Origin of the sequence: Pedobacter sp. BG31, from assembly GCF_042464845.1 — a bacterium.
GTDB lineage: Bacteria > Bacteroidota > Bacteroidia > Sphingobacteriales > Sphingobacteriaceae > Pedobacter > Pedobacter suwonensis.
The window spans coordinates 173,014-230,684 of record NZ_JBHNZK010000001.1 but is presented as its reverse complement, the minus strand read 5'-3'; the positions used below and the strand labels follow the sequence as shown (position 1 = coordinate 230,684).

General features: G+C 37.6%; 49 protein-coding genes and 1 riboswitch (2 of these 50 only partly in view). Of the genes, 28 read left to right on the top strand and 21 right to left on the bottom strand.

Annotation, left to right across the window (positions count from 1 at the left end; translation table 11 throughout):
• Window positions 1–550: the 5' end (the start) of a formimidoylglutamase gene (locus tag ACFE6N_RS01015; protein ID WP_378932889.1), read on the bottom strand. The gene continues 632 nt to the left of window position 1, outside the view; the window shows 550 of its 1,182 coding nt (coding positions 1–550); the start codon lies at window positions 548–550; the stop codon falls past the left edge of the window.
• Window positions 551–621: 71 nt separating this feature from the next.
• Between ACFE6N_RS01015 and ACFE6N_RS01010 the strand changes: the two genes are divergently transcribed.
• The 3 genes from ACFE6N_RS01010 (at window position 622) to ACFE6N_RS01000 (ending at window position 3,727) form a co-directional block, all read left to right on the top strand.
• Window positions 622–1,584: an SDR family NAD(P)-dependent oxidoreductase gene (locus ACFE6N_RS01010; RefSeq protein WP_378932886.1), complete on the top strand. Its 963-nt coding sequence runs from the start codon at window positions 622–624 to the stop codon at window positions 1,582–1,584.
• Complete coding sequence (locus ACFE6N_RS01005) at window positions 1,584–2,885, top strand: HAD-IB family phosphatase (protein ID WP_134204353.1); 1,302 nt, start codon at window positions 1,584–1,586, stop codon at window positions 2,883–2,885. The genes ACFE6N_RS01010 and ACFE6N_RS01005 overlap by 1 nt, the downstream gene beginning before the upstream one ends.
• A 242-nt stretch (window positions 2,886–3,127) precedes the next feature.
• Entirely contained in the window at window positions 3,128–3,727 is a 600-nt protein-coding gene (locus tag ACFE6N_RS01000; protein ID WP_378932884.1) for a transposase, read from the top strand.
• A gap of 145 nt (window positions 3,728–3,872) precedes the next feature.
• On the opposite strand, the gene ACFE6N_RS00995 is transcribed toward ACFE6N_RS01000, so the two are convergent.
• Window positions 3,873–5,150, bottom strand: a complete 1,278-nt coding sequence (locus ACFE6N_RS00995; RefSeq protein WP_378932881.1) for a voltage-gated chloride channel family protein — start codon at window positions 5,148–5,150, stop codon at window positions 3,873–3,875.
• 18 nt (window positions 5,151–5,168) lie between these two features.
• Window positions 5,169–5,231: riboswitch (Fluoride riboswitch) on the bottom strand.
• Between the two features lie 63 nt (window positions 5,232–5,294).
• Here ACFE6N_RS00995 and ACFE6N_RS00990 point away from each other — a divergent pair.
• Window positions 5,295–6,260: a tryptophan 2,3-dioxygenase family protein gene (locus ACFE6N_RS00990; protein WP_378932878.1), complete on the top strand. Its 966-nt coding sequence runs from the start codon at window positions 5,295–5,297 to the stop codon at window positions 6,258–6,260.
• A 143-nt stretch (window positions 6,261–6,403) separates the two neighbouring features.
• Entirely contained in the window at window positions 6,404–7,468 is a 1,065-nt protein-coding gene (locus ACFE6N_RS00985) for a branched-chain amino acid aminotransferase (RefSeq protein ID WP_134204347.1), read from the top strand.
• A 227-nt stretch (window positions 7,469–7,695) separates the two neighbouring features.
• Here the strand turns inward: ACFE6N_RS00985 and ACFE6N_RS00980 are convergent, their stop codons facing one another.
• The 5 genes from ACFE6N_RS00980 to ACFE6N_RS00960 form a co-directional block, all read right to left on the bottom strand.
• A complete protein-coding gene (locus ACFE6N_RS00980) occupies window positions 7,696–8,160 on the bottom strand; it encodes a DUF4920 domain-containing protein (RefSeq protein ID WP_134204345.1) in 465 nt (154 codons plus the stop codon).
• 328 nt (window positions 8,161–8,488) lie between these two features.
• Window positions 8,489–9,865, bottom strand: a complete 1,377-nt coding sequence (gene radA, locus ACFE6N_RS00975; RefSeq protein ID WP_378932874.1) for a DNA repair protein RadA — start codon at window positions 9,863–9,865, stop codon at window positions 8,489–8,491.
• 198 nt (window positions 9,866–10,063) lie between these two features.
• The gene (locus ACFE6N_RS00970; protein ID WP_134204339.1) at window positions 10,064–11,614 is read right to left on the bottom strand and encodes an Rne/Rng family ribonuclease; all 1,551 of its coding nucleotides are present in this window, start codon (window positions 11,612–11,614) and stop codon (window positions 10,064–10,066) included.
• A gap of 279 nt (window positions 11,615–11,893) precedes the next feature.
• Window positions 11,894–12,772 carry a tetratricopeptide repeat protein gene (locus ACFE6N_RS00965; protein WP_378932871.1) on the bottom strand — a complete coding sequence of 293 codons (879 nt, stop codon included), beginning with the start codon at window positions 12,770–12,772 and terminating at the stop codon, window positions 11,894–11,896.
• A gap of 10 nt (window positions 12,773–12,782) precedes the next feature.
• Complete coding sequence (locus ACFE6N_RS00960) at window positions 12,783–13,085, bottom strand: HU family DNA-binding protein (protein WP_055909222.1); 303 nt, start codon at window positions 13,083–13,085, stop codon at window positions 12,783–12,785.
• Between the two features lie 169 nt (window positions 13,086–13,254).
• Here ACFE6N_RS00960 and mutY point away from each other — a divergent pair, with 169 nt between their 5' ends.
• On the top strand, window positions 13,255–14,316 hold the full coding sequence (gene mutY / locus ACFE6N_RS00955; protein WP_378932868.1) for an A/G-specific adenine glycosylase: 1,062 nt from the start codon (window positions 13,255–13,257) through the stop codon (window positions 14,314–14,316).
• 53 nt (window positions 14,317–14,369) lie between these two features.
• Window positions 14,370–14,807 carry a single-stranded DNA-binding protein gene (locus ACFE6N_RS00950; RefSeq protein WP_378932865.1) on the top strand — a complete coding sequence of 146 codons (438 nt, stop codon included), beginning with the start codon at window positions 14,370–14,372 and terminating at the stop codon, window positions 14,805–14,807.
• An 803-nt stretch (window positions 14,808–15,610) separates the two neighbouring features.
• On the opposite strand, the gene ACFE6N_RS00945 is transcribed toward ACFE6N_RS00950, so the two are convergent.
• The gene (locus ACFE6N_RS00945; protein WP_378932862.1) at window positions 15,611–17,047 is read right to left on the bottom strand and encodes a DUF4270 domain-containing protein; all 1,437 of its coding nucleotides are present in this window, start codon (window positions 17,045–17,047) and stop codon (window positions 15,611–15,613) included.
• A 21-nt stretch (window positions 17,048–17,068) separates the two neighbouring features.
• Window positions 17,069–17,893, bottom strand: a complete 825-nt coding sequence (locus ACFE6N_RS00940) for a glycogen/starch synthase (protein ID WP_378932860.1) — start codon at window positions 17,891–17,893, stop codon at window positions 17,069–17,071.
• 150 nt (window positions 17,894–18,043) lie between these two features.
• Between ACFE6N_RS00940 and panC the strand changes: the two genes are divergently transcribed.
• From panC to ACFE6N_RS00920, 4 genes are all read left to right on the top strand, one after another.
• Window positions 18,044–18,889, top strand: coding sequence for a pantoate--beta-alanine ligase (gene panC / locus ACFE6N_RS00935; RefSeq protein ID WP_378932857.1), 846 nt, complete (start codon window positions 18,044–18,046; stop codon window positions 18,887–18,889).
• Between the two features lie 200 nt (window positions 18,890–19,089).
• Window positions 19,090–19,440, top strand: a complete 351-nt coding sequence (gene panD, locus ACFE6N_RS00930) for an aspartate 1-decarboxylase (protein WP_134204325.1) — start codon at window positions 19,090–19,092, stop codon at window positions 19,438–19,440.
• A 4-nt stretch (window positions 19,441–19,444) separates the two neighbouring features.
• A complete protein-coding gene (locus tag ACFE6N_RS00925) occupies window positions 19,445–20,452 on the top strand; it encodes a lysylphosphatidylglycerol synthase transmembrane domain-containing protein (RefSeq protein ID WP_378932855.1) in 1,008 nt (335 codons plus the stop codon).
• A gap of 354 nt (window positions 20,453–20,806) precedes the next feature.
• Window positions 20,807–21,946, top strand: a complete 1,140-nt coding sequence (locus tag ACFE6N_RS00920; RefSeq protein ID WP_293742745.1) for an acyl-CoA dehydrogenase — start codon at window positions 20,807–20,809, stop codon at window positions 21,944–21,946.
• Between the two features lie 70 nt (window positions 21,947–22,016).
• Here the strand turns inward: ACFE6N_RS00920 and ACFE6N_RS00915 are convergent, their stop codons facing one another.
• Window positions 22,017–22,361 (bottom strand): phage holin family protein, encoded by a 345-nt coding sequence (locus ACFE6N_RS00915; RefSeq protein WP_134204319.1) that lies wholly within the window; start codon window positions 22,359–22,361, stop codon window positions 22,017–22,019.
• Between the two features lie 17 nt (window positions 22,362–22,378).
• Here ACFE6N_RS00915 and ACFE6N_RS00910 point away from each other — a divergent pair, with 17 nt between their 5' ends.
• The 5 genes from ACFE6N_RS00910 to ACFE6N_RS00890 all read left to right on the top strand — a co-directional run bounded on the left by ACFE6N_RS00910 (window position 22,379) and on the right by ACFE6N_RS00890 (window position 29,180).
• Window positions 22,379–22,810: a hypothetical protein gene (locus ACFE6N_RS00910; RefSeq protein WP_378932853.1), complete on the top strand. Its 432-nt coding sequence runs from the start codon at window positions 22,379–22,381 to the stop codon at window positions 22,808–22,810.
• A gap of 121 nt (window positions 22,811–22,931) precedes the next feature.
• A complete protein-coding gene (gene rimP / locus ACFE6N_RS00905; RefSeq protein ID WP_134204315.1) occupies window positions 22,932–23,396 on the top strand; it encodes a ribosome assembly cofactor RimP in 465 nt (154 codons plus the stop codon).
• Between the two features lies 1 nt (window position 23,397).
• Window positions 23,398–24,642, top strand: coding sequence for a transcription termination factor NusA (nusA, locus tag ACFE6N_RS00900; RefSeq protein ID WP_090503332.1), 1,245 nt, complete (start codon window positions 23,398–23,400; stop codon window positions 24,640–24,642).
• A gap of 60 nt (window positions 24,643–24,702) precedes the next feature.
• Entirely contained in the window at window positions 24,703–27,774 is a 3,072-nt protein-coding gene (infB, locus tag ACFE6N_RS00895; protein ID WP_378932850.1) for a translation initiation factor IF-2, read from the top strand.
• Window positions 27,775–27,947: 173 nt separating this feature from the next.
• Window positions 27,948–29,180: an ATP-binding protein gene (locus ACFE6N_RS00890; RefSeq protein WP_378932847.1), complete on the top strand. Its 1,233-nt coding sequence runs from the start codon at window positions 27,948–27,950 to the stop codon at window positions 29,178–29,180.
• Between the two features lie 31 nt (window positions 29,181–29,211).
• Here the strand turns inward: ACFE6N_RS00890 and ACFE6N_RS00885 are convergent, their stop codons facing one another.
• Window positions 29,212–29,463 (bottom strand): helix-turn-helix transcriptional regulator, encoded by a 252-nt coding sequence (locus tag ACFE6N_RS00885; RefSeq protein WP_378932844.1) that lies wholly within the window; start codon window positions 29,461–29,463, stop codon window positions 29,212–29,214.
• 188 nt (window positions 29,464–29,651) lie between these two features.
• Here ACFE6N_RS00885 and ACFE6N_RS00880 point away from each other — a divergent pair, with 188 nt between their 5' ends.
• Together ACFE6N_RS00880 and ACFE6N_RS00875 are read left to right on the top strand one after the other, a co-directional pair.
• On the top strand, window positions 29,652–30,950 hold the full coding sequence (locus tag ACFE6N_RS00880; RefSeq protein ID WP_378932842.1) for a S41 family peptidase: 1,299 nt from the start codon (window positions 29,652–29,654) through the stop codon (window positions 30,948–30,950).
• A 151-nt stretch (window positions 30,951–31,101) separates the two neighbouring features.
• Window positions 31,102–32,538, top strand: coding sequence for an MAC/perforin domain-containing protein (locus ACFE6N_RS00875; protein ID WP_378932840.1), 1,437 nt, complete (start codon window positions 31,102–31,104; stop codon window positions 32,536–32,538).
• 116 nt (window positions 32,539–32,654) lie between these two features.
• Here the strand turns inward: ACFE6N_RS00875 and ACFE6N_RS00870 are convergent, their stop codons facing one another.
• Window positions 32,655–33,737 (bottom strand): acyltransferase family protein, encoded by a 1,083-nt coding sequence (locus ACFE6N_RS00870; RefSeq protein WP_378932837.1) that lies wholly within the window; start codon window positions 33,735–33,737, stop codon window positions 32,655–32,657.
• 123 nt (window positions 33,738–33,860) lie between these two features.
• On the opposite strand from ACFE6N_RS00870, the gene ACFE6N_RS00865 reads away from it, so the two are divergent.
• Both ACFE6N_RS00865 and ACFE6N_RS00860 read left to right on the top strand, forming a co-directional pair.
• Complete coding sequence (locus tag ACFE6N_RS00865) at window positions 33,861–34,823, top strand: glycosyltransferase family 2 protein (protein WP_378932834.1); 963 nt, start codon at window positions 33,861–33,863, stop codon at window positions 34,821–34,823.
• Window positions 34,824–34,827: 4 nt separating this feature from the next.
• Complete coding sequence (locus ACFE6N_RS00860) at window positions 34,828–35,694, top strand: glycosyltransferase (protein WP_378932831.1); 867 nt, start codon at window positions 34,828–34,830, stop codon at window positions 35,692–35,694.
• On the opposite strand, the gene ACFE6N_RS00855 is transcribed toward ACFE6N_RS00860, so the two are convergent.
• The 6 genes from ACFE6N_RS00855 to ACFE6N_RS00830 form a co-directional block, all read right to left on the bottom strand.
• On the bottom strand, window positions 35,691–36,497 hold the full coding sequence (locus tag ACFE6N_RS00855; protein WP_378932829.1) for a DUF5672 family protein: 807 nt from the start codon (window positions 36,495–36,497) through the stop codon (window positions 35,691–35,693). The two genes, ACFE6N_RS00860 and ACFE6N_RS00855, sit on opposite strands and share 4 nt — an antisense overlap.
• Entirely contained in the window at window positions 36,498–37,322 is an 825-nt protein-coding gene (locus ACFE6N_RS00850) for a glycosyltransferase family 2 protein (protein WP_378932827.1), read from the bottom strand.
• Between the two features lie 186 nt (window positions 37,323–37,508).
• Window positions 37,509–38,684 carry a glycosyltransferase gene (locus ACFE6N_RS00845; RefSeq protein WP_378932824.1) on the bottom strand — a complete coding sequence of 392 codons (1,176 nt, stop codon included), beginning with the start codon at window positions 38,682–38,684 and terminating at the stop codon, window positions 37,509–37,511.
• A 7-nt stretch (window positions 38,685–38,691) separates the two neighbouring features.
• A complete protein-coding gene (locus ACFE6N_RS00840) occupies window positions 38,692–40,527 on the bottom strand; it encodes an ABC transporter ATP-binding protein (RefSeq protein WP_378932821.1) in 1,836 nt (611 codons plus the stop codon).
• Between the two features lie 169 nt (window positions 40,528–40,696).
• Window positions 40,697–41,767 carry a glycosyltransferase family 4 protein gene (locus ACFE6N_RS00835; RefSeq protein ID WP_378932818.1) on the bottom strand — a complete coding sequence of 357 codons (1,071 nt, stop codon included), beginning with the start codon at window positions 41,765–41,767 and terminating at the stop codon, window positions 40,697–40,699.
• 47 nt (window positions 41,768–41,814) lie between these two features.
• Window positions 41,815–42,690, bottom strand: coding sequence for a glycosyltransferase family 2 protein (locus ACFE6N_RS00830; protein WP_378932815.1), 876 nt, complete (start codon window positions 42,688–42,690; stop codon window positions 41,815–41,817).
• A gap of 58 nt (window positions 42,691–42,748) precedes the next feature.
• On the opposite strand from ACFE6N_RS00830, the gene meaB reads away from it, so the two are divergent.
• Window positions 42,749–43,648 (top strand): methylmalonyl Co-A mutase-associated GTPase MeaB, encoded by a 900-nt coding sequence (gene meaB / locus ACFE6N_RS00825; RefSeq protein ID WP_378932813.1) that lies wholly within the window; start codon window positions 42,749–42,751, stop codon window positions 43,646–43,648.
• 44 nt (window positions 43,649–43,692) lie between these two features.
• Here the strand turns inward: meaB and ACFE6N_RS00820 are convergent, their stop codons facing one another.
• Window positions 43,693–44,982, bottom strand: a complete 1,290-nt coding sequence (locus ACFE6N_RS00820; protein ID WP_378932810.1) for an aminopeptidase P family protein — start codon at window positions 44,980–44,982, stop codon at window positions 43,693–43,695.
• A gap of 171 nt (window positions 44,983–45,153) precedes the next feature.
• Here ACFE6N_RS00820 and ACFE6N_RS00815 point away from each other — a divergent pair, with 171 nt between their 5' ends.
• From ACFE6N_RS00815 to ACFE6N_RS00785, 7 genes are all read left to right on the top strand, one after another.
• Complete coding sequence (locus tag ACFE6N_RS00815; protein ID WP_134204285.1) at window positions 45,154–46,497, top strand: OmpA family protein; 1,344 nt, start codon at window positions 45,154–45,156, stop codon at window positions 46,495–46,497.
• Between the two features lie 96 nt (window positions 46,498–46,593).
• A complete protein-coding gene (locus tag ACFE6N_RS00810; RefSeq protein WP_317039670.1) occupies window positions 46,594–46,731 on the top strand; it encodes a DUF6728 family protein in 138 nt (45 codons plus the stop codon).
• A 10-nt stretch (window positions 46,732–46,741) separates the two neighbouring features.
• Complete coding sequence (locus ACFE6N_RS00805) at window positions 46,742–47,122, top strand: RidA family protein (RefSeq protein ID WP_378932806.1); 381 nt, start codon at window positions 46,742–46,744, stop codon at window positions 47,120–47,122.
• Window positions 47,123–47,519: 397 nt separating this feature from the next.
• On the top strand, window positions 47,520–49,625 hold the full coding sequence (recG, locus tag ACFE6N_RS00800; RefSeq protein ID WP_378932803.1) for an ATP-dependent DNA helicase RecG: 2,106 nt from the start codon (window positions 47,520–47,522) through the stop codon (window positions 49,623–49,625).
• A 448-nt stretch (window positions 49,626–50,073) separates the two neighbouring features.
• Window positions 50,074–53,346, top strand: coding sequence for a SusC/RagA family TonB-linked outer membrane protein (locus ACFE6N_RS00795; protein WP_378932800.1), 3,273 nt, complete (start codon window positions 50,074–50,076; stop codon window positions 53,344–53,346).
• Between the two features lie 32 nt (window positions 53,347–53,378).
• Complete coding sequence (locus tag ACFE6N_RS00790) at window positions 53,379–55,250, top strand: RagB/SusD family nutrient uptake outer membrane protein (RefSeq protein WP_378932798.1); 1,872 nt, start codon at window positions 53,379–53,381, stop codon at window positions 55,248–55,250.
• 170 nt (window positions 55,251–55,420) lie between these two features.
• Window positions 55,421–56,707, top strand: coding sequence for an MFS transporter (locus tag ACFE6N_RS00785; RefSeq protein ID WP_378932795.1), 1,287 nt, complete (start codon window positions 55,421–55,423; stop codon window positions 56,705–56,707).
• Between the two features lie 272 nt (window positions 56,708–56,979).
• Here the strand turns inward: ACFE6N_RS00785 and ACFE6N_RS00780 are convergent, their stop codons facing one another.
• Together ACFE6N_RS00780 and ACFE6N_RS00775 are read right to left on the bottom strand one after the other, a co-directional pair.
• Window positions 56,980–57,195 carry a PLDc N-terminal domain-containing protein gene (locus tag ACFE6N_RS00780; protein WP_134204276.1) on the bottom strand — a complete coding sequence of 72 codons (216 nt, stop codon included), beginning with the start codon at window positions 57,193–57,195 and terminating at the stop codon, window positions 56,980–56,982.
• Between the two features lie 18 nt (window positions 57,196–57,213).
• Window positions 57,214–57,671, bottom strand: partial view of an ABC transporter ATP-binding protein gene (locus ACFE6N_RS00775; protein WP_378932792.1) — the 3' portion only. The gene runs 1,294 nt beyond the window's last position; only the last 458 of its 1,752 coding nucleotides appear in the window; the start codon falls outside the window, past its right edge; the stop codon is at window positions 57,214–57,216.

Below are 57,671 nucleotides of genomic sequence, written 5' to 3'. Positions count from 1 at the left end.
TGAACAGGTAATTGGGTTGATGTAAGAAAATTTTATTCAGGTAACAATCCGATCGGGTGGCAATTCCCTCATGTTCATCATCGCCAATATCGAATTGGTTATCAATAATCACCAGATCAACTTTTTGCTCCAAATCTTCATAACCCAAGTATTGGCCATAGGTTAAGTCTTGTCCGCCGCCAATAATAATTGGAATAATGTCTTTTTTAATCAATTCAGAAACCGCCATTTTGATGGCGATATAGGTATCAGCAATGGTTGCACCATGTTTAATATTACCTAAATCAACAATCCGGCTTTTAAAAGCACCTTCATTCAATCGGTAAAATTTCTCTCTGAAATAGTCGGGAGCCAGGGCACAGCCCTCATTATTAACGGCGCCTCTTCCATCAAGTACCCCAAAAATGGCCAGGTCGTAGGTCTGTTCCTCAAAATCGGGAAAAGATTCGGTATAGATCTGCGCTTTTAACCCTAACTGACTTGTAAAAAAACCTTGTTTGGGCGTAAAACTTTCGGGGTTGATGGGTGAAAAGAAATCCGTTAATGACATATATTTAAAACTCTCGGCTCAAATATCTATTTTTGAATGCGTATTTTCACATATAGCCCGAAAAAAATAAAATGATACTGGTAACCGGAGGAACTGGATTTTTAGGATCTGAATTGATTAAGCAGTTAACCAACAGTGGTTTATCTGTTCGGGCGCTCAAACGAGAACAATCTAAAATACCCGCCTTGCTTGAAAACATTCCTTTAATTGAATGGTTTGAAGCCGATATTAATGATCCCGCTACTTTAGAGGATGCTTTTACAGGTGTTACCAAAGTTTATCATTGCGCTGCATTCGTATCCTTTAACCCTAAAGATAAAAAACAGCTTTTTCATGTAAATATTAAAGGTACATCGAACATGGTTAACCTTTGCGCCGAAAATAATTGCAGGCTATTGCATGTTAGTTCGGTGGCCGCACTGGGCAATGCAAAAAAGGGTCATAAAATTACCGAAACAGATTTTTGGGAATATGATGCAAAAGCGCATGCTTACGGTTTGTCCAAATACGAAGGAGAAATGGAGGTTTGGCGGGGAATTAATGAAGGGATGGATGCTGTTATTGTTAACCCCTCTGTAATTATTGGTAAAAATGCCGGATTCGAAGGAAGTGGAGCAATTTTTAAATTGGTAAAAGATGGTTTTCCATTTTATACCAACGGAGCTTCGGGTTTTGTAGATGTTGAAGATGTGGCCAAAGCAATGATAATGTTAATGGATGCCGAAGTATCAGGAGAACGGTATATCATTTCTGCAGATGACTACCATTATAAAGAACTGTTCAGTGATATTGCTAAAGGCTTCGGTGTTAAAGCACCATCAAAGGAAGCAAAACCATGGATGCTTGGAATAGCCTGGAGGGCACTAAAATTGATATCTATATTTACTGGTAAACAGCCGTCAATCACTAAGGATGCTGCCAAAAGTAGTTTAACCTTAAGTTATTATAGTAATGATAAAGTAAAGACGGTAACAGGCATTAGTTTTAAGCCAGTTGCCGAAAGTATAAAAGAAATTACCCAACATTTAAGATAATGCCCAAACAAAAAGCTTATTACATCATCGATTTTGATAGTACCTTTACACAGGTAGAAGCCCTTGATGAACTTGCCCGGATTTCGCTAAAGAACCACCCAGATAAAGAAGCGATTTTTCAAAAGATTGAAGATTATACCAATTTTGCCATGGAAGGAAAACTTTCCTTCTCCGAAAGTTTAGCACAACGTGTTAAACTGCTCGAAGCGAATGAGGATCATTTAAAGCAGCTCATTAAACATTTAAAAAAGAAAGTATCTACATCTTTTTCGCGTAATGCCGAATTTTTTAAGAAGCATGCAGATGACGTTTTGATTGTTTCCGGAGGCTTTAAGGAATTTATTACCCCGGTGGTAAGCCAGTACCATATTAAAAAGGAAAATATTTATGCCAATACTTTTGTAACCACGGGTGATGGCAAAATTATAGATTACGATCATGCCAATCCTTTGAGCGAAGAAGGTGGCAAAGTAAAATTGCTTCAGCATTTAAAGCTGGAAGGCGAGTTATTTGGTATAGGTGATGGTTATTCTGATTTCCAGTTACGCGAAAGCGGGATCATTAATAAGTTTTTTGCCTTTACAGAAAATATTGCCCGTGAAAGTATTGTTTCCAAAGCAGACCATGTTACACCAAGTTTCGACGAGTTTCTTTACGTAAATGATCTGCCACGTGCAATTTCCTATCCTAAAAATAGAATCCTATGCCTGGTGATTGGTGAGGTTGATCCCTTAACAATTTCCATTCTAAAAAATGATGGTCTATCCATCAGGCATAAAGCTTCATTTGAAGACAAATATGTAAAAGACGTTGGAATTATCGTTTTAGCAGATGGTGAAAAAATCAGCAAAGAGCAATTAAAAAACGCCGCTAAGCTAAAAACTATCGGATATCTGGGAAGTGCAAAAAACAAATTAGATCTAGGTTTGTGTACCAAACAAGGTATTGTGGTTTTTGACGATCCAAAAAACAACCCTCGTAACATTAGTTTTATCCCGAAACGAGTGGCCGATTTTATGAACACAGGCGCAACCTATTTAAGTGCTAATTTTCCAAATCTGCAATTGCCGAAAATCGATAAATCGCACCGTTTAATTCATATCCACAAAAACGTTCCGGGCATCATGGCCAAAATCAATACCGTTTTTGCCAAACACGATATTAATATTGTGAGCCAGTTTTTAATGACTAATCCTGATATCGGATACGCCATTACCGATATTAATACAGAATACGACAAACAATTGTTTAAATCGCTTAAAAAGATTGAACAAACGATAAAATTTAGGGTGCTGTATTAGATGTAAAAGGGATGATGGAATACCTAAAAATCTTGATTTAAGGAATTGGCTTATCAGCTTTGACAACCTTATCGGCTATCGGCCGGTAGGTGTCAAAGCTTTTTAAGTATATTAATTTATGCGGTATCCTTATGGCAAAATTAAACATATTCTGCTAATTTGAGTGTCAGCTTGACCAACTTATCAACTAATGCCTGTAGGTTGTCAAAGCTTTTTAGTATATTGGTTTATGCGGTATCCTTATGGCAAAGACAGAACACTATTATACTAAATTTGAAGAAGGAAAATTCTATCACATTTATAACCGGTCGATAGATAGGCAACCACTTTTTAAATCAGAAGCTAATTACAGGTTTTTTTTAAAGAAGCTTGATCAATACCTTTTCAAGGTCTTAGAGGTGTATGCATATTGTTTGTTAGGAAATCATTTTCATTTGCTGATCCGAGTTAAAGAAGGTTTAAAGGTTACAAATCCAATGCGTGATTTTTCCGTGCATGATATAGTTAGCAAACAGTTCAGAGTGTTTTTTCAGTCCTATGCATTGGCATTTAATACTCAGCACAAAAGGATAGGGACATTATTTCAAACGCCATTTAAAAGAGCCAAAGTAGATAATGAATCCTACTTAATCAGACTCATTTATTACATTCATGCAAATCCACAGAAGCACAATCTGGTAGTCAGTTTCAGAGATTGGAAGTGGAGTTCATACAATAGGATTTTATCAGATTCAGATACTAAATTAAAAAAAAAAGAAGTATTGAATTGCTTTGGAGGAAAAGCAGGATATTTACGATTTCACTCTGACATTCAGGAGGCTATTCTTTTTGACGAGCTTTAATAGGCTTATCTGTAAAACTTCAAAAGCTTTAAGTATCAAAATTCAATAAATCTAACATCAGGTTTTATAAGTTTAAGAATTTATTTTTGGAATTAGCTTTGACAATCTTTTAGTGAATGGCAAAGAAGGTTGTCAAAGCTACCTGTTAATGCCTTTTCAACAACAAATGCTTAGGTGCTCCGATTGTCTGCGATTTATAAATACCGGTATGGCCGGAAAATAGGTAAGCCGTAACGCAGGCCAGGGCAATATAAATTCCCGATGACGCACCAAATAACTCTATTCCCATAAAAATACAGGCCAAAGGTGTGTTCGCTGCCCCCGCAAAAACAGCCACGAAACCCATACCTGTCAGCAGGCTAATCGGTAAGGGGATAAAAAAACTTAAAAAGCTACCCAGTGTGGCACCTATAAAGAACAGTGGCGTAACCTCGCCGCCCTTAAACCCTGCACTTAACGTAAATGCAGTTAAAAATAACTTGATTGCAAAGGTGTAGTAGGCTTCTTGCTTTATAAAGGATTCTGAAATAACCGGAATGCCCAAACCAATATATCGTGTATTCCCAATGAGGTATATAATTCCAACCAAAATGATGCCCCCGATAAAAGGCCGTAATGGCGGATAGTTAATTTTAGCGAAAAGACGAGATAGCGCATGGTTTAAGGTAGAGAAAGTTCTTGCTGCAAGGCCAAATAATATCCCTGCAGCTAAAGATAACAATAGGTTTATCGAATCTATTTCGGGTACAGCAGCTATGGAGTAATGGGTATGCCCAACACCCCAGGCTTTACAGGTATAATCAGCAATAATTGCCGTGACAAATGAAGGAAGAATTGAACTGTAACTTAAACTTCCAATTACAAAAACCTCTAATCCGAATACTGCACCTGCCAGCGGAGTTCCGAAAACAGAGGCAAAACCAGCACTGATTCCACAGATGAGAATCACTTTGCGGTCTCTTGCTTTAAGCTTAAACAGTTTCGTAAACTGGTCTGCAAAGGCTCCGCCAATTTGTACAGCTGTACCCTCTCTGCCAGCTGATCCGCCAAATAAATGGGTGATAATCGTACCCGCAAAAATAAGCGGCGCCATAATCAGCGGAATTATATTTTTTGGTGATTGTAACTCCTCAATCAAAAGATTGTTTCCTTTAACAACCTTTGCGCCATAGTAATGGTACGACAGGCCAATAACTAAACCTGCGACGGGTAAAAGGGCAATCATCCACAGGTGTTGTTCACGGTAATTGGTTGCCCAGTTCAAAGTTTCTAAAAACAGGGCAGAGGCAGAGCCGATAACTGCACCCAGTATGGAAGAGATGAACAGCCATTTTACGGTACTCGCTAAGAGTAATCCGAAGTCGAGTTTAATAAAGCTTTTGGTAGACAGAAGAAATCCTTCTGTTAGTTTTTTAACAGGCATTTGTATTCAATTTTATCTAAAATCGTAGGAGTCATCAGCCTGTTTGGGCGGTTTTGGCGGTACCCCATCGCCATGTTTCAAATGTATAAAATTTAGTTATTTGTTGCAAAATCTTTATCACCTTTGTGCAACTAACTTTAAACCATGGATTTTACACCCGAAATAAAAGACAAACTACACCGCCTACAGGAAAAATACACGGCAATGGGTCAGGATATGGCATCGTATCTTGATGGACTTCTATATGCTGATTTCCTGACCTATTGGGATTACATCCACTTAGATACGCTGCTAAGCCTGCAGAACCCCAAAACACCAATTCCTGATGAAGAGATTTTCATCATGTACCACCAGATTACCGAACTCTATTTTAAACTTGCCCTGCACGAGTGCCGGCAGATTGCGGAACATGAGAATTTAACCGTCGAATTTTTTACGGCGCGCGTAAAACGGATCAATGCTTATTTTAATGCCTTAACCAATTCATTTGAGGTGATGGTTGACGGTATGGAAAAAGAACAGTTTTTGAAATTCCGGATGTCATTGCTACCAGCAAGTGGATTCCAATCTGGCCAGTACCGGATGATCGAAATCTGCGCTACGGATTTTATCCGGCTCGTAGATAAATCCAAACGTGAAGAACTAAGCACTGCAACAATAGAAGAACAGTTTGAAAATATTTATTGGAAATTCGGTGCAACGGAACTGGCGTCAGGTAAGCAGACTTTAACTTTAAAGCAATTTATCAATAAGTATGCGGTTCAGTTTTTGCAATTGGCCAAAAACCGCACTTCAACTAATTTCTCAGCGCTATACCATAAATTGCAGGCTAATGGAGCGGATGTTTCCGCACTTGCTGATGAATTGCGTAAACTCGACCTGTACGTTAATGTAGAATGGCCTCTGTCACATTATAAATCGGCTGTACGTTATTTGGAGAAAGACCCGGTTGATATTGCGGCAACTGGTGGAACCAACTGGCAAAAGTATCTGCCGCCGCGTTTTCAGAAGCGAATCTTTTATCCGTTTTTATGGAGTGATGAGCAAACGGAAGAGTGGGGCAAAAGCTGGGTGCTTAGTGTACTTAAAACACTCAAAAACAAAGATTAATATTGCAAAAAGCTATTAAAAAAGGCTGTTTTTTCTTAATTTGCGCAAATAATTAATGATTGAATTAGAGAATGACAGAATGATGAATTGCAAGATACACTCATTCAACCCATTCAAAGATCACTCATTCAAAATTCAATAATATGACCGAGACATTAGATATAAAAATCACCAAAACAGATCAAACAAGATTAACGGTTACTGATTTTTCACAATTACCTTTCGGTAAGGTTTTTACCGATCACATGTTTACTGCCGATTACGAGGATGGCGAATGGAAGAACTTGCAAATTCTTCCTTATGGCCCCATTCCGATGAGCCCTGCAATTTCTGCCCTTCATTATGGGCAGGCAATTTTTGAAGGGTTAAAGGCTTATCGTCAACCAGACGGGAAAATCAGTGTGTTTCGTGCCGATAAAAATTTCGAACGCTTTAACAAATCAGCAGCAAGAATGTCGATGCCGGCTGTTCCTGAAGAAATTTTTATGCAGGGTTTGGCTGCGTTGATCAATGTTGATGAAAAGTGGGTGCCAAATCAGGAAGATTACGCTTTATATATCCGTCCGGTAATGTTCGCCATGGACCCATATCTGGGTGTTAAGGCTTCAGATACCTATAAATTCGTTCTGTTAACCACGCCAACAGGTCCATATTATAGCAATGCATTAAAAGTTAAAGTTGAAACTGAATTTACACGCGCAGACGAAGGTGGTGTTGGCTTTGCCAAAACAGCCGGAAATTATGCCCGTTCATTATATCCTTTTGAGCAAGCTAAAAAAGAAGGTTACGATCAATTGATCTGGACAGATTCGGTAACGCATGAGTTTATTGAAGAAGCTGGAACCGCCAATTTGCTTTTTGTAATTAATGGTAAATTGGTTACGCCATCAGTACGCAGTACCGTTTTAGATGGTGTAACGCGTGATACAATTATTAAGCTGGCTAAAGAGGCCGGAGTAGAGGTTGAGGAACGTAGGGTTTCTGTTAAGGAAGTGATTGAAGGAATAGAAAACGGAAGCTTAACTGAAGCATTTGCTGCCGGAACTGCGGCTACCGTAACACACGTGGGCGAAATGGGCTATAATGGACAGATTTATAAATTAACTGATCCTGCTACTAGACATATTTCAAATGGCATTGCTAAGAAACTAAATGATATTCGTTATGGTTTAGCGCCTGATGAGTTTGGCTGGAACTGGGTTTTGTAAGCCGAAATCCCATTAAAGATAAAACCCCGATGCAGCATCTGCATCGGGGTTTCTTGTTTTCTATTATCGTCATGCTGAATTTATTTTATAAGTATAGATAGTTTTCAATTATCTTGTAGCTACTACGTGGTCAGCATCTTTCATGCTATAAATATCCTGAAATGAAATACTTCGGTGAGCTCGGTAAAGCTCGGTTCAAGGTGACGAATAGATATAAAAGGATATTCTTATTTATCTAAAATCACTACCCCTTTAGCTTCAAAAGCCAGTTCTTTTTTAGGATCAGTAATTTTTGCTACTTCTTCAGGAGATTTTTTAGCATCTTCCGCATAATGGCGTAAGGTTTCTACTGAGATAGTCTGTTTCTTCGCCAGGCCATCTAAAACTACTTTTTTGCCTACGATGTCCATTGGCATAAAGAAAGCGTAATCTTTAAAAGTTACCCGCATAGGATCGCCATTAGGCATTTCCAATGTGATCCAGCAGCCCTTTTTCTTACATACATCTACCACTTTGCCTTCGATTTTCATATCAACCGTTTTTTTGTCGCCCATTGCTGCTTCCATCTTGGCGGCCGGTTTTACATTCCCTGGTTTAACTTCTTCTCCAAATTTTTGACCGTTATATGCTGTTTGAGCAAATGTCAATACTGTAAATAAGCAAAAACTTAAGCTTAGGATAATTTTTTTCATGGTTTTATAATTGATTTGGTTATAGCCTAATCAAAGTTATCTAAATTTTTTCTAAATATTGAAAACAAAAAACACCCCGCTAACATCCGTTAGCGGGGAAAATCATCCCTAATATTATGTAAATCAAACGCTATGATTTACTTGTCTTATTTTTTAAGGCAAACTAAAAACCAAAACTTTAGTTTTCTTACTTATTTTTGGTAATATTCTAATATTCAAATAGTTATTTTTTGTATTTGTATCTATTATTCGTTGCTATAAGTACTAAATGTGGAAAATTATCTCCTATATGAGGAATGTTGTTGAGTTATTTCCACAATACTATTTTTTACCCAAAAACCAGGCTGAAGACTTCTTCTATCTTACTTACTGCTTTAATTTCAAGGTTATATTTTTCTTTTGAAATCCCTTTCAAATTGTATTTAGAGATATAAATGGTTTCAAAGCCCAGTTTGTCTGCTTCGGCAATGCGTTGTTCTATACGGTTAACGGCCCTGATTTCGCCTGATAGCCCCACTTCTGCAGCAAAACAAATTTTTGAAGAAACGGAAATATCCTGCTGAGATGATATGATGGCAATCAGCACGGCCAGGTCTATCGCCGGATCTTCAACTCTTATTCCGCCCGCGATATTCAGGAAAACATCCTGTGTACTTAACCTAAAGCCACATCGTTTTTCTAAAACAGCTAAGAGCATATTCATTCTTTTGGTATCGAAACCTGTTGCGGAACGTTGTGGGGTTCCATATGCTGCCGAACTTACCAGAGCCTGCGTTTCAATCAGCATCGGTCTGGCGCCTTCTAATGTTGCAGCTATAGCTATTCCGCTCAGCTCTTCATCACGCTGTGATAACAAAATTTCAGAAGGATTGGAAACTTCTCTTAAGCCACTTCCCTGCATTTCATATATACCCAGTTCTGCAGCTGCTCCAAAACGGTTTTTGATGGATCTCAGAATACGATAAACGTGATGCCTGTCGCCTTCGAACTGCAAAACCGTATCAACCATATGTTCGAGTATTTTAGGTCCTGCAATGGCGCCGTCTTTAGTAATGTGGCCAATAAGGAAAACGGGTACACCGGTTTCTTTTGCAAAGCGCAATAGCTCAGCAGTACATTCCCTTACCTGTGATACACTGCCGGGAGTGGAATCGATATGAGCTGAATGGAGTGTTTGGATAGAATCGACCACCAGGATCTCTGGTTCTAAAATTTCGATTTGTTTAAAGATATTTTGCGTTGATGTCTCGGTCAGGATGTAACAGTTAGACGATGGGCTTTTCTGAATCCTTTCTGCCCGCATTTTTATCTGCTGTTCGCTTTCTTCTCCGGATATATAAAGTAGTTTTTTACCTTCTAAATTTAAGGCCAGTTGCAGCATCAGGGTCGATTTTCCGATGCCTGGTTCGCCACCGATTAATACCAATGATCCTTCTACCAGGCCACCTCCCAATACGCGATCCAATTCTTTATCACCCGTTAATATCCTACGCTCCGTTGAAGATTGTATTTCGCTGACTTTGCTCGGCTTGCTTAGTTTGCGACTTGCGGTATCACTTTTCCAGGTTGGAACTGATGGCGGACTTTTTTCTACAATTTCTTCTACAAAGGTATTCCATTGATTGCAGGAAGGACATTTGCCTAGCCATTTTGCTGATTCGTATCCACAGCTCTGACAGAAGTATGCGGTTTTTGATTTTGCCAATTGATTAAAATTTAGATTACGAATTTAGTTTTTCTCATTGAGGTTTGAATACCACTGGTCGAGATTTATCTCAACCATATGAATAGTGGATTTATAATCAACAAAAGAATCCGTTGTTTTGAAATGGGGACTACAAATCGCTACCGGTAAAAACAAAAAAGCCTGGATTTGACCCAGGCTTTCAGTTAATTTTTTCAGTTACAATTTAATCTCTTCGTCTTTAGCAGAGATAAAGTGAAACTCAGTTAAATGATACGATGATTGCGCTTTAACTTTAATCCACTGGCCGTACTTAAAGAACCAGCGGCGTTGAAGGTTGAAAATGCCTTTTGTAATATAAGCTTCAATGTAAGGGTGCACACAAAGCGTTACCCCTTTTTCATTCTGTTCTCTTAAAATATAATTAAGGTTGTTTTCAATATCATCCATTAAAACGATACTCGCTTTAATTTCCCCGGTCCCATCGCAGGTCGGGCATTTTTCTACCGTAACAATATTCATTTCCGGACGAACACGCTGTCTGGTAATTTGTACCAAACCAAATTTGCTTGGAGGCAGGATAGTGTGTTTGGCTCTATCCAATAACATCAGCTCACGCAAATAATCGAATAGTATTTTACGGTTTGTTGGTTTGTGCATGTCGATAAAATCGATTACCACAATACCGCCCATATCGCGCAAGCGCAATTGACGGGCAATTTCTTTAGCCGCCTCTTTATTTACCTGTAAAGCATTTTCTTCTTGATTTTCTTTACTGGCAGTACGGTTTCCACTGTTCACGTCTATTACGTGGAGTGCTTCAGTATGCTCAACAACCAGGTAGGCACCACCCGGCAGGTTTACTGTTTTTCCGAAAGCATTTTTAATCTGCTTTTCTATACCAAAATGATCAAATATCGGTTCTTTCTGTTTATAAAGTTTTACGATTTTTTCCATTTCAGGGGAAATATCGTGAACATAAGAACGGATGTCATCGTACAGATCCGGAGTACTAACGTAAACGTTTGTAAAATCAGGATTCAGAATATCACGGATTAACGTTGATGATCTGTCCATTTCTCCCCAAACTCTTTTTGAAGGTTCGGTAGATGGCATCTTTTTAACGAAGTTTTCCCACTTGGCAATTAAATCCAAAAGATCTTTTTGCATTTCGGCAACCCCTCTGCCCTCAGAAACGGTCCTGATAATGACCCCAAAATTTTGAGGTTTAATACTTTCGATAATCTTTTTTAACCGATTACGTTCGGTATTACTTTTAATTTTTTTTGATACGGATATGGTATTGGAGAATGGCACCAGTACCACATACCTGCCGGCAATCGAAATGTCGGAACTTAAACGCGGACCTTTTGTAGAAATTGGTTCTTTAGCAATTTGTACAGGTAGGAGCATGTTTTTACTCAGCACATCAGAAATTTTGCCTGCCTTATTAATATCGGCTTCTAGCTTTAAATTATCTAATAATGTGCCTGTAACCGAGCCATTACGCTTGATCTTCGTTAGCTTAATTAAAGATTGCACCTGAGGGCCCAAATCAAAGTAATGCAAAAAAGCATCTTTTTCATAACCAACATCCACGAAAGCAGCATTCAGGCCCGGCATAATTTTTTTAATGCGGCCTAAATAAATATCGCCTACGGCGTAATTAGTATTGATTTGTTCTTTGTGAAGCTCAACAAGTTGTTTGTCTTCAATCAACGCTATGGTAACTCCGGCAGGAGTCGAATTGATAATTAATTCTTTTACCAACAGCTACAGATTTAAGGCTTTCGCCTATTAACAAATGGATAGTAAATAAAAACAGTGACGTAGCCAAAAGATATACAATTTAAAAATCATATAAATTGTTTAAACCTCATAGCGTTTGCTATGAGGTTTAACTGGCTTAATCAAAATAAGAAACTATTTTTTCTTATGTCTGTTTTTTCTTAAACGTTTTTTACGTTTGTGGGTGGCCATTTTATGTCTTTTTCTTTTTTTACCGCTTGGCATAGTTTTAAGTTTTAAATGTTTTTATTAATCTGTTAATTAATTTTTATTCTTTAGTTCAGCCACCTTCTTATCAATAAAAGAAGATAAGGTTGGGTTAGCCGCTAATTTTTTGCTTGATAGGTAAGCATCAACTGCTTCTTTATTTCTGCCTAAATTTTCTAAAGCTGTTCCTAAATAAAAATAGGCTTCAGGGGTCGGAGCTGTAGCAATTACCGTATTAAAACGGGGAATTGCTTTGTCAAACTGACCTGATTTTATCGAGAACAACCCTAAATTCATATTGGCCTTTACATTTTTAGGTTCTTTAGCCACAACTTCCAACAACATTGCAATACCTTGCATTGGTGCGCCCAAGCCGTTTACTATGGTTACACCTAAGCCTGTTTTAGCTTCAATGTTTGTAGAGTCCTTCTCTAATGCTTTTTTGTAAGACATATTGGCTTTTTGCAGTAAAGCAGGCTGCGCTAAGCTGTCTTGTGTGCTCTCAAAAGCTTTTATAAATTGATTTCCGGCAGCTAACCACGATTTTGTGGATGGTTCGCCTTCGGCTACAACTTCTAAATACAGGGCAGATGGGGTAATTTGTTCAACATCGTCCCATTTCTGGGCCAATTGTTTGGCAAATTGAATCTTTTCTGTGCCATTTGCGCCTTTGTAGCTGTTTTCTAATGCTGTAATATCTGTAGCCAAATTTTTATTGATTACATTCTTTGCAGCTGTAGAGGAAGTTTCGAGGTTTAGTACCGATGCTGGTGATGGAGATGCCGCTCCGGCCATTTGGCCACTTGAAGGCATTTTTCCATTTTCTTCCGTTGGCTTAACCAAACCCTTAATGTCTCTGGTAAATAAGAACGCAACAAGCAATACAATCGCTCCAATAACAATGGTTTGTTTTGATCTGATGTTGCTATTCATATATTAAGACTTAGGCTTCTACTTTAATTTTTTTTGAATTACTTTTCACTTTATCAACAAATACTTTTGCTGGTTTAAAGCTAGGAACGAAGTGTTCAGGGATGATTATTGCAGTGTTTTTTGAGATATTTCTCGCAGTTTTTTGCGCTCTCTTTTTAACAACAAAGCTCCCGAAGCCTCTAACGTATACATTTTCACCGCCAATCATGCTGGTTTTGATAACCTTGAAAAATGCCTCAACTGTTTCCTGTACATCAACCTTCTCAATTCCGGTTTTTGTTGATATTTCTGAAATAATATCTGCCTTAGTCATATTTTATTATTTATTATATATTATGTTTTAATATTACTACTGTTTTGGGGTTGCAAAAGTATTGCTTTTTAATGAGATAGGGAAATAAAAGATGATTTTTTTATCGGCAGGGTTATCAGACTATTGCAAGTTTTTTTTTAATTGGATAAATAGACCGTAATTTGCGGGAATGACATTTCAAAATGAACTCATCAATTGGTACCTGATCAATAAAAGGGACCTGCCATGGAGGCACACCAATGATGCTTATATCATCTGGTTATCAGAGGTTATATTGCAACAAACCAGAGTAGAGCAGGGGCTTCCATACTTCAATCGGTTTTTGGAAAATTTCCCAACAGTTACCGACTTTGCCCATGCAACAGAAGCCAAAGTTCTAAAGATTTGGCAGGGTTTGGGTTATTATTCCAGAGGAAGGAATATGCATGCAACAGCCCGTATTGTGGTGCAGGATTATGGTGGAATCTTCCCGAATCTGCATGATGAGCTCATAAAATTAAAAGGAATTGGTGAGTATACTGCTGCAGCAATCTCTTCATTTTCCTCAGGAGAAGCACGGGCTGTGGTAGATGGAAATGTGTTTAGGGTGCTGTCCAGGTTTTATGGTTTAGCTACTCCAATAAATAGTCCTGCTGGTAAAAAAGAGTTTTATGCTTTGGCGAACGATTTGTTATATAAGGAAGATCCTGCCCTTTATAACCAGGCTATTATGGAGTTTGGGGCAATACAGTGTAAACCAAAATCGCCCAATTGCGGCATTTGTCCGCTCAGTCAGGATTGTTATGCGTTCAATTATGATCAGGTAAATGCGTTACCGGTTAAAATCCGTAAAGCCGCACAGAAACATCGATACCTCAATTATTTTATTTGTTTTGAAGATGATAGGGTGTTGATCAGAGAGAGGCAGGCGGGTGATGTTTGGCAGCATTTATATGATTTCCCTAGTATAGAAACGACTCAACAATATGAATGGAAAGATTCATTATTTATTGATCAGGTAAAATCGGTATTTGGAAATCATGCCGAATTTAGTTTGATAAGTGCTAAAAAACACGTTTTAACACACCAAATAATCCATGTGCAATTTTTTGCATTAAAAAATTATATATTTAACTTTAATAAACAAAAGGAACTTAATTGGGTTTCTTTGAATAAATTAGATGAGTTGCCGCAGCCAAAAGTAATCCATGATTTTGTTCAGGAATATTTTTATAAGGACAAAATGGAATAATAACCATCTTATATGGCGCATTTGTAAAAGAAAACAACTAACCAAAAATATTTATGTCTGGGATTAACAAAGTTATTTTAGTAGGCCATTTAGGCAAAGACCCTGAAGTACGGCATTTAGACGGTGGCGTAACAGTAGCCAGCTTTCCATTAGCTACATCAGAAACATACAACAAAGACGGTAAGAGAGTAGAGCAAACAGAATGGCACAATATTGTATTATGGCGTGGATTGGCCGAGGTCGCCTCCAAATACCTGCAAAAAGGTAAACTGGTTTACATAGAGGGCAAACTAAGAACACGATCCTTTGAAGATAAAGAAAAGGTAAAAAAATATGTAACTGAAATCGTTGCAGAGAACTTTACCATGTTGGGTAGAAAAAGCGATTTTGAGCAAAATCCGACAACGCCTGCCCATCAACACACTGAAGCTAAAATTGATGATGAATTTACAATTGGCCCTTCAGATGAAAACGGTGATCTTCCGTTTTAATCAGGAATGTAAAGTAATTTTTAAAGGCTACCTGATGAGAGGTAGCTTTTTTTATGGTGCGCCGGGCATGGCAATCGACTATAGGGTTAGAGTCCCGAACACGCTTAGCAGTAGGAAGTGTTAGCTAAAGACAGGGGTGTCGTGGGTGACTGCGAATCTGAAGGAAGTCGGCGGCAAATATGGGGGCTTACGAACAGAAACTGTATATGAGGCGGATCTAGTCTGGGTGATGTTGCCATACAAACAGAAGCCCAATACTGCACGGAGACTATTACGTAAATACAGAGGCCACATCCATAGGAAGTAGATTGTCTTACCCCGGGAGATCTGAATGAGTTCTGTCAAGAGTAAGCGCGATTACAGGAGAGGAAACATTTGGCGGGGACGTTCAATGGCTCACTTAGAAGTCAGCAGCGGTCGTAGTACTGCATTTTAAGGTGCAGGAAGGACCAAATGTTGAAATGGCAAAGGAAACAGGAAGTTTATGGCAGGGCGTTTACAGTGGAATTACATTAGAGAACTGCTTATATGAGGGTAGGACGGAATCCAAGAGTAAAATATAAGAGGAGCTGAGCCGAGCCGTGCAAGCAATGTGCACAATGCCTGGCAATAGGTGAATATCATCGGTTGTCAAGAGATACTGTTTCAACAAACCGCTGTATACCGAACGGTACGTACAGTGGTGTGAGAGGACAGATAGGGAACTAATCCCTATCTTCCTACTCGATCGCTTAATTTTAATCTTAAAACAAAAAACTCCTGCCGGTTTACAGACAGGAGTTCTGATGATCTCATGAAGATTATCAATTAATCTTCGTATAATAAATATTTAACTTGATCTTATTTGGGGTTGTACTGCCAGCGCCTATAACCGATCTTTCAGCAGATGTGGCACTTGGCACAATCTGAAAATCAGTATAAGATGTAGGCGCTAAAAATGTACCGTAATCTTCCATGTTTTTATCAATCAGGCTTTGTACATAGCTGGTTACGATAAAAATGTAGCGTTTTTTCAACGAGTCGAAATAACCTCCAAAAAGTGCAGCACCGCCAGAAGTGCTACTTGAAAATGTTGTGTAATCAGGTATGTTTGCAGGCTGCTGTGCAATATCCCAACGATATAAAGAAAGTCGTTGTGCGGCGTTAAAAGGATATGCAGGTGCACTTTCGCCAATTTCTACCACTAATTCTGCTTTATTGATAACCGCTTTTCCGTAATTGCTGGTAAAGTTTATCAATTCCGGGAACTTTAATTTAGTTTTCACACCGGCTAAACCTTGTAAATAGGTTACGCTATACTGTTGAGCTGGATCTGGTGGAACTGGGACAGCAATTTGTTTCTCTATTTCTGTACCTGTATAATCGTGTTTAATATTGGCGGCTATACCCGAAATAAAAGAACCACCACTACCATTTGACACCAGTTTTCCGATAGGGAAATTTACAGTTGCAGTATCTACGCCGTTGGAAGTATTCGTTTTTTTCCAAACCAGTTGCAGGTATGAGTCAGTTCCTGAAAAGTTAAAGAATGCAATCCCGCCAACGCCTGTAGAAGATGTTTTATTAACCTGTGCATACAAACCTTTAAAAGATTCTATAAACTTGCTTTCTGTTGCTGTTCCTGCGGTACCCTGATTAAGTATGGCGTTTTGTATAAATGCCTTGTTTAAGGGTATTCTGATCTGCGCAGGTACTGTCTTTAAAGTATCGGCTTTGCCGCTAACAATATCATATACCTTTTGTTTCGTGTTTGGAGCCAGTTTGCCGGTAAAATTGCCTAATAAAGTATTATTGATGGACTGGACATCAGAACTTTTATAATTGGTTACCTTATTGGCCAATTGGAATACATCTATGCTATATTTAGAATTTGTGGTGTCACCATAAAATTTGGTCACCGTGCTCGTTTCGTCAAACTTTAATACTAAAATGGCTGAGTCAAGTTGAGGTGCCGTTCCAAAATCATAACTGGTGCTTGCCGGATAAACAGTCATTGCTATACCTGCCTCTGTTTTACCAAAAACAGGATCGGTCATGTAACCTAACGGATAGCGGTTCAGCCCTGAAGTATTAGCGGCCGCTTCTGGTACAAGTTGTGTGGTAACAGGAGACACTACCAAAGTTCCGGTAATAGCCGTATTAGGGTCAACATCTAAACCAACACCATCGGGGTTTTTACATGATGCAAAAAGAAAAAGACTTATCAACAGGGTTAATAAGTCTTGTTTTGTAAATTTCATATTTAAAATAATAATACCTGATTAAGCTACTGAAACCAATTCATCATTTGAAATCTCTTCATAGAAGCTATAGAAGTTTTCAAAATTCTCGGTTAAGTTAAAAGCTAATGTTGGCTTATTAGAATCTTTAACAAATTTTAACACATCCTGGTTTAAGTTTTCGTCTCCTAAAACCACTGCATCTGAGTGGGTTATAGCACCGATGTGCATGCTGTCACAGTCAGATGGCAAAAATGCTTTAGTGTCATCTTCCGTCATATTGGCCATCACTGCTTTGGTAGCAAAATTTGCATTCAATTTTTCTGTAAAACCATCCTCATAAACAGAATAAACTACTTTTGAATTCTTAAAGGTAGGATCGTTTTTGTAAGTGGTTTTAATGTAAGCAGGAACCAAAGCACTCATCCAGCCATGGCAGTGAACAATATCTGGTGCCCAACCTAATTTTTTAACCGTCTCTAATGCGCCTTTGCAGAAGAAAATCGTACGTTCATCATTGTCATCGAAAAATTTTCCGCTGGCATCTCTGAATACTTGTTTGCGCTGGAAATATTCTTCGTTATCTAAGAAATAAACCTGCATGCGTGCAGCTGGGATGGAGGCTACTTTGATGATTAAAGGGTTATCGTTGTCATCAATAATGATGTTCATTCCCGATAAGCGTATTACTTCATGTAAACGATTTCTTCTTTCGTTGATATTACCAAATTTTGGCATCAAGATGCGGATTTCGAATCCTTTTTCTTGCATAGCCTGTGGCAATTGACGCGTAATTTCAGAAATTTTAGTAAGCTCGAGGAAAGGCGACATCTCGTGTGTAACAATCAGCAGCTTCGTTTTTGCCATCTCCATATTTTAAGAAAATATTAAGTTAAATAAAAGATAATGAGCTGCAAAGGTAAGCATAATAATACTATTTATCAATATAGCAAGCATTTGTTTGGTTTCATTTAGATTAATTTACACCTTTACAGCTTTAATTTAGATTGTCCAAAATTGGAAATATTTAAAACCAAAGCAGCGCTTAAGGCTTTTTTGCAGCCATTAAAAGCTTCAGCTAAAAAAATAGCGTTGGTGCCTACCATGGGCGCTCTGCACAACGGCCATATCTCACTGATCAAACTGGCCCAGCAAAATGCAGATGTTATTATCTGCAGTATTTTCGTAAATCCTACACAGTTTACCGATCCTAAAGATCTGGAAAAATACCCACGGCCGATCGAGCATGATCTGGCGATGCTGGCCGATGCCGGCTGTAATGCTGTGTTTATGCCAAATGTTGAAGAGATGTATCCGAATGGTGCTGATGAGGCATGGCATATAGATTTAGGTAAAGCCGAATTTTTATTGGAAGGCGAGTTTAGGAAAGGCCATTACCAGGGCGTAACGCAGATTGTAAAAAAACTGTTTGATGCGGTAGAACCCGATGTGGCGATGTTCGGGCAAAAAGATTTCCAACAGGTATTGATGATCAAAAATATGCTGTCTTATTTTAAATTGCCTATTACCATTATTACCTGTCCTATTATCCGCGAAGATGATGGTTTAGCGATGAGCAGCCGGAATATCCATTTATCAACCGATGAACGCCTGCATTCACTTGTCTTGAGTAAATCGCTGCAGTTCGTTGTTGATCATTTTAATGAATATTCACTTGCAGAACTGGTAGATAAGGCAAAAGCATGCTATCAGGGCATAGAAGGGGTTGAACTCGATTATTTTACCATTGCCGATGGCAATACACTGGAGCCGGCCAAATCAAAAGATGAAGATAACCTGGTCGCCCTGGTTGCTGCAAAGGTGGGTTCAACGAGGTTGATTGATAATATGATTATAAAGTGATGGAAAATAGGAGCGGTAAGATGAAAGCGGTTTAAGATAATTGGTCATCGTCTTATGGTTAACGGCAGGGGTCCTGAAGCTATTTACCATGAACGATCATGTATCACTCTTTTCATGACGTATATAACCAACCATCATCCATTTTCCATATTACGTCTTCCTTTAGTGTGAAACTCCAAACTGATTACTAACTTTGCCAAATGGTTATCACAATATTAAAATCGAAAATACACCGTGTTAGGGTAACACAAGCCGAATTGAATTATGTAGGCAGTATTACGATAGATGAGGATTTGATGGATGCGGCTAACATTATTGCTAATGAAAAGGTGCAAATTGTAAATAATAATAATGGTGCACGTTTTGAAACTTACGTAATAAAAGGTGAGCGCGGAACGGGAACCATTTGTTTAAATGGTGCAACAGCCCGTTTGGCTCAGTTAGGTGATGTGCTCATTATTATGTCATATGGTGCATTGCCAATAGAAGAGGCCAAAAAATATAATCCGATATTGGTTTTCCCTGATGATAATAATCATTTGCTAAAATAACCTTGTGACATTCGATCTCAAAACAGCGCTAAAATTTATCATCCTGTTTTTAATAGGGATAGGGGTGTTGTATTTAGCTTTTCGGGGTCAGGATTTAGAAAAGATTTGGCAGGAAATTAAAACAGCAAATTACTTTTGGGTAATTATTTCTGCCGTTGCGGTTTTAATTGCTCACGTGTTACGGGCTTTGCGCTGGAGGATGTTATATCAGTCTATTCATTACGATGTAGACTTTTGGCATGCGTACCACGCTGTAATGATCGGTTACCTGGCCAATCTGGCTTTGCCGCGTTTTGGCGAAATTGGTCGCTGTTCCGTTATCCGTAAAGCAGCAAAGGTACCTATGTTTGCTTCTATTGGAACCGTAATTACCGAGCGGCTGTTTGATGTAGTGATGCTTTTTCTGACTAGTTTGGCGATGCTGATCTTTCAATATGATATCGTAGCCGACTTCCTTTATCAAACCATATATCTCAATCTGGCTAAAAAATTAAATGCGGTTAACTATTGGTGGTTAGTTGGTTTTAGTGCTGTTATATTGCTGCTCATTGTTGTTTCAATCTATTTTCTCCGTCAAAAATTTGGTAAAAAATTCTTACGCATTTTTGTAAGTCTTCGTCAGGGTTTTGGCTCTTACAGCAAGTTGAAAAAAAAAGGTTTGTTCCTAACCTACACCCTTGGTATTTGGGCTTTCTACTTGCTTTCTATGTATTTTGCTTTTTCTTCCATTCCAAGTACTTCAGATTTACATTTAAATGCCGCATTTACAGCAATTGTATTTTCAGGTTTTGCTATGGCGGCACCTGTTCAGGGCGGTATCGGTGTTTTTCACTGGATGGTTGCCCAGTCACTGGTATTGTATGGCATATCTTTCAAAGATGGCTTAGCCTACTCAACCATTATTCATTCCTCACAGTTTTTGCTAATCCTGGTTTTAGGGAGTTTAAGTTTGTTTTTCATCTTAACCAAAAGGGATGTTTCCATTCTTAAAGCAGACCATACCACTAGATAAATCTTTTATTGCGGCTATACGGGTTTTTAGTTGGCTTAATAGTACAGCTGCTTTTTTGTTAATAAACCTGACCGGCAGCGTTGTACCGGTTCATGCACTATTCTTTTTGTTTTTTTGTGTGCATGCCTGTTTCACAGTTTTCACCGGATAAAGCAAAGGGCAGGGCTATCGGAGCCCAGTAATTACTGCTCTTGCTTTCCAAAAAAATAAAAGAAACATCTGGTTAAAGCAATAGGCCTTTACTAATATACCCTTACAACAGCCAACGAGTTTAAAAATAAATTACTATGCAGCCATAGTAATTTCAATCAGAAATGCTACATTTGATTTACTAACCTTTTATACATAAATGTTATGCATTTTGAATTAAGTGAAGAGCAATTAATGATTCAGCAAGCTGCCCGCGATTTTGCGCAGCAAGAATTAAAGCCTGGCGTAATTGAAAGAGATGAGCATCAGAAATTTCCGGCCGAGCAGATAAAAAAACTTGGAGAACTCGGCTTCTTAGGGATGATGGTGAATGAAAAATATAATGGAAGCGGACTTGATGCCATTTCTTACGTGCTGGTCATGGAAGAGCTTTCAAAAATAGATGCGTCTGCATCTGTTGTGGTTTCGGTAAATAATTCATTGGTTTGTTATGGTTTAGAAGCCTACGGTACTGAAGCCCAAAAGGAAAAATATCTAAAGCCGCTGGCTGCCGGCGAAAAAATAGGCGCTTTTTGCTTGTCAGAGCCCGAAGCTGGATCTGATGCCACATCGCAACGTACAACAGCCGAAGATAAAGGAGATTATTATCTGCTTAACGGTACCAAAAACTGGATCACAAACGGAAGTACTGCATCAACTTACCTGGTTATTGCACAAACCCATCCCGAATTAAGACATAAAGGTATAAATGCTTTTATCGTAGAAAAAGGAATGGAGGGGTTTACCGTTGGGCCAAAGGAGAATAAGCTGGGCATCCGTGGCTCTGATACGCATTCGTTGATGTTTAACGATGTTAAAGTGCCAAAAGAAAATAGAATTGGTGACGACGGTTTTGGGTTCAAATTTGCCATGAAAACATTAGAAGGAGGAAGGATTGGTATTGCTGCCCAGGCCTTGGGTATTGCACAAGGCGCTTTCGAATTGGCAACGCAGTATGCAAAAGAGCGTAAATCATTTGGAAAACCTATTGCTGAGCATCAGGCTATTGCTTTTAAACTTGCTGATATGGCGACGCAGATTGAAGCCGCCAGGTTGTTGGTTTATAAGGCTGCCTGGCTAAAAGATCAGGGTTTGCCCTATACACAAGCGGGTTCCATGGCGAAATTGTTTGCTTCGAAAGTGGCTATGGATGTAACTGTAGAAGCTGTACAGGTACACGGCGGTTATGGTTTTGTTAAAGAATATCACGTAGAGCGGTTAATGCGAGACGCAAAAATTACCCAGATTTACGAAGGCACCTCTGAGATCCAGAAAATGGTGATATCAAGAGAGGTTATCCGTTAGTTTTGAGTTTGAGGTTGGGAGCTTGGAGTCACTTGTCCAAACTCTCAACTCCAAACTCCTAACTCCAAACTTATTCCTTCTCTCCCGCAATGGCACTAAATACAGCCTTTATCAAAGCAACCACAACCGCTAAAAATGCTGCAGCAATAAAGCCTGATGTATTGAAAGAGGTCATCATGTTATCAACCAGTAAAATCATTAAAACGGTGATGATAAATGATACCAATCCCAGGGTTAAAAAATTAATCGGGAAAGTTAATAGCCTTAGAATGAACCCAATTGTTGCATTTGCAAGTGCAATCAGCACTGAAGCGATAATGGCATTTCCGAAGCCATCGATACTCACCCCCGGCACTAGTTTTGCGCCTATAAAAAACGCCAGTCCTGTTAGCAGGATTTCAATAATAAATCTCATAATTGTTGTTTTTGTAAATGTATAAACGCTATTTTACCTATTCGGTTATCGTTTGGATTTCCATATCCATGTTTTCATGTTCGAATAGAAACAATAAACCGGTGATTAAGTTTTCTGGAGATAGCACTTCGATTATCATTAAGAATATTGATGAGGCGAGCCTTTTGCAGGTTAGAAATGCTTATAGGAGCAAAGCTGATACCGCTAATTTGATCTCGGTTTTGATCAGGCCAGGCGATCTGGACACTATTCAGGATGAACGGGAAGTGCCTGGAAAAATCAAAATATTAGGCGATTCGCTTGTGTTTAGTCCTGACCGGCCTTTCTCAAAGGGTACGGAGTATCTGGTAGAAAGTTATATTGGGGTAAAATTTGCGACTGCTGGCGATCTGATTAGGGGAAAGGGTAAGCAGAACTTAAAAGCACAGCAGCAAACACTTAAACGGTAATAATCAGCATAATAATTCGTACAGGTGTTTGATTTTTTGTAAAAAATTACTACATTTGCATCGTAATCGAAGAAAAGAGAAGGGGACAATGTCCCCTTTTTCTATGAAATCAGGTTGAAATATGCAGGTAGAAAAGAGAGTTGCAGCCCTCGTAGAGGAAAAAATTGCAGATCGGCCAGAACTGTTTTTGGTTGATGTGAAAATGTTACCAAACAATAAATTGATTATTCATGTTGATGGCGACGAAGGTATTAGCATACAGGATTGTGTAGCCATAAGCAGGCATGTTGGTTTTCATCTCGAAGAAGAGAATGCAATAGAGCAGGCTTATAATTTAGAAGTTTCTTCCCCGGGCGTTGGCGAGCCTTTAAAATTAATCCGTCAGTACAATAAAAATGTTGGCCGTACAATAAGCATTAAGTTTAAAGAAGGGTCAAAAAAAGAAGGGAAACTGCTAGCGGTTACAGAAAATAATCTGCTGATTGAAGAATCGGTTAAAGAAAAAGGGAAAAAGGCGGTAGCAATTCAGACAGATGTTCCGTTTAATGATATATTAGAAACAAGTGTGTTAATTTCATTTAAGTAAAATGAGTACTACAACAATTAATTTGATCGACTCTTTTCAAGAGTTCAAAGATTTCAAAAATATAGATCGCCCAACGGTGATCAGTGTGCTGGAAGAAGTTTTTCGTAGCATGTTGCGTAAAAAATACGGAACAGACGAGAACTGTGACGTAATTGTGAATCCTGATAACGGGGATTTGGAGATCTGGAGAACGAGAAAAGTAATGGAGGATGGGTTTTCTGAGGATGATGATTTAGAGATCGAACTTGCTGATGTACATAAACTTGATCCGACTTTAGAAGTTGGCGACGATTATATTGAGCAGATTACGCTAGAGAGCTTCGGTCGCAGAGCGATTTTAGCTGCACGCCAAACACTCGTTTCTAAAGTTTTGGAATTAGAGAAAGATGAAATTTTCAAAAAATATAAAGATCGTGTTGGGGAAATTGTAACCGGCGAGGTTTATCAGGTTTGGAAAAAAGAAACTTTGGTTTTAGATGATGAAGGTAACGAACTTTTAATGCCTAAAACCGAGCAGATTCCTGCTGATTATTTCAAAAAAGGTGATTCTGTAAGAGCAGTGATTTCTAAAGTAGAAATGATCAATGCCAATCCGAAAATTATTATTTCGAGAACAGCACCAGAATTTTTACAACGCTTGTTCGAGCAGGAAGTTCCGGAAATTTTCGACGGTTTGATTACCATCAAGAAAATTGTTCGTGAACCGGGAGAGCGTGCTAAAGTTGCGGTTGAATCGTACGATGACCGTATTGATCCGGTTGGAGCATGCGTAGGTATGAAAGGATCACGTATCCACGGGATTGTTCGGGAGTTGAAAAACGAAAATATTGACGTGATTAACTTCACTAATAATATTTCATTATACATCACCCGTGCTTTAAGCCCGGCTAAAATCACATCTATCAAATTGGATGATGAAACCAAACATGCATCGGTTTACTTAAAACCAGATCAGGTTTCATTGGCCATCGGACGTGGCGGACATAACATTAAACTGGCGGGTAAATTAACTGGTTATGAAATTGATGTGTACCGTGAAGCAGGTGAAGAAAGTGACGAGGATGTGGATTTAGAAGAATTCTCAGATGAGATTGATAGCTGGATCATTGATGAATTAAAGGCTATCGGGTGCGATACTGCTAAGAGTGTTTTAGCACTTACAGTAGAAGATTTGGTAAAACGCACCGACTTAGAAGAAGAAACCATTAAAGAAGTGGTTCAGATTTTACAGTCAGAATTTGAATAAGTGGTGTAATTGCCAAATAAACACTACTTTTGTTTTATTATAAAAAATAACAGGAGCTAAATGTCAGACGACAAACCAATCATTTTAATTAAAGCTATTAAAGAACTTAATATAGGCATGGGTACAGCCGTTGAGTTTTTAAACAAAAAAGGCTTCTCTGCCGAGAAGAGCCCTATGTTTAAACTTACGGGTGAGATGTATAATGCCTTATTGAAAGAGTATCAGGGAGATAAGATCGTAAGAGAAGAAGCCAAACAAATAGTGATTGGTAAAATACGTCGCGACGAGCCTGAAACTGAGAAGCCAGTAGAAGCGCCGAAGAAAAATGCCGATTTTGAGAAAAATGAGGAGATTTTAATTAAAAATGCTCAATCATTTACCCCTCCGGTAGAAAAACCTAAGGCGGTAGAAACGCCTAAAGCTGAAGCGCCAACACCAGCACCTGCGGCAGCAGTAGAACCAGTAAAAGAAAATAAAGCTGAAGAAACCGGATTACCTGGGGTTAAAATTGTAGGAAAGATCGATTTAAATGATCTTAACCCAAAAACACGCCCGGCTAAAAAAGATGAAACACCTGTTGCATCACCGCCTGTTGTAGAACCAGCAGCAGTTAAGGCGCCAGAACCTGTAAAGCCGGTTGAACAACCCAAAGTGGAAGAAAAACCAGTTGAGGTTAAAAAAGAAGAAGCTCCTGTTGTATCAGCACCAGTTGCGGAAACACCAGTAGCCAAAGCAGCTGAGCCTGTGAAACCGGTTGAACAGCCTAAGGCCGAGGAGAAACCAGCTGAAGCAAAACCGGCAAGCAACGAGCCTGAAGTAATTAAAGCACGTACGGTTAAATTAACAGGTCCGAATATTATTGGTAAAATTGTTTTACCAACAACGCCGGATAGGAGAAACGGTCCGGTAGCATCATCTAGTGATAGTGAAGCTGCTAAACGTAAGCGTAAACGTAAGAAAACCCCGGGAGCACCCGGACAACCAGGTCAGCAAGGTGGTCAGGGCCAGCAAGGCCAGCATAACCCTGCAGGTCAGGGTGGTGCACCAGGTCAGCCTCGCCAGCCTTACCAGGGCAACAGGCAAGGTGGCGGTACACCGTACCAGGGTAACAGACCAGCCGGACAGGGTGGAACGCCTTATCAGGGAAATAGAAATAACAATAACAGACCAGGTTTCCAAAATAGAAACGCTACACCAAGCGGTCCTAAAGAAGAACCTACTGAGAAAGAAATTCAAGATCAGATCAAAGCAACTCTTGCCCGTTTAAGTGGTGCGGGTAAATCTGGTAAATTTGCACAACGTGCTAAATTGCGTCGTCAGAAACGTGATGACGTAGCATTTAATGCAGAGGAAGCGGCAAATGAGCTTGAATCGCAGTCGAAAATATTAAAAGTAACAGAGTTTGTTACAGCTAATGAGTTAGCGAACATGATGGATGTACCGGTTACCAAAATTATTGGTACTTGTATGAGTCTTGGTATGTTTGTTTCCATTAATCAACGCTTAGATGCTGAAACCTTAACCATCGTGGCCGATGAGTTTGGTTATGAAATTCAATTCATAAAACCAGATGAAGAGGAGGACAATGTAATCGAGGAAGAAGATAATGAGGCTGATTTAATTGAAAGAGCTCCGGTTGTAACAATTATGGGTCACGTCGATCACGGTAAAACTTCATTGCTGGATTATATCCGTAAAGCAAATGTAGTAGCTGGTGAGGCCGGTGGTATTACCCAGCACATCGGTGCCTATATGGTAACTACTCCTTCAGGTAAAAAAGTAACGTTCCTGGATACTCCGGGTCACGAAGCCTTTACTGCGATGCGTGCACGTGGTGCCAAGGCAGCCGATATTGCCATTATTGTTATTGCAGCTGATGATGCAGTGATGCCTCAAACAAAAGAGGCTATTAACCACGCACAGGCAGCGGGCGTACCATTGGTATTTGCTTTCACAAAAGTAGATAAACCAGGTGCCAATGCAGATAAGGTACGTGAGCAATTATCGGTGATGAATATCCTGGTTGAGGATTGGGGTGGTAAGTACCAATCGCAGGAAATCTCAAGCAAAAGCGGCTTAAATGTTGATTTGCTTTTAGATAAGGTCTTATTAGAGGCTGAGTTATTAGAGCTGAAAGCCAATCCGAATAAACGTGCTACAGGTACGGTAATCGAATCGGCCTTAGATAAAGGACGTGGTATTGTAACTACCGTATTGGTTCAGGGCGGTACCTTAAAAGTTGGAGATCCAATCTTAGCGGGTAGCTACAGTGGACGGGTAAAAGCGTTAACCAATGAACGTGGTGCTAAAGTTCATTCAGCAGGTCCATCACAACCCGTACAGGTTTTGGGTATGCAGGGAGCACCTACAGCAGGTGATCGTTTCAATGCTTTAGAGAGTGAAACCGAAGCACGTGATATTGCAAACAAACGGATGCAGTTACAGCGTGAGCAGGGCTTACGTACGCAAAAACACATTACTTTGGATGAGATTGGTCGTCGTTTAGCAATCGGTAACTTTAAAGAACTTAATATCATCGTTAAAGGTGATGTGGATGGTTCTATCGAAGCGTTATCAGATTCATTACTGAAATTATCTACAGAGCAAATCCAGATCAATATCATCAGTAAAGGTGTTGGTCAGATTTCAGAGTCTGATGTATTGCTGGCTTCGGCTTCAGATGCGATTATCATCGGTTTCCAGGTTCGTCCATCAACAGGTGCACGTAAACTGGCTGAGGCTGAACAGATAGATATACGCTTATATTCTATCATTTACGATGCGATAAATGAGATTAAATCGGCAATGGAAGGTATGTTGGATCCAGAATTTGAAGAGAAAATTGTGGCTAACGTGGAGATTCGCGAAACATTCAAAATTACAAAAGTGGGTACCATTGCGGGTTGTATGGTACTGGATGGTAAGATTACCCGTAACAGCAAAATCCGTATCGTTAGAGATGGTGTTGTAGTGTATACAGGTGAGTTGGCATCTTTAAAACGCTATAAGGATGATGTTAAAGAAGTATCTAAAGGTTATGAGTGTGGTTTAAATATTCAAAACTTTAATAACATCGAAGTTGGTGATATTGTAGAAGCTTACGAACAGGTTGAAGTAGCAAGAAAACTTTAATTAGTTTAAAATATATGATTTAAAGTGGCCTCAAAAGGGCCACTTTTTTTATAATAATAAATCGATTACCTTAAAAATATCGGATAATTTTTAGTTTATATATTAAAAATATCGGATAATTTTGATTTGTTATCTTAAAATTATCGATATTTGTGTTTTTGATGTTTATTGTTATGGAAAGATCAGCGGCTTTGAAATCGTTAAAAAATCACTTAGTCAAACCTCAGCATACCATTATTATAGGTTCAAGGCAGATAGGGAAGACTACACTTGTTAAGCAATTGGCAGAGCAGCTAGAAAGAGATAACGAAGTGGTTTATTTTCTTACATTTGAAGATCCTACCATTTTAGAGGCTGTAAATCAGCATGCCGAAAATATTTTTAACTATACATTGTTACCTGCTGATTTACCAGCAGATAAACGATTGTATATTATTATTGATGAAGTTCAGTATGCAAAAGACCCCAGTAAATTTTTAAAGCTTTTATACGATAAATACTCGCCAAAATTAAAAATCATCGCGACGGGAAGTAGCGCCTTTTACATAGATAAAAGTTTTAAAGATAGCCTGGCCGGTAGGAAAAAAGTATTCGAATTTTTTCCTTTGGCCTTTGATGAGTTTCTCCATTTTAAAGGTGAAGATGGTTTAATTACTGAGTGGGAACAAATGAAAAAACGAGTTACTTACCAGGGACTACAGCGTAGCCGTATAAATGCGCTTTTCGATGAATATTTGATTTACGGTGGTTATCCGGCTGTTGTTTTGGCTGATACAGAACAGGAAAAGCAGGAAATGCTTAAAGAGCTTGTAAACAGTTATATGAAAAAAGATGCTTTGGAAGCAGGAATCAAGGAAGAACTCAAGTTTTTTCAGCTGGCAAGGTTGTTAGCCGATCAAACCGGCAATTTGGTGAATAACCATGAGTTGGGTAATACCCTGCAGATGGCAAGTTCTACAGCAGAGAATTACATTTACCTGATGCAAAAAACGTTTATTGTTCGGTTGCTTTCTCCATTTTACGGCAATGTGCGGAAAGAACTAACCAAAATGCCAAAGGTTTATTTTAACGATAACGGCTTGCGTAATGCCTTGTTAAATAATTTTTCGAAGTTAAACGATAGGTCTGATAAAGGTGAATTGCTGGAAAATTATGTTTATTGCAGGTTAAGGCAATTGTATGATGCCGATCATCTGCATTTCTGGCGCACGGCTGATGGTAATGAAGTAGATTTTGTGGTAGAAGAACAGCTCAACAAAGGATTGGCCTATGAAGTAAAATATAACGATGTACAGTTTAAGCCTAATAAGTATAAGAAATTTTTAGAAGCATATTCTGACTTCAATTTGGCTTGTATTTGTAAACTGATTACCAAAGATGATTCAATAGAAGCGATTCGGTTGTAGCTGGATAACCTGAAGGTAAATAAATACTGCATCAAACAAAATGCGCTTTCTGCTTTTGGGAAACTACTTTAGCCTCCTTAAATCCTGATTCTATAATAATATCCTGAATGGAAATTTCATAGAGTTCGGCTATTTTACCAAGTTGTGAAAGCGAAAAATCGACTTCATTATTTTCCCATTTTCGGTAAGCAACCCTGCTTATTCCAATTACATTAGCTGCACATTGTTGAGTAAACTTATATTTATTTCTATATTTTCTTAAAGTAATCCCTATATCCAACATCTTAAGTAGCACTGATAGACTGTATTTTGTTTGATGTAATTATTGTGAGTTAATAAATACATTGTGATAATACGTGATTGTCAAAATTAATAAATTAAATATGTTTATTTGCTGTAGGTTTAATTTATGGGAAAAAAATAACGTTTCTTGTAAATGGTTTTAATTTATTTAAATCTTTGCTTATAAAATTGAAAACTTATAATAATAGACATACGCTTTCTGGGATATTAATGAAATTGGTTATTTATTTAATAATGGTTTCAGCTTATTCTTCTTGCAAAAAGGAGCGGCAAAGTGATAATAATGAAGATGAGATTGTGTCGCCAACTACCGGAACAAGGACTCAGTTCACACTCGATTCTGTTTTTTTATATGCTAAACAGATTTATTTATGGAATGATGTGCTGCCCGATTACAGTGCTTTTAGGCCAAGAGAAAGATATGCCAATTCCCAATCTGAAATCAGTGCATTTAGAAATGAACTTTTTGATATTTCCCAATTTAAAGTTAACCAGGCAACAGGCAAGCCATTTGAAATTTCAAACTATAGTAATGTACCTAAATACTCGTATCTTCAACTAGGTAGAAATGGTAGTAGTGCTCGTGCGGGAATCGTAAATGATGCAGCTATTTTAGCTAATCGTATAATCCGTTCTGAAGACAAGGTTATTGCATATATAGCTTTGGGTTCTTTTCCCCAACTCAATAACATTAAGTCAAAACTTGATCAGATTTTTGATGAAGCGGCTATAGATAAGCCGAAATATCTGATTTTAGATTTGCGCTCAAATGGTGGTGGTTATGTAGAAACTGCAGAATATGTTGCTAATTTAATTGCGCCAAGTTTATTAAACCGCAGAACAATGTATTCAGAAGAATTTAATCCTACTCTTCAAAATGGCAAAGCAACGATTCTAAGACATCAGCCTTATTTAGATGAAAAAGGGAAAACTGTGATGTACAATGGACGGATGGCTACGTTGGCTGATGTTGATTATACCGAAGTTGGTAATACCTACAAATTTAATAAAAAAGGCAGCTTGGAAAGTATTCAGGATATTTATGTGGTCGTATCTGGACGAACGGCATCTGCCAGCGAATTACTAATCAGTTGTCTTAAACCTTATTTCAACGTGAAGTTAATTGGCGAAAAGACCTATGGAAAACCGGTTGGTTTCTTTGCGGTTAACATTGATCAATATAGTGTTTACTTAAGTAGCTTCCTAATTAAAAATGCCCAATCATGGTCTGATTACTTTAATGGAATGAAACCTGATCTCAATATTATTATGCCTAACAATCCGATATTAGGTGATCCAGAAGAGCCATGTTTAAAGGCTACACTGGCTTTGATTAATGGAATGATTCAAATTCAACCCGAAAAAAGCGGTAGTATTTTAAAGCGGAGATCAAATGCAACCCCTATGTTAGTTAATAGTATGGATTCTATTGGGATGATCGAAAATAGGCTAAAGTTGAGACGTTAATGCCTTTTTTAATCGAATGGTATATAATCACATTTTTATGCTCCAAACTATTTAATCCTATCTAGAAAATTTAATTGGCAATATGATAATCTAGCCTTATCATAATTGATTTTTCTTGTCGGTAGTTTTGAAAAAAATAACAAATACTTACATGAAAAAAAATTACAAATTAAAGGCTATTTGTATGCTGTGCATAATAACAGCGGCATTTAGCAGTTGCAAGAAAAATCAACTTGCAGAAGAGAAAGGACTAGCTGGTAATCATAAAAATTTAGCGATTGCTGGTGATGGAAAATGGGACCTATTAGGGCATGGTTATGACGTGACAGGTGAATTATTTGAAAGAAAGAATACATCGAAGGTTTCTATTTTTGATCTAAATAGGTTTTACTCAGATTATCCTACAAAAATTGTTACACCAACAGATACAAAAGGAGGTTATAATGTTTACTACGGTGCTAATGCTTCTGATTATGTAAAAGAAGTTAATAACAAGCAAACCTTTGGAGCCACTATCACGGGAGGAGATAAAGATAAAACTCAATACGCTACATCTAATTTTTCCTTAACAAATGATAATCAAAGTAGTTATACATATAATAGTAAATATTCTTATGCAACTTATGAATCGTGGTACAGGATAAAAAGCATAGATTTTACGGATGATGTTACCGTTGAATTATTAAAAAACTATTTGACTGCTGATTTTTTGGCCTATCTTTCTAATTATGGTGCAGAACAGATAGTACAAACTTATGGAACCCATATCTTACTCGGAATTGACATAGGAGGACGTTTGAAATACGACTATAAAGGTGCTATTGTTAAAGAATCGACTTATGATAGAAAACTACGTGCTATAAAAGCAGGATTTTCTATTGGTATAGCAAAAATATTTAGTATTGATCTTAGTACAGATGTAAGCAAAGAGGAAAAAACAACAATCTCAAACGAAACGACAGATAAATTATTCGCAGGTACTTTTTATGGTGGTAATAATTCGGGAACTAGCTTTTCTGGCGATGCCTTAGGAAATACTTCTCAATCTATAAATCTTGTTACTTGGCAACAAAGTATCAATGTTACTAATGCATCATTGATTGGTATAAACAGATCAGTTCCTATCTATGAATTTATAACTGATCCAACTAAAAAACAGCAGACTAAAGATGCAGTGGAGAAGTATATATTAGATCGTCAGATTAAAATGATAAATGAGGTTCCTGCACCGCAAAATGGCACCTTTCTGCGTAATGAAAGTACTGGACAAGTTTACATTGTAATGGATGGTAAACTTAGATATATTCCAAATCAATCTGTTCTTTACGGTTTATTCGAATTTAATGAATCGATGTTAAACCATTATAGCAATGATGAAATTTCTAAATTTCCAATGGGGTCAGCAATAAGTCCTAATAATGGATTGATTAATAATATTCCTAGTGGTGTTGTCTACTTTAGAGAAGGTAATTTAATAAGGAGAATCCCAACATGGGAAATTAAAACTAGGTATCATTTCAACTGGAACAGTGTACAAAATGTGGGTAACATAAATGGTTACACTATTGGAGAAAATATGACGCTATAAACGTCTTATATAAATCAAAAACGAGAGTTACTAAAGGTACTCTCGTTTCGGTTTTACCAAGAATAAACATATGTGTAAGCTTTATATTTATCAATTTATCCTTATCTAAGGATAAATTATTGTCCTACGATCCACTTTATACGATCTATTTTATTGATAACGTAAACCAGAATATAACTTACAATATAGGTAAATAAGAATCGCCCATATTGGACTAATACCAGATCGAAAGAAGATTTTCCTACTGGAGTAATGTTTAAAGGTATAAAAATCAATGGCAAAACCTGGACTATAATAATGTAATGAATTAAATGAATACCGTAAGTTGAGCTTCTTGGATTTAGATTTTTTATCCACTTTACATCACCAATTTTATATAATAGAAGAAATGCCGTTAATGAGTAAATGATGTTCGTCACCTTAAGTGTATTGTATGGATCAACCCTTAATACTGAATAGTTTGTGATATATAAACTTTCCATACAAGAAAGCACGAATGTAATAGTTGTTAGGATAACCAGAGACCAAACCTTGACTTTCTTTATCCAAGCATTAAATGCATCAAAATACTTGTGCATAATTACACCCAGCCATAAATAAAATACAAAACCTAGTATGGCTGTTGTGTGTCTAGACGGTATCCATTCGTGATAAAGGTTCAACGAATAGAAAAGGGAACAAATTGCCAACATTGTTCCAACCCAATATTGATAAATATACTTTCTAAATATTAAAAGAATGGATATGCTCCCTAAAAAGTTTAAAATAAACCAAAAACTTGTTTCAACGATGATATACTTCACCTTTTCTAAGAAAAAATGAACTGGTTTTTTAAAGGCCTCTACATCACTTCCTTTAAAATAAATCACAACAATATCGGCATAAATCAAGATTAGAAAAATAATTATCCAGAATAACCAAGGTTTGAAGGTTCCATCAAACCGCCGCTTTAGGTAATTAAGCGATGATGTCGTTTTCAGCTTGTCACCAATCAAAAATCCAGCAAGGATATAAAATGTTATTGTTCCAAACTTAAATAAATCCATGGTTATGGTTTGAATTATCTGTTCGCCCAGATTTTCAAAATAAATAGAGTATGGCCAAAAATAGCTATGCTCAATAACAATTGTGATAATAGCAATAAATCGTAATGAATCTATAAAATCGTAATTAACTTTTTCTTTTGTGTTGGTAAGCATATGTGCAGTAAAAATAATAACTAAAGGGCGTTATCTAAATTGTTTTAACATTTTGGAGAGCAGAGATGATGTGTAGGAGGAAGTAAGTGCTAATTTTGAATAAAATTGTTACTTTCGTAACTGATGAATAATTCAAACTTTCCATTAGTATCAATTGTGATGTGTACGTACAATGGTGAAAAGTACTTAATTGATCAATTAAATAGTTTGCTAACTCAGACCTATAAAAACATAGAGATTGTAATAGTAGATGATCACTCTACCGATAATACAAGATCAATTTTACTAAGCTACCAAAAGCGTTATCCTTCAATAAAATTATTTTTTAATAAAGAGAACTTAGGTTTTAACAAAAATTTCGAAAAATCTATTAGACTTTCAAAGGGAGAATATATTTCAATTTGCGATCAGGATGATATCTGGTATAGCAATAAGTTGGAAAGACTACAGCTTGAAATAGGCAATAAAGGAGTAATATTTTCAAATTCAAGATTAATAAATGAAAAAGGTGAGCCAATAGGGAAGTTATTGTTAGAACAACCTATGATTGAAAAATTTGATTATAAATCTATTCTAATAAATAATTACGTAACTGGGCATACCATTTTGGCTAAAAGAATATTTCTGGAAAAAACATTGCCTTTCCCTGAACATGGCTATTACGATTGGTGGATTGGATTCGTGTCGAGTTATTATAACGAGCTTATATATCTTGATGAAGTTACAACAGATTATAGAATTCATCGAAATTCGGTTGTACATAAAGAGGTTTTTTTGTCTGATTCCGACCTATCGGCCCTAGAAATAATGGACTATAAATCAACTAAGAACCAGTTGCAATATTTTTATAATTTTCTCACGCTAAAGGGAGAGGAATCATTTATTAATCATCTTATGGATTTGTATTTAGGTGAAAAAGGTTTTTTTAGCCGCACCTTAAATCTTTTTTTCTTTTTCAATCACTATAATATACTCTTTCCTTTACAAAAGCGGAGGAAATTTTTAAGTAAAGGCAAATTCCTATTTATAAAGGAATATTGGAATAAAATTAATAAATGTAAACAAACAACAGCCAGTATTAATTAGGTCTATGATATCAATAATTATAGCCTCGATAGATAAAGATCAGCTTGCTGATATTAAGGAGAACATTGCCGCAACTATAGGAGTAGAATACGAAATTATTAGTTTTGATAATGCTGATGGCAAACGGGGATTATGTGAAATTTATAATGAAGGGGCAAAGCGCGCCAATTATGAACTACTTTGCTATATGCACGAGGATATTAGTATTAAAACGAAAGACTGGGGCATTATCGTTGCACATATCTTTAATGAAGATCAGAAAATAGGATTGATTGGTATAGCAGGCAGTAGTTACAAAACTAAAGTTCCTTCTGGTTGGTTTTGTAGTACCGGTGAAAGAAAAATCAATTATATTAATATTCTACAACGCTACAAGTTTAATGAGGCCAAAACAAAACACATTTCTGAAAATTTAAAAAATGAAAAATATTCAAGCGTTGTTGTGGTAGATGGAGTTTGGTTCTGTACCAAAAAGAAAATAGTTGAAGCCCATAATTTTGATGAGGAAACATTTAAAAAGTTTCACTGCTATGATCTGGATTTTTCACTTCAAGTGCATCAAACACATCGCGCGGTTGTAACTTTTCAAGTATTATTAGAGCATTTCTCTGAAGGAAATTATAGTAAAACCTGGATAGAGGAAACATTAAAGTTACATGAAAAATGGGCTGCTGATTTACCCATAGATCTGGAAAGGTTATCAACAAAGGAAATTTTCTTCGCCGAAAAACATACATTTAAATTCTTTCTAACGCAGATGAAAATAGCCGGGTATAAAAAGATAGAAATATTTAAAATATTTTGGCGAAGTAGACTAAAAAACAACCTTAGTCTATTTTTAATGTTAAATAAAGAAATTTGGCGCAGTTAAATCTGATAACCCGCTTCTTTAAAGTAAGGTTGCCAAAAATGAACGTTTTTATCCCAAGCATGACAGCCAAAAGGCATATTTCCCTGAAGTAAAGCCATTGCTCTTTGTGGAGCAGTTTCTATTGAAAAGTTCAATGCTTCTTTGTAATCAGGAATTTTTATTCTCTTTTTCTTTCGATTCACTTCTATGGTCCAGAACATGTCTTCATTATAATCACTGCTCTTACGGCCAATATAGTTTTGTATGAGCTCTTTTTCCTGAATGCAGACATTATAGAAAGATTCAACCTTTCTCAGCGAAAAGCCCCCGTTGCCCACATAATTGTATAATTGTCGCTCAATATCAGGTCTACCCTGTTTATCCAGTAAATTGTACTTTCTGTGCCTATAAGACCTGATTTTCTCTTTAGTCCTTTTAAATAAAGTTGGGAATTCTTTTTCTCTCAACCATGGGGCACCTATATAGTCATAACCTAAGCTACACCAATATTTCAATTCGTTCTTAAATACGAAAGCATCTAATTGGTAAATCAGTAGATAGCTATAGCCCAGGAATTTCTCGTAAAAGGTTTCCGAAAGCATTAAATCGTTATACCCATATACATCCTTAAAATAAAAACCTGGGAAAGACACTTCTCTATAAGAGAATTCTATTTCTAAATTCGATATTTCCAAATTATCTGGTTTTACTATTACAATATCATATTCAGACAATAACTTTCCACATTGTTTCAAAGCGATCTTCTCATAGGCTGAAAGTTCTGCCTTATAAATAGGTATTACAACTACGCAGGAACTCTCCATTTAGGTTCTATTAAATTTTGGTAAAAATAAAAGTATGATATTCATAAAGCCTTTCAATATCTTATATGCTATAGGAAACTTTTTTATATACATAAATTGTTCCGCCTTTTTAAACTTTATCTCTTTCAGATATTCATAGTCGTTAACGAATTCAGGGAAATATTTATTCAAGGAAGCATTCCTTTCTTTACTGATTTCTAAATGATTTTCTGACTTCGCAGATATTCCATTTCCGTCATAAGTCACGACTACACAATCTAAGTGTTTATATGAAGCTTCACGTTTACAGATTGCATAAGTGAAAAATTCCCAATCAGATACAATTCTGAAATTTTCATTATATAAAAAAATATCCTTAAACAGCTTTGCTTTAATAAAGCTTGCCTGATGCGAAATATTTTGTTCATAAAAAAAAGCGAAATTTAATTTTTTGGGAAAAGTGCGAATCTCTTGTTCTATTCCATCTATTTGTAATATATCTCCGTAGTAAATGTCGTATTGACCATTTAATTCAGTGTTCAATTTTTCTAAAATAGTATTGTCAATCAAAGAATCCCCACTATTTAGAAACATTAAATAATCACCAGTTGAAATCTTAATGCCCTTATTCATCGCATTGTATATACCACTGTCAGGTTCAGATACCGAATAGTTAAGAAAAGAAGAATAGGCATGAAGAACATCTTTACTTCCATCTGAACTATCACCGTCAATAACAATATATTCAAAATCCTGCCAGGTTTGACCTACCACGCTTTGAATTGTCTTTTGTAGCCCTTCCTTATCGTTATAATTGATCGTTATAATTGATAACTTCTTACTCATGATAAAATTTCGAAAAAATGTATTTATCTGTCTGCTAACAACTTCATTTATTATAAAAATGATTAGCTCTAGTCAGGTTATAATTTAGATTATTACAGCTCTTTTTGTTTAATCCAGATCGCAACTAGATATCTTGAATACTGCTTAACCTGTATTATAACCAAAGGTATTAAATGTCCTTAATTTTTAAGATGGATTCGCTATCCCGAAAACGATGTCGAGTTTTTTATAGCAACTTTCCTTTTCATAATTAAGATTAAAGGTGTTTAATGCATTTTCTGATTGTTTTTGGTATGCCGATTCCTCAGTTAACAGTTGCACAATGCAATTTCTAAATTCAACCGGATCGTCACTTACTAGGCAGCCATTATTGGTTTTGTCAATCAAACCGTCAATTCCTCTTGTATTGCAAACTACAGGCATGCCGTAAGATAGCGCTTCTACAACCTTTATCTTAGTTCCTGTTCCTGTTAACATGGGGCATAGCGCTACTTTAGCATTAAGGTAGTAGCCTGACAGCTCTTCAACAAAGTGTACCGATGTAATATTAGATGCCTTTATCGAAAGGTGCTCGTTAATCTGACCAATAACACATATTTGCACATCGGTGGGCAACAATGGGTATACCTCCTTAAAAAACCAATTGGCAGCTTTTTGATTGTGTATATTATCGCTGGCTACATAAATCAGATCAAATGTTTTTTTCTCAACTGAATGGATGGTTGATGGCCTATCCAGCATCATTGGTGCTAAAGCAACTTTGTTTTTACAGAACTGGCTAAAAATATACTGCTCTTCAACAGAAATAGCCAGTGCAATATCAAATAGCGAAATCCTTCTCATCTCTTCTTTAAAAGATTGGCCGATATTAACTTTCCTTTGAAGTTGAGCCGTTATAAAATCATGGGTATCAATTACTTTTATCGCCTTTTTAGTGTAATGGTTATGCGCCATCAATGTAGCCCAACTGGCATAGTTGATGAAGATATAGTCGTAATTGTTTTTTTTTAGGACTTTATTAAAGGCCCGTTTAAATCTTAGGGTAACTAACTCGGGAAACTGGAGAGGAAAAAACCAGGCCTTATTTTGATAGAAGAAATTTGGGAGTTTGTAAAAAAGCAGGTAATAAAGGATATTTTTTTTAGAAGGCTTTTTTTTTATTACATAAGTATTGTTGGCTAAGCCCGATTGCTCAAAGGCTTTAATATCCGTTTCATCCCAGCGACCGGTGTAATATTCGCTTACAAAATCAATTTCAAAATTTCTTGATTTAAAATAACTTAACATGCTTAAAGCCCTGGTTCTGTTTCCCGCATTTTTTTTTAACGGATTATCGGGCATAAAAAATAACACTTTCTTCATCCGATCTTTAATCGTTAAAGGCTTGCATATCGATTAATCGCCTATATAAACCATTTTTATTAATCAATTCCATGTGGCTTCCACTTTCTACAACCTCACCTTTATCAATCACCACAATCTCATCAGCATGTTGTATGGTACTTAAGCGGTGCGCTATTACAATTGAGGTACGGTTTTTCATTAAATTATTTAAAGCATCCTGCACCAATTTTTCAGATTCTGTATCCAATGCTGAAGTAGCCTCATCCAAAAGCATAATTGGAGGGTTAGCTAGAACTGCCCTGGCAATGCACACCCGCTGTTTTTGTCCTCCCGATAGTTTATTGCCCCTATCACCAACGCTGGTTTGATAGCCATTTTCTGTATTCAATATAAAATCGTGCGCATTCGCAATTTTTGCAGCTGCAATTACTTCTTCTTCTGTAGCATCAGGTTTGGCAAAAGCGATATTATTAAAAATGCTATCGTTAAACAAAAACGATTCCTGGTTCACGATGCCCATTTGTGATCGGATGCTTTCAACATTGAGGTCCTTATAGTCATAACCATCAATTTTAATACTCCCTGATTTTGGATCATGAAAACGTGGCAATAAATCCATCAAAGTGCTTTTTCCACCTCCGGATGGGCCTACAAGAGCTACTGTTTTGCCTTTCTCTATATCAAAGCTTATTGAGTTTAATATTTGTTTTTCTCCATAGTTGAAGGATATGTTTTGAATACTGATTGTATTGTTAAAGCCATCAAGCGTTCTGGCATTCGATCGATCTAATAGTAATGGTTTGGTGTCAATTAGTTCTAAGACCCTTTCACCTGCTGCTATTCCTGAATGTATTCCACTAAATGAATCCGTTAATGCCTTTGCAGGGCGCATTACCTGAGAAAAAATAGCGATGTAAGCGATGAAATCTGACGCGGCCAGTGCGTTTTTATCGTTATGCAAAATTAATGATCCCCCATACCAAACGATAACTGAAATCATTAAAACACCTAGGAATTCAGAAACCGGCGAGCCTAGCTGTTGACGCCTGACCATTTTGCGCGTTAAGTTAGAATAGAATATATTTTCCTGGTTAAATTTATTTTTAATTCGTTCTGTTGCATTAAAGGCTTTAATAATTTTAATTCCACTCAATGCTTCGTCTAAAAAGCCAATCATCTTAGCAAACGACTCATGCGATTCTTTTGCTTGTTGCTTTAATCTTTTTACAATTTTGCTGATAATAAATGCTGAAATCGGAATTACCAATAAAGAGAATAACGTCAGCTTTGCTGATATATTAAATAAAAGAATAACATATACAATTAACGTTACGGGTTCTTTAAAAACAACCTGAAGAGTATTGGTAACTGTAAATTGAACCACTTGCACATCGGATGCTACTTTAGAAATAATATCACCCTTTCTTTCATTGTTAAAATATCCTATATGAAGGTTCATCACATTATTGAAAACACGCTTCCTAAAGTTGAGTAATGTATGCACTCTTAAATCTTCCATGAAACGTTGAGAAAAATATCTGAACAAATTGGAAAGTAACACCGAGATAACGATAATGATGCAAATATACATCAGTGTGCTTTCTATGGTATTAACCCTAATTGAATAGTTAACAAAATCTCTTAACTTTCCTAGTAAACTAAATGAGGAGGCTGCTTTATCTGTTAAACTTGGTGTTTGGCAAGCCTGTTTGTTTGCGTTTAAAAGTGTTTCGAATAGTGGTGACAACAATGCCAGGTTAAATGTTCCAAATAGAATCGAAAGCAGGGTCGCAATAACATAAGGTATCGCAAACTTTTCAATAGGCTTCGCAAATGATAATAAACGAAAATAAGTTTTCATTAAATAATGTGTAAAACGGAATTTAGGCCAGAAACCAAACCCTAAAAAAATAATAAAGTTCAGGCAAATGTACGGTTTTTAGTGTACATCATTATGATGATGATAATTGGCGAATAAAATTACAGTTCTTTGAGTAAGAATGGATAGCAATCGGAGGTCTTTAAGGAAATTAATTCGAATCGCTGTTTAGCATGCATTCCTGATACAAATGCAAATATTGATTGGCTGCTATTTCCCACGAAAATTTTTCAGCCTGGGCGATAGCTTCCTGAGCCCGGTTATTTTGATTGAAATCCCTCATTCCGCTTCTGAATACTTCCTGCATGTGTTCTGGTTCGAAATTGTCAAAATAATAGGCAACATCGCCGCCAACTTCAGGAAGTGAAGTAAATTTGGATAGAAATACAGGTTTCCCAAAATGCATCGCCTCAATTATAGGTAAGCCGAAGCCTTCAGCAATGGAAGGAAATAAAAAAGCATCACAATTTTGGTAATACCACGTTTTATCTTCATCTGAAATTGGTCCCGTAATGTGCACCCGCTCTAAACAATCATATTTTTCTGCTTCTGCTAAAATCGTTTGTTTGTGTGGGGTTTCTTTGCCTGAAATGACAAGATGAAAGTTGTTCCCTTTTAATAAAGCCGGCAGCAAATGGAATCCCTTCTGTACCGATAATAATCCGATGGTAAATAAAAAAGGTTTCGGAGGTATAAAATCCGGGCGATGTTTTTCATCCGGAATCAATTTATCTGCACCATTATAAATCACACTAACTTTTTCTTTCGCTTCAGGAAAGTAATGAATAACATCATTTGCAACAAACTGCGAAATACATACCACTTTATCGCACTGTGAGATAAGTTTACCCAGTTTTTTTAAATATACCTTGATTCTGTGTGGTTTGCTAAACTTCAAATGAACTTTGTTCATATCATGCACCGTCATTATCTTTTTTGCATCAACCTTGCCAGGTCTTAATCTGCAGGTTTGATCGGAGAGATGAACAACATCGAAGTCATTTTTTTTCTTAAAGAACAACCGGTCTAACCTGGATAGATAAACAATGTCAACCAGGCCATTAAAAAGATATTGAGTGCGTTTAAAAAGATAAAACTTAAGCTTAAATTTACCCTTGTTTTCTTTGATCAATGCATCGCCCAATCCCTTTCCAAATGAAAAATAACCACAATTGGCATCTTTCATCGAATCAAAGGTTACTAAAACATTGGGCTTTTTCATTAATAATTAATTTAATGATGCAAATATAAGCAGATTTAATTTGATGCTTATTTCACGATTTTATAGTTGCGGTATTCGAATAAGCGCAATCCGGTCATATCCTCAATTTTCTGTAAAATTCTTCTGCGGAAATTCATTTTAGGATTTTCCTTCGTTAGATCTTTGTCGAATTTCCAGTTTGCGGCTGCGATCCTGGCCTGCATTACTTTTGGATGGCTGCCTTTGAAATGAACCAAACGATCGGCATTGTGCATATCGTAAGTTTCCTGCACCGGATAGTTTTCTTCAATCCACTCATCTGTTTGGTAAAACTGATTAAAATTCCGGACTTTGCCTTGAAGTCCTTTTGGCGGTTTCACCCAGCCGTAATGGTAAATGTATGCATCGATCAGTTTAACCTTAAGTTTTCTGTTATTGATTCTAAAACCCTGGGCATCCCGGTATGAGTGTACTCCAGGCAGGTTTTTAATGATCCTAACTTCTCTTCTGTACCAACGTCTGGATTGGGCCAGATAATCATAAGAAGCATAAAAATGTTTATATTTTAAAAGTAAGGCCTCCACATGGCTGTTGGTCAGTTCAGCTTCCATTTCTTTTTTGATCAATGGAAGGTAATCTTCATGTATAGCTTCATCGCCCTGGATATAAATCATCCAATCGGTATCTGCGCTGATTTCAGCTAAAGCCTTATTGGTTTCATCGGCAAAGACACGCCCGCCTTCACGTATACTTTCGTCCCAAACGGTATCGATTGTTCTGATTTTAGGGTCAATGCTTCTCACCATTTCAGAAGTTTCGTCTGTAGAATTTCCTAGCGCTACAATAAAATCATCACACAATGGCAGCACAGAAAGTATAGCTTCTTTTGCAGGATAATCATTAGCAATAGCATTTCTTAAAAACGTAAAACCGGTAACTTTCATTATTGGGGCACCTCGTAGCTAATAATTTTTGTTTATTTGTACAAAGATAGTTTTATTGATGAATACGCATCTATCCATTTTAAGCGAAGTAAAGGCGGGAAACTATAAGGTTTTGGCAAGAGCCCTCACGCTTGTTGAAAACGATATTGAACCGGCCGATTCGATTTTAAGAAGTTTAGATAGTAAAACAGATGTTCCTGTTTTAGGTATTACAGGGCCGCCGGGCGCAGGAAAAAGTACGCTGGTAAATGCAGTAACGAGCCATTTTGTTGCTGAAGGGAAACGCATTGCCATATTGGCGGTAGATCCGACGTCACCCTTTAATTTTGGTTCTTTGTTGGGCGATCGCATCCGGATGGCTGGTCAGTTTAACAATCCAAATGTTTTTATCCGTTCGTTGGCCACGCGTGGCGCTTTGGGCGGTATTTCGGCAAAAACCATAGAAATGGTTGATGTTTTAAAAGCGGCTGATTTTGATCTGATTATTGTTGAAACTGTTGGGGTAGGGCAATCGGAAGTAGAAATTGCCGGATTGGCAGATAAAACAATCGTTGTATTGGTGCCCGAATCAGGAGATGAAGTTCAGCATATCAAATCGGGTTTGATGGAGATTGCTGGTTGTTTCGTAATCAATAAAGCTGATCGGGATGGCGCGGATACTTTTGCTAATAACCTGAAAAAAATCGTTCATCAGGGCATAAAGGCTATTCCAATCCTAAAAACCATTGCTGATAAAGATATAGGTATAGACGAATTGTGTAGATGGATTATCAATGCTGAAGTTTTCGATGAAAGCCGAAAATCTTTTTTGTTTGCGGAAAAAGCATGGAAGCTTATACAACATCAAAAAATGCAGTATATTGATAAGAAAAGGCTACATGAAAAGGTTCAGGTAGCCTTAAAACAAGGTGATTTTAATATTTATCGTTTTGCTGATGAGTTTGGTAATAATGATTAATTGTAAGTGTAATATGCCAATTGTTAACTGCCAACCGCAACTGACTAACTGTTCATAATATCTTCAATCTCTTCTGCTTCCAATGGTATATCAGCCATTAAATCTATATTTCCGTTTGCAGTGGTGAGAATATTATTTTCTAAACGGATGCCTAAATCCTCTTCTGGTATATAAATGCCTGGTTCAACCGTAAGGATATTGCCGTTGGCAAAAGGGGTGTATCTTCCTGCAAAGTCATGCACATCGATACCCAGGTGATGTGAATTACCATGCATAAAATATTTTTTATAGGCAGGATAGCTGGCGTTTTGGTTTTTTACATCTTCTAACGAGATTAAGCCAAGGTTAACCAATTGTTCTGTCATGATTTCACCAACCTGTTCGTGGTAAGAATTCCATATTGTTCCTTCGCCAATTAATTTGATCGACTCTTTCATTACATGCAATACCGCATTATATACATCCTTTTGTCTTTTTGTAAACCTGCCGTTAACAGGGATGGCCCTGCTCATATCTGCATTATAATTGGCATATTCTGCTCCAAAATCGAAAAGTATTACGTCCCCGTCTTTACAAACCTGATTATTGTCATTGTAATGCAGGATGTTGGCATTATGGCCGGAAGCAATTATGGGTGTGTAGGCGTGTCCTGTTCCACCCTGACGGATAAATTCGTGTATGATCTCCGCTTCAATTTCATATTCTTTAACACCAGGTTTTGTAAACTTTAATACCCTGATAAAAGCGTCACGGGTTATTGCCGACGCCTTTTTAATCAGCTCAATCTCAACATCAGATTTAACTGCACGTAAATTTCGCATCATCGGTGCCGAGCGTTCATAATGATGCAATGGGTATTTTGACCTCATCTTTTCGATAAAACGGATATCCCGATAAGGAACCTCGTGGGCATACCTGTCGTTCTCATTGGTATTTAAATAAATATTGTCCGCATAATTAACAATGCTGTGTAAGATGTTGTCAAAATCTTCCACCCAATATACAGACTGGATGCCTGAAGCAGCTTTTGCCTGTTCTTTGGTATACTTATATCCTTCCCAAACCTTGATGTAGTCGTTTGTCTGTCTTAAAAACAGGACTTCCCTGTACAAAGGATTAGGACAATCGGGATATAACAGTAAAATTGTTTGTTCCTGATCAACCCCTGATAAATAAAATAAATCGGGATTTTGCTTAAAAACGAAATTCTGATCACCACTTCTAGGAAACTCATCACTTGAGTTAAATATCGCTATTGAATTGTTTTTTAAGGTGTTGCAGAAATTTTTTCGATTTAAGATAAATAATGACTGATCAATAGTAGGGTATTTCATGAGAAAGTATTTTATGTGGGCAAAGGCCAAATGTAATAAAATGATTAATGACTGTTGAAGTTTGGAACGGAGTTTGTATAAAAGTTTGAAAATTTAAAATTTTGATTAATTTTGCCATTACTGAAAAATTAATCAATTAAATTGTTTAACCCTTAAAAAAGAAAAAAGATTATGAACTATTCTACTTTAAAGAAAAGTGTTGCGCTTTCTTTAGTGGCATTAACAGGAGTTGCTTCTCTTGCTGTCGCTCAGGATGCTCCTGCAACCTCTTCTGCTGTCAAAGTATTTGGTGGTAGAGGCCAGTACAGAACTTGGTCTATCGGTGTACACGGTGGTGTTTTAATGCCAGTTGTTGCTATCGGTGGATCAAACGATTTTAACAAATGGGATGCTAATTTAGGTTACGGTTTAAACATCCGTAAGCAATTAGGTCACTCTTTCGGTTTAGAATTAAACGGAACACGTGGTAAACTTTCAGGTAACAACGAAGGTATCACTAATCCAGCTGTTAGAGATTTCGAAACTCAATTACAATATGCTGTAGATTTACGCGGTGTTGTAAACGTAGGTTCAATTGATTTCCTACGTCGTGAAAATGCCGTAGGTTTCTTCGTAACAGCTGGTGCTGGTATGTTAGCTTATGCACCAAAAATCACTACTGGTACTGGTCAGGTAATTGACTGGAAAGGTAATGCTGTAGGTCCTGCTGATGACAGACATGATGCTAAAGATTATGTAAAAGGTTTCTATATTCCAGTTGGTGCTGGTGTTAAATTCAAAGTTTCTGAGCGTGTTAACTTCAACTTAGGTTATACCATGAACTTTGTTGATGCTGATAACTTAGATGGAGTTTATGCTAAAGGTACTACTAAAGATAAATTCTCTTACGGTTATGCTGGTTTAGAATTCTCTTTAGGTTCTTCTGCTAAACCAAGTTTAGAGTGGACTAACCCACTAGCTACTATGTACGATGAGTTAAAAGATCCAACTTTACGTCAGGAAGTTGAAGCATTGAAAAACCGTGTTTCTGCTGTTGAGAAATCTGTTGAAGATTTGAAAAAAGATACTGATGGTGACGGTGTTGCTGATCAATTCGATAAATGCCCAGGAACTCCTGCTGGTACTGCTGTTGATGGTTCAGGTTGTCCTCTTCCAAAAGCAACTACAGATACAGTAGCTTCTAACGTGACTGGTTTCGAAAGAATCGGTTTTGATTTCAACTCTTCAGTTTTAAAAACTGAATCTTACCCTACTTTAGATAAATTATCTTCAGTGTTACGTGAAAACGGTGGTAAAGTAACTGTAAACGGTTACGCTTCAAGCGAAGGTACTGCTGCATATAACATGAAATTATCTAAAGACAGAGCTAATTCTGTTAAAACATACTTAGTAAACTCTGGCGTTAACGCTAGTCAAGTTGCTACTAAAGGTTATGGTGAAGCTAACCCAATTGCTTCTAACGATACTGAAGAAGGTCGTATCCAGAACCGTCGTGTTGAAACTGCTAGAAACTAGTATTTCAATATAAAATTTAAGAAAGTCCCGATTTAAATCGGGACTTTTTTTATGCCTTTTAGTTTCGTGTATAAAGCTTTTTAGCTAAGTTTGTACATGTACTTCTTTAGAAAAAAAGATCCAAACCGGCCAAATAATATTAATTTGAGGATTATGCATTTTATCAATGCATTGGCCATCTTAATTTTTCTTGCAGGTATCATCTACAAGCTTATTCAGTGGCTTGCCAAATAACTCTAAATTTATGAAACAAATTATTAAAACAACTAATGCTCCAGCTCCAATTGGACCATATAGCCAAGCTGTACAGGCCGGGAACTTTTTATTCGTATCAGGTCAGGTTGCCATTAATCCTGAAAGTGGCGAGTTGAATATTGGCAATATTGAAGAAGAAACACATCAGGTAATGCGCAATCTTAAAGCTGTTTTGCTTGAGGCTGGCTTAACTTTTGATCATGTGGTAAAGTCTACTATTTTTTTAAGTGATATGGGTACTTTTGCTCAGGTTAATGAGGTTTATGGCCAATACTTTACTGCTGATTTTCCTGCCCGCGAAACAGTTCAGGTTTCAGTATTACCTAAAAATGTGAATGTGGAAATCTCGGTAATTGCTGTTATAGGCTAGTTGACAGAAAAAGAGTATATTTGATATCAGGCATTGTTCTTCAAATCAGCTGGGGAACAATGTCTATACCTTTGCCATAAGGGATTTCCTGCCACAAAAAAATTCTATTATAGAATATTCGCTTCCATATTAATTTGGCCATTAGTTTATTCATGAGAGAAAGATTACGAAATCATCTGAATTTCTAAAATCGTTAACACGTGTAATAAATTCAAATTAATGTTGCCTCATTATTTTAATCTACATCAATTTAAATGTTGTTTTTGCAGCCTCGTTTTTCAATTTCAAAAGAAAATGGATGTACACCATTTTCTGCTTATTTGCTTTTGCTGCTATCGATCGTTATTTTTAACGCACAATTGCTAAAAATTGTTGTTACAAGAAACGGTAAAATATTTTGTTTAATTCGGTATTAGATACACCTGTTGAGTTTTTGAAAGGCGTTGGGCCAAGCCGTGCTGATGTTTTGAAAAAAGATCTTGGCCTGTTTACCTATCAGGATATGCTTGCACATTATCCATTCAGGTATATCGACCGTACTAAATATTTCAAGATCAATCAGATCAATCCAGATTCGCAGTATATCCAGATTATTGGTCGGGTAATTAGCAAAAAGGTGATTGGCGATAAAAGAGCAAAACGTATTGTCGCGGTTTTTAAAGATGAAACCGGGATGATGGAACTGGTTTGGTTTCAAAGTTTAAAATGGGTTGATGAAAACATCGCAGTTGGTACCGCATATGTAGCATTTGGGAAACCGAACTTTTTTAACGGGACTTTCAGTATCTCACACCCTGAGATGGAGTTATATCAGCGCAAACAGGTAGGAAGGGGTAATCTGACCCTACAACCAGTTTATAATTCAACAGAAAAGCTTAAAAAATTTAATCTTGATTCAAAAGGTTTACAGCGTTTAATTGCGGGCCTGCTTGATCAGATTATCCCGCAGGTTCCGGAAAATTTACCGCAATATATTATAGATAAGTACCAGCTACCCGATAAAAGATTGGCCTTGCTAAATATTCATTTCCCCAAAAATCAAAAGGATTTAAATGCTGCGGAAAGACGTCTTAAGTTTGAGGAACTGTTCTTTATCCAGTTACAGCTCTTACACAATAAACATTTACGCCAGTTAAAATTTAAAGGCGCCACATTCGATAAAGTTGGTGATAAGGTAAACCGCTTTTATAAGGAATTTTTACCCTTTGAGTTAACCAATGCTCAAAAACGTGTAATTAAAGAAATCAGAATTGATACACAGCGTGGTGTTCAGATGAACCGGCTTGTACAGGGAGATGTAGGAAGTGGAAAAACTGCTGTTGCATTAATGAGTATGCTTTTGGCTAGTGATAATGGCTATCAAGCTTGTATGATGGCGCCTACAGAGATTTTAGCTCGTCAGCATTACGCTTCTATTACTGAGCTTGTAACCGATGATTTGGTACGTGTTGCTATTCTAACCGGGAATACCAAAAAGAAAGAGCGTACCATTTTGCATGATCGGTTGGAGAATGGAGAGATCGATATCCTGATTGGAACACATGCATTGATTGAAGATAAGGTCCAGTTTAAAAATTTAGGTCTGGTTGTGATTGATGAACAGCACCGCTTTGGTGTAGAACAACGCGCCAAGCTTTGGCGCAAAAATATTATCCCTCCGCATATCCTGGTTATGACTGCTACTCCGATTCCACGTACGCTGGCAATGACCTTATACGGTGATCTTGACGTTTCAATTATCGATGAATTACCGGCCGGAAGAAAACCTATTGAAACAAAACACCTTTTTGAAAGCCAACGGCTCAGGATGTTTGGTTTTATGAAGCAGGAAATAGCCAAAGGCAGACAGGTTTATATTGTTTACCCTTTGATTAAGGAAAGCGAAAAATTAGATCTTTTAAATCTCGAGGCTGGAATTGAGCAGTTAAGTTACCAGTTTCCCCGCCCTGCTTACCAGATGAGTATTGTGCATGGACAAATGCCAAATGCAGATAAACAATTTGAGATGCAGCAGTTTATTGATGGTAAAAGTCAGATTATGGTAGCAACTACCGTAATTGAAGTAGGTGTTAATGTACCTAATGCTTCAGTAATGGTAATTGAAAACGCCGAACGGTTTGGTCTATCTCAACTCCACCAGTTACGCGGTAGGGTAGGCCGTGGTGCAGAACAATCTTTCTGTATCTTAATGAGTGGTAATAAACTTAGTAAGGAAGGCAAAATCCGTTTAGAAACGATGGTTAGAACCAATAATGGATTTGAAATATCTGAAATTGATCTGCAGCTTCGTGGCCCCGGTGATATTACCGGAACGCAGCAAAGTGGTGTGCTGGACTTAAAGCTTGCCGATCTGGCAAAAGACCAGGTGATTTTATCTGAAGCACGCAATACAGTAATCGAACTTTTTTCGGAAGATCCACAGTTAGAGATGCCTCAACATGCGACTTTAAAGATACATCTGCAAAAACTGGAAAGAGGGATTTCTTTTGATAAAATAAGTTAGCTTAACCATTGACTTATTATTCTTACTTCTTTGCAATAACATCTAATATTGTATTATTTGTTTTACCTGACGAATTTCTGTAATATTTTTTTTACGAGTCAGCCCCTTATAATTATTATTTTACCCCCTTTTTTTAATTGCTAATATCCTTACCTTGCGTGTGTAACCAATTATGAACTGTTTAGTCGTCAACTCTGAATGATTATGGTGTGTTATCCAGTAGTTTATATAAAGTAATTCGTTCGTGTGTCAGATAAGGGGATTTATACACGATTTATGTGATTATTGATCAGCTTTACTACGCCAATATTTTTTCCATTGGAAGATTAATGTAAATGGCTTACACTAAAAATGAAGCTTTAATAATGCAAAAGTGAACAGTTCATGATTACTCATGAATATTAAATTGTATTACAATCAATATCTAACCAAAATTAATTGAAAAACTATGAAAAAAAATCTATTGAGGACTTTTGCCAGAGGTAGCATGTTTCTTGTTTGCGGTGGTTGTCTTGTTTTTTCTCCACTTGCCAGCATGTCTGCCAAAGCATCATTGCATGAAAAGGAACCTTTTGATTTTTACAAAATCCCCTTCGACGATATTATTGTGAAGGGAAAAGTTACAGATGCAAACGGGCCGGTTCCAGGTGTAAGCGTGAAGTTGAAAGGCGGCACAGCAACCACGGTAACCGATGGCGCTGGGAACTTCAGTATCAAAGTTCCTGAAAATGCGACTTTGGTATTTACCTATATCGGTTATGCCGATCAGGAAGTTCAGGTAAAGGGCCAAACCAATATTAGTGTAAAGTTATCAGAGAATAACCAAAATCTTTCTGAAGTAGTTGTAGTAGGTTATGGTACACAAAAGAAGGCTGTTGTATCTGGTGCTGTTGCTTCTGTTAAAGGTACCGAACTTGCTAAATCTTCATCGGTAAATTTAACCAACTCATTAGCTGGGCGATTGCCTGGTGTTACCGCATTGCAAGGCAGTGGTGAGCCAGGTTACGATGGGTCGACCATCAGGATTCGTGGCACAAACTCACTTGGGAACAATAATGCATTGATCGTAATTGATGGGATACCCAACCGTGCGGGCGGTATCGAGCGCTTAAATCCAAATGATATTGAAAGCGTATCAGTGTTGAAAGACGCATCCGCTGCTATTTATGGCTCGCAAGCGGCCAATGGGGTAATCTTAATTACCACCAAGCAGGGTAAATCTGGAAAGCCCCAGTTTTCTTACGATTTTAGTTATGGCTTGCAACAGCCTACCAGGATACCAAAAATGACCAATTCGGTACAATATGCCGAAATTCTGAATGAGCTTAACATCTTCGGTTCTGACATTAACCCTAACGAATGGGCTGCCGCATGGAACAGTTTTAAATCTACGGGTTCCTATACTTCTACAGGAGGAAAAACAATTAATGCTGCTTATAAAGCAGATGAGATCAGGAAATTTGCTGATGGATCAGATCCTTTAAGATATCCTAATACTGATTGGTTTAAAACCACTTTTCAAAACTGGTCGCCTCAGCAAAGGCATAATGTTCAGATCAATGGCGGTAGTGAAAATGTAAAGTACCTCGTTTCTTTGGGTTATCTTGATCAGGATGGCTATTATAAAAACTCCGCAACGGGATACAAACAATATGATATGCGTTTTAATCTTGAAGCAAAGTTGAGTAAATACATTACCACAACTTTAGGGGTAACAGCCAGAGAAGAAGACCGTAATTTCCCAACCGTGGGTGCAGGCGATATTTTCAGGTTTTTAATGAGAGGGCGCCCGAATGAGATTGCGGTATGGCCAAATGGTAAACCTGGAAGAGATATCGAATATGGTTATAACCCGGTGGTATCTACTACAGATTTAACGGGTTACAATAAGGATATCAGGGATTATTTTCAAACTACTGGTAAAGTCGAAATTAAAATTCCTGGTGTTGAAGGATTAAAAGTAACGGGAACTGCTGCAATAGATAAATATTCTGGTAGGCAGAAAAACTGGCAATTGCCATGGACACTTTATGATTGGGACAAAAAAACTTTTGAAGCTGATGGGGTAACGCCAGTATTATCAGGTACAGTAAGATCGCAATATACTGATCCAAGACTAAGAGAAACAGCTGGCGGTCAATTGGCCATCAACTTAACCGGCATGATCAATTATGATAAAAAAATCGGTGATCACAATATTGGTTTAATGGCTGGTGTAACCCGCGAAAAGGTAGCAAATGATGGATTTACAGCTTTTAGGAGATATTTTATTTCAACATCTGTTCAGGAGCTGCTTGCAGGTGATGAACGAGAACAATCGTTAGGTAATAATCCGGGAGATCCGAACAATTTGTTTAACAGGGCGCGTTTAAGCTACTTTGGAAGGGCTGGGTATAACTATAAAGAAAAATACCTTGCGGAATTTTTGTGGAGGGTAGATGGCTCTTATATTTTTCCAACTGATAGACGTTTTGGTTTTTTTCCTGGAGTATCTGTGGGATGGCGTTTATCTGAAGAGTCTTTTTTCAAAGAAAATGTTAAGTTCATCAACAATCTAAAACTAAGGGCATCATACGGGCAGATGGGGGCTGAGGCCTATTTTGGAGATGCTCTTCAAGAATATCAATATCTCAGTTTAATGAACTTTGGAACTTATACTTTTAATGATCTGGTTACCAAAACGCTAACAGAGGGTAAAGTACCTAACTTCAATTTCGGGTGGGAAGTTGCCAATAATACCAACGTAGGTTTAGATGCATCATTTTTAAATAACAAACTATCGCTTGAATTGGATTATTTCTATAATAAACGTACTAATATCCTGATTAGTAGAGGAAGTTCAGTACCTGAAAGCTCAGGTATTTCTGACCGTTTACCTCCTGTTAACTTAGGGAAGGTAAATAATAAAGGTTTCGAGTTCAAATTGAGCTATAATGATCGGATTGGTGATTTAGATTTTGGCGTAAGCGTAAATGGCGGTTATGCAAAAAACAAGATCATTTTCTGGGATGAAACCCCCGGCGCTCCGGAATGGCAACGTTCAACTGGTAGGGTAACCAATTCGTGGTTGGTGTATGATTATGATGGAGTTTTTAAGGATCAGGCAGAAATTAATGCCAATACAATTAACTATAGTGCATTAACCAGCAATTTACGTCCTGGAGATATGAAGTTTAAAGATATTAACGGTGATGGAAAAATCAACGCAGATGATAAAATACGTCTGGATAAGAATGGTACGCCAACCTTTACCGGGGGCTTTAATTTAAACTTACAATACAAAGGATTTGACTTGTCAGTGCTGATTCAAGGTGCAACCGGCGGGATGCAGATCGTAGGGATTACAGAATCTGGCGATATTGGTAATTTCTTAGAATGGTCTTACAAAAACCGTTGGAGCATTGAGAATCCAAGTTCGGTAGATCCACGTTTATCTAACCGTGGCGCTACTTATTACACCGATGGCAATAATGCATTGAATAATACCTATTGGTTGCGGAGCAATAATTACATCAGGCTTAAAAATGTGGAATTAGGTTACACCTTGCCAACTGGCTGGGTTGAAAAAGTAGGCTTAAACAGTGTAAGGGTATATACAAATGGATTAAATCTGGCTACCCTTGATAAAATCAAAGTTTGGGATCCGGAGTCAACTAATTCAAGCGGTCAGTATTATCCGCAGGCCAGGGTAATCAATTTTGGTATTAAAGCCGCGTTTTAATGTATAGCTATTTATCAATTACAACCAAGAATATGAAAACAATTAATAAAAATATAAAGGTCTACATATTAATTTTCACAACGATTTTTGCAGTCTCCTGTAAAAAAGATTTTTTAAATGTAGATTCCCCTAGCCAGGTGCCGGCAGAATCAGTATGGAAAGACCCTGCAACTGCACAGGCCTTTGTTAATGATATCTATAACGGATTGGGTAATGGAGGTTTCTCTGAACAAATGTTGGCTTCGGTTTCTGATGAAGCTTTATTTACCCATCCTACACGTGGTATTGATTTGATCAACAATGCAACTATCAATCCGTCTACGCTGGGTTGGATAGACGATACATGGGGATATAAACAGATGTATACCCGCATCAGAGCATGTAATATTACCATCGAAAAAATTACTAGTGGTGATAATGGTTTGAGCAGCCAATCGTTAAAAGATCAGCTGTTAGGCGAAGCTTATTTTTTAAGGGCCTACTACTATCAGCAGTTATTGCGTTATTATGGCGCTATACCCCTCATCACAAAAGTCTATGTGCTAGATGATGACTATAAAGTAAAAAGAAATACATATGAAGAGTGTGTAAATTTTATCGTTAAAGATTGCGATGAAGCCAATAGGTTGTTAGCTGGGAAAATACTCGATAAAGGACGTACTACAGCACTTGCTGCACTGGCATTAAAGTCAAGAGTATTAATTTATGCGGCCAGTGACTTACACGATAGGGCAAAGCTTACTGCTAAAGTTACCAATATTGCTGCTCAAAAGTTAGATTTTTTAAGCTATGCCAGCGGTAACCAGGCTGATCGCTACAGATTGGCGCAAACTGCAGCCAAAGCGGTAATGGATTTAGGTACAGGTTATAAATTAAATCTTTCTGTGCCCGCTACAGATGGTCAGTTAAATTACAAAAGCATTGCCATGGGGGGAGGGAGTAAAGCTCCTGGTATAGATGCAAGTGCCGCATCAGAACTCATTTTTGCCCGTTATTTTATTATCCAGAATAATAATAAACATGCACAGCAAAATGGTCCTAATGGGTATCATAACTGGGCAGGTAATACGCCGATAGGTTTATTGGTTGATGATTATGAGATGAATGATGGCAGTAAGTTTAGCTGGGCCAATGCCGCGCAAAAAGCTAATCCTTACCAAAATAGAGACCCTCGTTTTTATGCTACCATTTTATATGATGGAGCAGGTTGGAAACCACGTGATAAGGCTTCCGGAAATGTGGATCCCGCCAGCCAGATTCAAACCGGTATTTATGATTTGTTAGATGATAAAGGCAGCAGGTTCGACTTTAAAGGATTGGATACGCGTGGAAGTTCGATTGAGAACTGGAACGGTAGCTGGACAGGTTATTACTATCATAAGTTTATCGATCCGGATCCAACGATTGTAGATGCTTCTATGTCGCAGAATGTACCATGGCCTTTCTTTAGGTATACAGAAGCGGTGTTTAATTATATTGAAGCCAGTATCGAGTTAGGAGAACTTAGTAATGCAACAAATTGGTTAAATAAAATCCGTTTCAGAGCAGGCATGCCTGCGGTAACCGCTACCGATCAGGCTGGACTTAGAGCTGTTTACCGCCATGAGCGCCGTATAGAAATGGCTTATGAGGAACAACGTTATCATGATGCACGCAGGTGGTTAATTGCTAGTGAAACTTTAGGTAGAAAAGTTACTTATATTAAAGTAACCGGTAAGTTTAAGTCTGGTAAAAGTATGACATCGCCTTATCATTATGATCCAACCGTATACGATTATACTTATACTCCGGTTGAGGAAAATGCGCAGGAAAACAGAAGCTGGGACAATAAGCTTTACTTCAGGCCATTTAGCCGAGATGAAGTGAATAAAAATAATTTACTTGAACAAAATCCTGGCTATTAAACTGGCCATGCTATATAACCCGATGGATAATTATCTATCGGGTTTTTTTATGCTTAAAGCTTTGGGTTGTTAATCAGTTATCTTAATTTTTAATTTAAATAATTAAGGTTGAGCTTTTTCTATTCGTGTATTGATTTTTCAAAGCTTAGTTTTGCAAATATTTTTTTTCCATGGCAGATTCAGGCCCTAACCCCGTTATTGTAAAACCAGACCCGTTCGCAGCCTTGCGTTATAAGGAATTTAGATCATTTTTAGGCATGCGATTCTTTTTTACACTTGCTTATCAAATGCAGGCCGTTGTTATTGGCTACCACATTTACGATTTAACACATGATCCGCTGAAACTCGGTCTGGTTGGATTATGCGAAGCTATTCCAGCCATTGGGATCGCATTATACGGTGGTTATATTGCCGATAAAAGTGAAAAACGTGGTTTGCTGATCAAAATATTTTCAGGTGTTTGGCTGGCATCGGTTTTAATGCTGATTATTACCAGTAAATATTTTCATCTCCGGGAAGACCTTATCGTGTTGATCATGTATGGCTTGGTTTTCTGCATTGGCCTGGCCAGGGGATTTTTTGGTCCGGCGACGTTTTCATTAATGGCGAAGATCGTACCTAAAGAATTATATCCAAACTCCAGTACTTGGAACAGCAGCAGCTGGCAACTGGCTACCATTATTGGTCCATTGCTTGGTGGTTTGGTAAATTGGTTATGGGGAATTACAGCAGCCTATAGTGTCATTGTGGCCCTTGTTACGGTATCGTTGATCTGCATATTTACCTTCAAAAAGCATCCAGCCACTTATGTGCCTACGCAGAATATATTTCATAGTTTAAAAGAAGGCATCCAATTTGTTTTTAAAACGAAAATGATGGTTTGGGCCATGAGCTTAGATCTGTTCTCGGTGTTTTTTGGTGGCGCTGTAGCCTTACTGCCCATGTTTGCCAAAGATGTTTTTCATTTGGGATCTTTCGGATTGGGCATGATGCGCGGTGCGGCATCTTCAGGGGCTGTAGTTACGATGCTGGCCATGACCCGTTTTTCACCAATGGGCAAACCCTGGCGTAACTTGTTAATTGCAGTAACTGGCTTCGGCCTCAGCATTATTTGCTATGGTTTATCTAAAAACTTCTACCTCACCTTATTCTTTCTTTTCCTGGAGGGATCGTTTGATAGTGTAAGTGTCATCATCAGGCAAACCATTATGCAGTTACTTACTCCAGATGAGATGCGGGGCAGGGTTTCGGCTGTAAACAGTATGTTTATTGGTTCGTCAAATGAGATTGGAGAGTTTGAGTCGGGTTTAACGGCTAAACTGATGAACCTGGTTCCTGCGGTTGTGTTTGGAGGAAGCATGACAATTGCCATTGCTGGCATTACCTGGTTAAAAACAAGATCGTTAACCAAACTAAGTTTACAGTATATCAATGCGCAAACGGCTAAGACCGGTTAATACACGTAGTTCTCTTTATAGACAGGAAAGCAGTAGTATGCAAAATTTTTCGGAGGCCCTGCCTTTCCTCAAATCTTTTTGTTAAAGGTGTTGATCGGCTTAATTCAGTGCAACAAAAAGTATTTCCGTACAGTCAGGTTTAGTGCAATTGTGCTTTTGCTGCTATTAATGGTTAACAGGCCAGGTGTTCAAATAAACCATTGGGTAATATTTATTTAAAAAGTTGTCAACTTGAACAGCTAATAGCGCTAGAAAGTTGACAACTTCACAAGTTAAAACTTCTTATTTTTACCCCACATGAGGTAAATAATAGAACCAAGGAAAGGTGCCAGCAGGATAATGATAAACCACAATACCTTTACACTAAAACCCATCGAACTGTTTCTGGAGATATGATAAAGGGCGATCAAGATTAAGGCCAGCCATAAAACGGCCGGTATAATCACGAAAAGGGCCACCTGATTGCTGTTGATTTCTGCTAATAACATCCGATTGAATTTAATTACTTAAGCTTCAACAATCCGCTCGCCAATTTGTTGGCGCCACATGGCCTGGTACAAGCCATTTTGTGCAATTAGCTCTTCATGCTTGCCCTGCTCAATAATATGGCCTTTTTCCAGTACGTAAATCTGATCGGCATGTTTAATAGTTGATAAGCGGTGCGCAATTAAGATTGTAATGTGATCAGTTAAGTCTGATACTGAGCGGATGGTTTTGGTAATTTCTTCTTCCGTAATCGAATCGAGCGAAGATGTAGCCTCATCAAAAACGAGGATATCCGGCTGGCGCAATAAAGCACGGGCTATAGATAAACGCTGTTTCTCCCCGCCTGAAACCTTTACACCACCTTCACCAATGATTGAATCCAGCCCTTTGTCTGCACGGGCCAATAAAGTTTGACAAGCAGCCTGGTTTAATACTTTATAACATTCCTCATCAGTTGCCGTAGGATTTACAAACAGCA

What these genes read in the sequence shown, in the direction of transcription:
- ACFE6N_RS01010 (WP_378932886.1), top strand. Translation starts at nt 622, where the DNA reads ATGATACTGGTAACCGGAGGAACTGGATTTTTAGGATCTGAATTGATT.
- ACFE6N_RS01005 (WP_134204353.1), top strand. Translation starts at nt 1,584, where the DNA reads ATGCCCAAACAAAAAGCTTATTACATCATCGATTTTGATAGTACCTTT.
- ACFE6N_RS01000 (WP_378932884.1), top strand. Translation starts at nt 3,128, where the DNA reads ATGGCAAAGACAGAACACTATTATACTAAATTTGAAGAAGGAAAATTC.
- ACFE6N_RS00995 (WP_378932881.1), bottom strand. Translation starts at nt 5,150, where the DNA reads ATGCCTGTTAAAAAACTAACAGAAGGATTTCTTCTGTCTACCAAAAGC.
- ACFE6N_RS00990 (WP_378932878.1), top strand. Translation starts at nt 5,295, where the DNA reads ATGGATTTTACACCCGAAATAAAAGACAAACTACACCGCCTACAGGAA.
- ACFE6N_RS00985 (WP_134204347.1), top strand. Translation starts at nt 6,404, where the DNA reads ATGACCGAGACATTAGATATAAAAATCACCAAAACAGATCAAACAAGA.
- ACFE6N_RS00980 (WP_134204345.1), bottom strand. Translation starts at nt 8,160, where the DNA reads ATGAAAAAAATTATCCTAAGCTTAAGTTTTTGCTTATTTACAGTATTG.
- ACFE6N_RS00965 (WP_378932871.1), bottom strand. Translation starts at nt 12,772, where the DNA reads ATGAATAGCAACATCAGATCAAAACAAACCATTGTTATTGGAGCGATT.
- ACFE6N_RS00960 (WP_055909222.1), bottom strand. Translation starts at nt 13,085, where the DNA reads ATGACTAAGGCAGATATTATTTCAGAAATATCAACAAAAACCGGAATT.
- mutY (WP_378932868.1), top strand. Translation starts at nt 13,255, where the DNA reads ATGACATTTCAAAATGAACTCATCAATTGGTACCTGATCAATAAAAGG.
- ACFE6N_RS00950 (WP_378932865.1), top strand. Translation starts at nt 14,370, where the DNA reads ATGTCTGGGATTAACAAAGTTATTTTAGTAGGCCATTTAGGCAAAGAC.
- ACFE6N_RS00945 (WP_378932862.1), bottom strand. Translation starts at nt 17,047, where the DNA reads ATGAAATTTACAAAACAAGACTTATTAACCCTGTTGATAAGTCTTTTT.
- ACFE6N_RS00940 (WP_378932860.1), bottom strand. Translation starts at nt 17,893, where the DNA reads ATGGCAAAAACGAAGCTGCTGATTGTTACACACGAGATGTCGCCTTTC.
- panD (WP_134204325.1), top strand. Translation starts at nt 19,090, where the DNA reads ATGGTTATCACAATATTAAAATCGAAAATACACCGTGTTAGGGTAACA.
- ACFE6N_RS00920 (WP_293742745.1), top strand. Translation starts at nt 20,807, where the DNA reads ATGCATTTTGAATTAAGTGAAGAGCAATTAATGATTCAGCAAGCTGCC.
- ACFE6N_RS00915 (WP_134204319.1), bottom strand. Translation starts at nt 22,361, where the DNA reads ATGAGATTTATTATTGAAATCCTGCTAACAGGACTGGCGTTTTTTATA.
- ACFE6N_RS00910 (WP_378932853.1), top strand. Translation starts at nt 22,379, where the DNA reads ATGTATAAACGCTATTTTACCTATTCGGTTATCGTTTGGATTTCCATA.
- rimP (WP_134204315.1), top strand. Translation starts at nt 22,932, where the DNA reads ATGCAGGTAGAAAAGAGAGTTGCAGCCCTCGTAGAGGAAAAAATTGCA.
- nusA (WP_090503332.1), top strand. Translation starts at nt 23,398, where the DNA reads ATGAGTACTACAACAATTAATTTGATCGACTCTTTTCAAGAGTTCAAA.
- infB (WP_378932850.1), top strand. Translation starts at nt 24,703, where the DNA reads ATGTCAGACGACAAACCAATCATTTTAATTAAAGCTATTAAAGAACTT.
- ACFE6N_RS00890 (WP_378932847.1), top strand. Translation starts at nt 27,948, where the DNA reads ATGGAAAGATCAGCGGCTTTGAAATCGTTAAAAAATCACTTAGTCAAA.
- ACFE6N_RS00885 (WP_378932844.1), bottom strand. Translation starts at nt 29,463, where the DNA reads ATGTTGGATATAGGGATTACTTTAAGAAAATATAGAAATAAATATAAG.
- ACFE6N_RS00875 (WP_378932840.1), top strand. Translation starts at nt 31,102, where the DNA reads ATGAAAAAAAATTACAAATTAAAGGCTATTTGTATGCTGTGCATAATA.
- ACFE6N_RS00870 (WP_378932837.1), bottom strand. Translation starts at nt 33,737, where the DNA reads ATGCTTACCAACACAAAAGAAAAAGTTAATTACGATTTTATAGATTCA.
- ACFE6N_RS00865 (WP_378932834.1), top strand. Translation starts at nt 33,861, where the DNA reads ATGAATAATTCAAACTTTCCATTAGTATCAATTGTGATGTGTACGTAC.
- ACFE6N_RS00860 (WP_378932831.1), top strand. Translation starts at nt 34,828, where the DNA reads ATGATATCAATAATTATAGCCTCGATAGATAAAGATCAGCTTGCTGAT.
- ACFE6N_RS00855 (WP_378932829.1), bottom strand. Translation starts at nt 36,497, where the DNA reads ATGGAGAGTTCCTGCGTAGTTGTAATACCTATTTATAAGGCAGAACTT.
- ACFE6N_RS00850 (WP_378932827.1), bottom strand. Translation starts at nt 37,322, where the DNA reads ATGAGTAAGAAGTTATCAATTATAACGATCAATTATAACGATAAGGAA.
- ACFE6N_RS00845 (WP_378932824.1), bottom strand. Translation starts at nt 38,684, where the DNA reads ATGAAGAAAGTGTTATTTTTTATGCCCGATAATCCGTTAAAAAAAAAT.
- ACFE6N_RS00840 (WP_378932821.1), bottom strand. Translation starts at nt 40,527, where the DNA reads ATGAAAACTTATTTTCGTTTATTATCATTTGCGAAGCCTATTGAAAAG.
- ACFE6N_RS00835 (WP_378932818.1), bottom strand. Translation starts at nt 41,767, where the DNA reads ATGAAAAAGCCCAATGTTTTAGTAACCTTTGATTCGATGAAAGATGCC.
- ACFE6N_RS00830 (WP_378932815.1), bottom strand. Translation starts at nt 42,690, where the DNA reads ATGAAAGTTACCGGTTTTACGTTTTTAAGAAATGCTATTGCTAATGAT.
- meaB (WP_378932813.1), top strand. Translation starts at nt 42,749, where the DNA reads ATGAATACGCATCTATCCATTTTAAGCGAAGTAAAGGCGGGAAACTAT.
- ACFE6N_RS00820 (WP_378932810.1), bottom strand. Translation starts at nt 44,982, where the DNA reads ATGAAATACCCTACTATTGATCAGTCATTATTTATCTTAAATCGAAAA.
- ACFE6N_RS00815 (WP_134204285.1), top strand. Translation starts at nt 45,154, where the DNA reads ATGAACTATTCTACTTTAAAGAAAAGTGTTGCGCTTTCTTTAGTGGCA.
- ACFE6N_RS00810 (WP_317039670.1), top strand. Translation starts at nt 46,594, where the DNA reads ATGTACTTCTTTAGAAAAAAAGATCCAAACCGGCCAAATAATATTAAT.
- ACFE6N_RS00805 (WP_378932806.1), top strand. Translation starts at nt 46,742, where the DNA reads ATGAAACAAATTATTAAAACAACTAATGCTCCAGCTCCAATTGGACCA.
- ACFE6N_RS00795 (WP_378932800.1), top strand. Translation starts at nt 50,074, where the DNA reads ATGAAAAAAAATCTATTGAGGACTTTTGCCAGAGGTAGCATGTTTCTT.
- ACFE6N_RS00790 (WP_378932798.1), top strand. Translation starts at nt 53,379, where the DNA reads ATGAAAACAATTAATAAAAATATAAAGGTCTACATATTAATTTTCACA.
- ACFE6N_RS00785 (WP_378932795.1), top strand. Translation starts at nt 55,421, where the DNA reads ATGGCAGATTCAGGCCCTAACCCCGTTATTGTAAAACCAGACCCGTTC.
- ACFE6N_RS00780 (WP_134204276.1), bottom strand. Translation starts at nt 57,195, where the DNA reads ATGTTATTAGCAGAAATCAACAGCAATCAGGTGGCCCTTTTCGTGATT.